37 protein-coding genes (1 of these 37 cut by a window edge) are annotated in these 40,766 nt (G+C 74.0%); 20 read left to right on the top strand and 17 right to left on the bottom strand.

Annotated elements, in window-relative coordinates:
• Positions 1 to 83: 83 nt before the first annotated feature.
• Positions 84 to 1,142, bottom strand: a complete 1,059-nt coding sequence (locus ACH4ZX_RS27080) for a cobalamin-dependent protein (RefSeq protein WP_398277855.1) — start codon at positions 1,140 to 1,142, stop codon at positions 84 to 86.
• Positions 1,139 to 2,815, bottom strand: coding sequence for a PP2C family protein-serine/threonine phosphatase (locus ACH4ZX_RS27075; protein ID WP_398277852.1), 1,677 nt, complete (start codon positions 2,813 to 2,815; stop codon positions 1,139 to 1,141). Before ACH4ZX_RS27075 ends, ACH4ZX_RS27080 begins: the two co-directional genes overlap by 4 nt.
• Positions 2,816 to 3,164: 349 nt before the next feature.
• Here ACH4ZX_RS27075 and ACH4ZX_RS27070 point away from each other — a divergent pair, with 349 nt between their 5' ends.
• Positions 3,165 to 3,557 (top strand): STAS domain-containing protein, encoded by a 393-nt coding sequence (locus ACH4ZX_RS27070; protein ID WP_398277849.1) that lies wholly within the window; start codon positions 3,165 to 3,167, stop codon positions 3,555 to 3,557.
• A gap of 144 nt (positions 3,558 to 3,701) precedes the next feature.
• Here ACH4ZX_RS27070 and ACH4ZX_RS27065 read toward each other — a convergent pair whose 3' ends face one another.
• Positions 3,702 to 4,133 (bottom strand): MarR family transcriptional regulator, encoded by a 432-nt coding sequence (locus ACH4ZX_RS27065; RefSeq protein WP_398277846.1) that lies wholly within the window; start codon positions 4,131 to 4,133, stop codon positions 3,702 to 3,704.
• Positions 4,134 to 4,331: 198 nt separating this feature from the next.
• On the opposite strand from ACH4ZX_RS27065, the gene ACH4ZX_RS27060 reads away from it, so the two are divergent.
• From ACH4ZX_RS27060 to ACH4ZX_RS27050, 3 genes are all read left to right on the top strand, one after another.
• Positions 4,332 to 5,504 (top strand): PP2C family protein-serine/threonine phosphatase, encoded by a 1,173-nt coding sequence (locus tag ACH4ZX_RS27060; RefSeq protein WP_398277843.1) that lies wholly within the window; start codon positions 4,332 to 4,334, stop codon positions 5,502 to 5,504.
• A 206-nt stretch (positions 5,505 to 5,710) separates the two neighbouring features.
• Complete coding sequence (locus ACH4ZX_RS27055) at positions 5,711 to 7,087, top strand: NAD(P)/FAD-dependent oxidoreductase (RefSeq protein ID WP_398277840.1); 1,377 nt, start codon at positions 5,711 to 5,713, stop codon at positions 7,085 to 7,087.
• A 68-nt stretch (positions 7,088 to 7,155) separates the two neighbouring features.
• Positions 7,156 to 9,396 carry an FUSC family protein gene (locus tag ACH4ZX_RS27050; protein ID WP_398277837.1) on the top strand — a complete coding sequence of 747 codons (2,241 nt, stop codon included), beginning with the start codon at positions 7,156 to 7,158 and terminating at the stop codon, positions 9,394 to 9,396.
• 60 nt (positions 9,397 to 9,456) lie between these two features.
• On the opposite strand, the gene ACH4ZX_RS27045 is transcribed toward ACH4ZX_RS27050, so the two are convergent.
• The 6 genes from ACH4ZX_RS27045 to ACH4ZX_RS27020 all read right to left on the bottom strand — a co-directional run bounded on the left by ACH4ZX_RS27045 (position 9,457) and on the right by ACH4ZX_RS27020 (position 13,668).
• Entirely contained in the window at positions 9,457 to 9,888 is a 432-nt protein-coding gene (locus ACH4ZX_RS27045; protein WP_360748303.1) for a hypothetical protein, read from the bottom strand.
• A gap of 28 nt (positions 9,889 to 9,916) precedes the next feature.
• On the bottom strand, positions 9,917 to 10,762 hold the full coding sequence (locus tag ACH4ZX_RS27040) for a DUF1206 domain-containing protein (protein WP_398277834.1): 846 nt from the start codon (positions 10,760 to 10,762) through the stop codon (positions 9,917 to 9,919).
• Positions 10,763 to 10,839: 77 nt separating this feature from the next.
• Positions 10,840 to 11,706, bottom strand: a complete 867-nt coding sequence (locus ACH4ZX_RS27035; RefSeq protein ID WP_398277831.1) for an ANTAR domain-containing protein — start codon at positions 11,704 to 11,706, stop codon at positions 10,840 to 10,842.
• Positions 11,707 to 11,864: 158 nt separating this feature from the next.
• On the bottom strand, positions 11,865 to 12,098 hold the full coding sequence (locus ACH4ZX_RS27030; protein ID WP_360748312.1) for a DUF5133 domain-containing protein: 234 nt from the start codon (positions 12,096 to 12,098) through the stop codon (positions 11,865 to 11,867).
• A 98-nt stretch (positions 12,099 to 12,196) separates the two neighbouring features.
• Positions 12,197 to 13,054: a SigB/SigF/SigG family RNA polymerase sigma factor gene (locus ACH4ZX_RS27025; RefSeq protein WP_398277827.1), complete on the bottom strand. Its 858-nt coding sequence runs from the start codon at positions 13,052 to 13,054 to the stop codon at positions 12,197 to 12,199.
• Positions 13,055 to 13,224: 170 nt separating this feature from the next.
• Entirely contained in the window at positions 13,225 to 13,668 is a 444-nt protein-coding gene (locus ACH4ZX_RS27020; protein WP_398277824.1) for an ATP-binding protein, read from the bottom strand.
• A gap of 151 nt (positions 13,669 to 13,819) precedes the next feature.
• On the opposite strand from ACH4ZX_RS27020, the gene ACH4ZX_RS27015 reads away from it, so the two are divergent.
• Together ACH4ZX_RS27015 and ACH4ZX_RS27010 are read left to right on the top strand one after the other, a co-directional pair.
• Complete coding sequence (locus tag ACH4ZX_RS27015) at positions 13,820 to 14,041, top strand: hypothetical protein (RefSeq protein ID WP_398277821.1); 222 nt, start codon at positions 13,820 to 13,822, stop codon at positions 14,039 to 14,041.
• Between the two features lie 315 nt (positions 14,042 to 14,356).
• On the top strand, positions 14,357 to 14,809 hold the full coding sequence (locus ACH4ZX_RS27010) for a cyclic nucleotide-binding domain-containing protein (RefSeq protein ID WP_398277818.1): 453 nt from the start codon (positions 14,357 to 14,359) through the stop codon (positions 14,807 to 14,809).
• Between the two features lie 4 nt (positions 14,810 to 14,813).
• Here ACH4ZX_RS27010 and ACH4ZX_RS27005 read toward each other — a convergent pair whose 3' ends face one another.
• Together ACH4ZX_RS27005 and ACH4ZX_RS27000 are read right to left on the bottom strand one after the other, a co-directional pair.
• Complete coding sequence (locus ACH4ZX_RS27005) at positions 14,814 to 16,115, bottom strand: MFS transporter (protein WP_398277815.1); 1,302 nt, start codon at positions 16,113 to 16,115, stop codon at positions 14,814 to 14,816.
• 657 nt (positions 16,116 to 16,772) lie between these two features.
• Entirely contained in the window at positions 16,773 to 17,387 is a 615-nt protein-coding gene (locus tag ACH4ZX_RS27000) for a LysE/ArgO family amino acid transporter (RefSeq protein WP_398277812.1), read from the bottom strand.
• A 69-nt stretch (positions 17,388 to 17,456) separates the two neighbouring features.
• Here ACH4ZX_RS27000 and ACH4ZX_RS26995 point away from each other — a divergent pair, with 69 nt between their 5' ends.
• Positions 17,457 to 18,389 (top strand): LysR family transcriptional regulator ArgP, encoded by a 933-nt coding sequence (locus ACH4ZX_RS26995; RefSeq protein ID WP_398277809.1) that lies wholly within the window; start codon positions 17,457 to 17,459, stop codon positions 18,387 to 18,389.
• A gap of 92 nt (positions 18,390 to 18,481) precedes the next feature.
• On the opposite strand, the gene ACH4ZX_RS26990 is transcribed toward ACH4ZX_RS26995, so the two are convergent.
• Positions 18,482 to 19,192: a TetR/AcrR family transcriptional regulator gene (locus ACH4ZX_RS26990; protein ID WP_398277806.1), complete on the bottom strand. Its 711-nt coding sequence runs from the start codon at positions 19,190 to 19,192 to the stop codon at positions 18,482 to 18,484.
• Between the two features lie 122 nt (positions 19,193 to 19,314).
• Between ACH4ZX_RS26990 and ACH4ZX_RS26985 the strand changes: the two genes are divergently transcribed.
• Positions 19,315 to 20,529: a saccharopine dehydrogenase family protein gene (locus ACH4ZX_RS26985; protein WP_398277803.1), complete on the top strand. Its 1,215-nt coding sequence runs from the start codon at positions 19,315 to 19,317 to the stop codon at positions 20,527 to 20,529.
• Between the two features lie 108 nt (positions 20,530 to 20,637).
• Positions 20,638 to 20,892, top strand: a complete 255-nt coding sequence (locus ACH4ZX_RS26980) for a WhiB family transcriptional regulator (RefSeq protein WP_398277800.1) — start codon at positions 20,638 to 20,640, stop codon at positions 20,890 to 20,892.
• A gap of 220 nt (positions 20,893 to 21,112) precedes the next feature.
• On the opposite strand, the gene ACH4ZX_RS26975 is transcribed toward ACH4ZX_RS26980, so the two are convergent.
• From ACH4ZX_RS26975 to ACH4ZX_RS26965, 3 genes are all read right to left on the bottom strand, one after another.
• The gene (locus tag ACH4ZX_RS26975) at positions 21,113 to 22,510 is read right to left on the bottom strand and encodes a M1 family metallopeptidase (protein ID WP_398277797.1); all 1,398 of its coding nucleotides are present in this window, start codon (positions 22,508 to 22,510) and stop codon (positions 21,113 to 21,115) included.
• 144 nt (positions 22,511 to 22,654) lie between these two features.
• Complete coding sequence (locus ACH4ZX_RS26970; RefSeq protein ID WP_398277794.1) at positions 22,655 to 24,328, bottom strand: FAD-binding dehydrogenase; 1,674 nt, start codon at positions 24,326 to 24,328, stop codon at positions 22,655 to 22,657.
• A gap of 62 nt (positions 24,329 to 24,390) precedes the next feature.
• Entirely contained in the window at positions 24,391 to 25,047 is a 657-nt protein-coding gene (locus ACH4ZX_RS26965) for a TetR/AcrR family transcriptional regulator (RefSeq protein ID WP_398277791.1), read from the bottom strand.
• A gap of 124 nt (positions 25,048 to 25,171) precedes the next feature.
• On the opposite strand from ACH4ZX_RS26965, the gene ACH4ZX_RS26960 reads away from it, so the two are divergent.
• The 3 genes from ACH4ZX_RS26960 (at position 25,172) to ACH4ZX_RS26950 (ending at position 27,961) form a co-directional block, all read left to right on the top strand.
• Positions 25,172 to 25,798, top strand: coding sequence for an alpha-ketoglutarate-dependent dioxygenase AlkB (locus tag ACH4ZX_RS26960; RefSeq protein ID WP_398277788.1), 627 nt, complete (start codon positions 25,172 to 25,174; stop codon positions 25,796 to 25,798).
• A gap of 134 nt (positions 25,799 to 25,932) precedes the next feature.
• On the top strand, positions 25,933 to 26,679 hold the full coding sequence (locus ACH4ZX_RS26955; RefSeq protein WP_398277785.1) for an MBL fold metallo-hydrolase: 747 nt from the start codon (positions 25,933 to 25,935) through the stop codon (positions 26,677 to 26,679).
• Between the two features lie 46 nt (positions 26,680 to 26,725).
• Positions 26,726 to 27,961 (top strand): DUF4032 domain-containing protein, encoded by a 1,236-nt coding sequence (locus ACH4ZX_RS26950; RefSeq protein WP_398277782.1) that lies wholly within the window; start codon positions 26,726 to 26,728, stop codon positions 27,959 to 27,961.
• A gap of 1 nt (position 27,962) precedes the next feature.
• Here ACH4ZX_RS26950 and ACH4ZX_RS26945 read toward each other — a convergent pair whose 3' ends face one another.
• Positions 27,963 to 28,835 (bottom strand): universal stress protein, encoded by an 873-nt coding sequence (locus ACH4ZX_RS26945; RefSeq protein ID WP_398277779.1) that lies wholly within the window; start codon positions 28,833 to 28,835, stop codon positions 27,963 to 27,965.
• A 60-nt stretch (positions 28,836 to 28,895) separates the two neighbouring features.
• On the opposite strand from ACH4ZX_RS26945, the gene ACH4ZX_RS26940 reads away from it, so the two are divergent.
• From ACH4ZX_RS26940 to ACH4ZX_RS26920, 5 genes are all read left to right on the top strand, one after another.
• Positions 28,896 to 29,249, top strand: coding sequence for a VOC family protein (locus ACH4ZX_RS26940; RefSeq protein WP_398277776.1), 354 nt, complete (start codon positions 28,896 to 28,898; stop codon positions 29,247 to 29,249).
• Between the two features lie 212 nt (positions 29,250 to 29,461).
• Complete coding sequence (locus ACH4ZX_RS26935) at positions 29,462 to 31,138, top strand: FAD-dependent oxidoreductase (RefSeq protein WP_398277773.1); 1,677 nt, start codon at positions 29,462 to 29,464, stop codon at positions 31,136 to 31,138.
• A complete protein-coding gene (locus ACH4ZX_RS26930) occupies positions 31,135 to 32,595 on the top strand; it encodes an ATP-binding protein (RefSeq protein WP_398277770.1) in 1,461 nt (486 codons plus the stop codon). The genes ACH4ZX_RS26935 and ACH4ZX_RS26930 overlap by 4 nt, the downstream gene beginning before the upstream one ends.
• Complete coding sequence (locus ACH4ZX_RS26925) at positions 32,592 to 32,942, top strand: UBP-type zinc finger domain-containing protein (RefSeq protein WP_360748372.1); 351 nt, start codon at positions 32,592 to 32,594, stop codon at positions 32,940 to 32,942. The genes ACH4ZX_RS26930 and ACH4ZX_RS26925 overlap by 4 nt, the downstream gene beginning before the upstream one ends.
• A gap of 61 nt (positions 32,943 to 33,003) precedes the next feature.
• On the top strand, positions 33,004 to 36,039 hold the full coding sequence (locus ACH4ZX_RS26920; protein WP_398277767.1) for an AAA family ATPase: 3,036 nt from the start codon (positions 33,004 to 33,006) through the stop codon (positions 36,037 to 36,039).
• Between the two features lie 84 nt (positions 36,040 to 36,123).
• On the opposite strand, the gene ACH4ZX_RS26915 is transcribed toward ACH4ZX_RS26920, so the two are convergent.
• Positions 36,124 to 37,920 carry a M4 family metallopeptidase gene (locus tag ACH4ZX_RS26915; RefSeq protein ID WP_398277764.1) on the bottom strand — a complete coding sequence of 599 codons (1,797 nt, stop codon included), beginning with the start codon at positions 37,918 to 37,920 and terminating at the stop codon, positions 36,124 to 36,126.
• 372 nt (positions 37,921 to 38,292) lie between these two features.
• Here ACH4ZX_RS26915 and ACH4ZX_RS26910 point away from each other — a divergent pair, with 372 nt between their 5' ends.
• The 3 genes from ACH4ZX_RS26910 to ACH4ZX_RS26900 all read left to right on the top strand — a co-directional run.
• A complete protein-coding gene (locus ACH4ZX_RS26910) occupies positions 38,293 to 38,970 on the top strand; it encodes an AIM24 family protein (protein WP_398277761.1) in 678 nt (225 codons plus the stop codon).
• A gap of 192 nt (positions 38,971 to 39,162) precedes the next feature.
• On the top strand, positions 39,163 to 40,203 hold the full coding sequence (locus ACH4ZX_RS26905; RefSeq protein ID WP_398277758.1) for a tetratricopeptide repeat protein: 1,041 nt from the start codon (positions 39,163 to 39,165) through the stop codon (positions 40,201 to 40,203).
• Positions 40,200 to 40,766 carry the 5' portion of a polyprenyl synthetase family protein gene (locus ACH4ZX_RS26900; RefSeq protein WP_398277755.1) on the top strand. 483 nt of this gene lie beyond the right edge of the window, so 567 of the gene's 1,050 nt are visible here — the first part of the coding sequence; it begins with the start codon at positions 40,200 to 40,202; its stop codon lies beyond the right edge, outside the window. Before ACH4ZX_RS26905 ends, ACH4ZX_RS26900 begins: the two co-directional genes overlap by 4 nt.

The following is a 40,766-nucleotide window of genomic DNA, read 5'->3' as shown; positions in this document are numbered from 1 at the left end:
CGCCGCGATCTGGCACAACAACGCAACCAACGCACCGATCACCCGGTCACTGATCGCCTATGACCACTGACCGGAGATCGGACTTACTCGTCTAGCGTGCGGCGGGCGCGCGGGAAGTCCTGCAGTTGTCGGCTCAGCAGTTCGAGGGCGGGGTCGAGCGAGCGGGCCGGTACGTCGCGGGCCGCGAGGATGTCGGCCGTCCAGGTCAGGAACCGGCGGAAGGCGTCCGGGTCGTCGACGTAGAGCGCGACGGCCAGATGGTCGAGGATGTGGGCGATGTCCTCGGCGGTGCGCTGCCGCTGCCGGTCGGTGTAGTCGCGCAGCGGCGGGAAGCGGTCCTCGAGCTGCGCGAGCGTCTCCTTCACCAGCTGCTGCCGGTTGCCGACCACCATGGTGTACTCCTGGTCGGCCAGGTGGGGCAGGCAGTCCACCGGCTGGTCGACGGCTCCGTCGCCGGTCCGGGTCAGGCCGCGTTCCAGGACGGCGGCGCCCTCGCGGGCGTCGGGCGCCCAGGCGTCGGCGCCCAGGGCGCGGGCGTACCGCCCGTCGGGTCCGAAGGCCGTGCCGCCCGCGATCACCGGCACCCCGGCCGCCTGGCAGGCCGTGACGGCGGCGTGGGCCGTGGGCAGGTTGCTGAAGAAGGTGGACGACAGCGCGACGGCCCGGGGGCCCGTCTGGTGCAGGTGGGCGACGAGGTGCGGGGTCGGCACGTGCGCGCCGAGGAAGTCGACCCGCCAGCCGCGCAGGCGCAGCACCTCCGCCAGCAGCCGGGCGGGCAGCGCGTGCCACTCCCCGTCCACGCAGGCGACGGTGACGCGGGGGCCGCCGGGTCCGGCGGGTTCGGCGGCGCGGTGGCCGGGGTGGTGAGCGAGGACGGCGATGACCCGCTCGTGGATGGCGGTGGCGGCGTGTTCCCGGGCCACGGTGAGCCGGTTCGCCGCCCATTCGGCGCCCACCCGGGCCTGGACGACCGCGATCACGTCCAGCAGCGCGGTCTCGGTGTCCATCCCGGAGTCGACGGCGTCGAGGACGGCGGCGGACGCCCGGTACTCGTCTCCGGCGCGGACGGCCTCCCACAGGCGCTCTCGGACGTCCTCGAGCCGGTGGTGCCCCCGCGGGGCGTCGTGGAGGTGAAGGGTCATGCGGTGTACCTGCCCCGAGTACGGCCGTGTACCGCGCTGAGGTGGGCGTGGTGCGGCGCGGTCACGGCCACCAGGGCCATGTCGTCGTACCGCCCGTGCCCCACCCACTGCTCGGCCAGCATCCGCACGTGCGAGACGGCCGCCTCGGCGGGCATGCCCGCGCAGTGGGCCAGGGCCTCCTCGATGCGCTCGGTGCCGAACATCTCGTCGCCCAGCGGGCCGCCGCGCGCCTCCGTGACGCCGTCCGTGAACAGCAGGCACGTCTCGCCGGGGGACAGCTCCACATGGGCGGTGACGGAGGTGATGTCCGGGAAGACGCCCACCAGCGTCCCCCGGGTGTCCACCTTCTCCACGCTGCCGTCGTCCCGCACGATCAGCGGGGGCGGGTGCCCGGCGCTGGTGACGCGCAGGTGCACGTTCCGGCCGCGGCGGGCGACGGAGACCAGCAGCAGGGTGGCGAACCGGGTGTGGTGGGAGTTGATCAGGGCGCCGTTGAGCAGGTCGAGCAGCCTCTGGTGATCGCCGGCCAGCGGCAGCAGGGCCTGCACCGTGTTGCGGATCTTGCCGGTGAGGACGGCCGCCTCCAGGCCCTTGCCGCACACGTCGCCCAGGACCACCAGCGTCTCCTGATCGGCGTCCGCGCCCGGATGGACGTCGTAGAAGTCGCCGCCGACGTGTTCGCTCTCCAGGGACGGCCGGTAGGACCCCGCGAACTCCACGCCGTGCACCTCGCGCAGCGGCGGCGGCAGCAGCTCCCGCATCAGGGTGGAGGTGATGGCGGCCTGCTCCGCGTACATGCGGGCCGCCGACATCGCCGCTCCGGCACGGGCCGCGAACAGCCGGGCGAAGACCTCCTCGCTCTCGGAGAAGGCGCGGTCCTCGCGGGAGCGCAGCAGCACCAGCGCGCCGGCCGGGACGCCGTGGCCGGGCAGCGGGGTGACGACCGCCGAGCCGACGTCCCCGGGAAAGCCGTCGGGGACGACCCAGCCGGGGATGGCGGCGGGGTCGATCCAGCGCGACGGCACCGGCGGGAAGCCGCGCAGCGCCTCGCCGAGGCCCGGGACCTCGGCGGGCCGCGCCTCCACCAGCCGGTGGACCGGGCGGTCGCCGGAGCGGCAGTGCGTGACGGGGAACCTGCGTCCTCGGGGCGGGGCGACGACGACGGCCGCCTCCGCGAGGTGTTCGGCGGCCAGGGAGGCGGTGACCTCCATGCAGCGTTCCAGGTTCAGTGAGGCGAGCAGCGCGCTGGAGGCGCCGGCCAGGAAGGCGGTGCGTTCGCGCTCGCTGTCGAGCGCGGCCTCGGCCTGGCGGCGGTCGGTGTCCTCCAGCAGCCACCAGGTCACGTTGCCGTCCGCGGTGCGGCTGCCGTGGGCCGCGAACGTACGGTCGCCGAGGCTGCCGTGCTCCGCCTGCGGCCGGGCCGTGCCACGGGCGGCGGCGGTGGGGGGAAGCACGATCCGTTCGTGGGCGTCGGCGATCCACGCCGGGACCACGTCTCTGAGAGGCGCGCCGCGCACCGCGTCCGGGAGCAGCGCGGCGGCCGCGGGGTTCAGGCCGAGTACGTCGCCGCGGGGGCCGGCGACCAGCACGGGGCACGGTGCGGCGCCCCAGGCGGCGTCGGGGGCGAGGCAGGGGCCGCTCGGGTCGGTGGGGGCATACCGGGGTGTGTCCAAAGCAAGGCACGCTTCCGCGCGCCCACCGCCTTCCGGAAGGAGAAACTGTTTCCTCCTGGCAACTCTCTCGCGCCGGGCACCGCGAGGGCAAGGGGACCGAGGGTGAGCTACCGCATGCCGGTTCCCTTCCGCCGGACCGGCGGGCGGCTCGTGCGCGGGGTGTGCGCGGGGTCTGCATGGGGTGCCGATTCGGGGGTAAACGCCGAGGCGCGGCGCGCACGGCGCGTCGCAGGTGAGGGGCATGACGCGGTCACGCGCACCCGGTCGCGCAACGCCGCCCGAGCCGGTGTGCATCGCGTCAGCCCATAGGGGTAACCAGCCCTGGCCGTCATATTCGTTGGAGGTACACGTGTCCATCGCCCAGAATCCCTTGTCCGTCGACGTCAGCCTGCCCCGGACGGACGTCGCCCTGCTCGCGGTCAAGGGTTACTTGGACATCGACACCGCGACGGAGTTCCAGCATCATCTGGCCAATCAGCTGCACCACGGCCGACGCCATTTCCTGCTCGATCTCTCCGACGTGCCGTTCATGGACTCCTCGGGGATGAACATCATCCTGCGTGTGTACCAGGAGGCCCGTGAGCTGCCCGGAAGCGTGCACATCATCTCGCCGACGCCCGCCGTGCGGCGCATCCTGGACCTGACGGGAGTGAGCATCACGGTGCCGGTGTCGGAGAGCGTCGAGGAGGCGCTCGACCGCGTCGACGGGCACGACGGGACACCCGGCGAGGAAGGCCTCTGAGCGGGATCCGGAGGGGGCCGTGGAGCTGCGAGCAACCGGAGAGGGATCGAGGACGCGCCGGCCGGGAACGACCGTCCGGGCCCGCCGCCGCGGGCCGGGCAGCGCCTCCGCGGCGGGCCGGGCACGTCCGGCCGCGGCGGGAGGTCAGGCCGTGCGGGCGGCCGGCTCGCCGTCGCCGTGTATCTGGGCCGCCGCGGCCACGCAGAAGGCCTCAAGACCCTGCTGCAGCGCCGAACGCTGGGCGGCCGGCATCTGCTCCAGCACGGAGAGCAGGGCGCCTTCACGCCGGGCCCGCAGGTCGGCCAGGTACGCCCGCCCCCGGCGGCTGAGGTACAGCCGCAGCTCCCGCCGGCTCGTGACGGAAGCCCTGCGCTCCATGAAGCCCACGGCCTGCAGCCGGTCGCACAGCCGGCTGGTCGACGGGGGCGTGGAGCCCAGCGCGTCGGCGAGCGTGCGCAGGTTGATGCCCTCATTGTGTTCGAGGATGAACAGGACACGCAGCTGCGAGGCGGAGACCGGCGCCGTCGAGGCACGACCCCACAGGACCTCGAGCAGCTCCGCGGCCTTCGAGGTCACGCACGCCGCCGCCTCCTGGGGCCGTGGGCGCTGGTACGAGGACGTCACCCCGCCACTCTCGCAGGCTTCGCGATCCCTGTCAGCCCGCCCCCTCGCCCGGCCCGGCGGCGCGGAGGCGGACCACAACGGACAGCGGTGGCCGCCGCGGCCCCTCCGACGCGGCGCCGCTCCCCCGCACGGAATGGTGTGACCGACGACGTGAACAGATTCGTGGCCGCCGAGCGGGCCCTGCGCCGCGCGGCTCCGCATCAGCTGCCGGACGCCGTCCACGAGGTGCTGCGCAGTCAGTACGGCGCGGACGCCGTGGAGTTCCTCATGGCCGACTACGGGCTGACCGTGCTCCAGCCGGTGACCCCCGCGGCGGGCCGCCAGGAGCCGCTGCCCGTGCACAGCAGTCCCGCCGGGCGCGCCTTCGGCTCGCAGGAGCCGTTCGCCGAGGAGCGCGGCGACGGCCGGGTGCGCCTCCACCTTCCGGTCAGCGTGCGCGGCGACCGCCTCGGTGTGCTGTCCGTCACCATGGACCGCGCGGCCTGGGACCGGGCCGACGTCCCGGAGCTGGCCGAGGTGGCGCAGGTCCTCGGCCACGAGGTGGTGGTGGCCGAGCGCGACACCGACATGTACCAGCGGGCCCGCCGGACCGACCGGCTCACGCTCGCCGCGGAGATGCAGTGGCAGCTGCTGCCCGCCCGGTCCTGCTCGCAGCCGGAGTACGCCCTCGGCGCCCAGCTGGAACCCGCCTACGCGATCTTCGGCGACAACTTCGACTGGTCCGCCGGCGCGGACCGCCTGCTGCTGTACATCACCAACGGCATGGGCCAGGGGATCGGGGCGTCCCTGCTGACCAACCTCGGCATCAACGCGCTGCGCAACGCGCGGCGCGCCGGCATCCCCATCGCCGACCAGGCCGCCCTGGCCGACCAGGCGATCTACGCCCAGTACCGGGGCGACGCCTACCTGTCCGTGCTGCTGCTGGACCTCGAACTGTCCACCGGCCGGATGCAGGTCGTGGACGCGGGTTCGCCGCGGATGCTGCGGCTGCGCGACCGGACCGTCTCCGCCGTCGACTTCGAGGCGCAGCTGCCGCTGGGCATGTTCGAGGAGACCGACTACGCGGCCCAGGAGTTCCGGCTGCGGCCGGGCGACCGGCTCGTCTTCGTCAGCGACGGGGTCCACGCGGTGGCCGCTCCGGGCGGCGAGCGCTACGGCGAGCACGCCCTGAGCCGGGCCGTCACGGCCACCCGCCTGCTGCCGGCGGCCGATGTCCCGGCCGCGGTCATCAGGGAGCTCAGCGGCCACCGCGGCTCCCCCGAGCCGGAAGACGACGCGCTGGTGGCCTGCCTGGACTGGTTCGGAGCGCGGCAGACGGCCTGACCGTCGGGCGGAATGTCGTTTTCTTCCGCTCCTGGGCGGTGCTTTCCCCGGCGCCGGCGGGCATCGTGGAGGCCGACGCGTCGGTCTGCCCGTCGTGCCCGGCTGGCGGAACGGCCCGATGCGCGGTGGGATCGAATGGGGTGCCCGCACAGATCCAGGGCAGGCGAAGGGCGTCGGACACAGACCGCCTGGAGCCGCAGAAAGGGATGAACACCGTGACACGACCCAGGATCCTGGTGGTCGGCGCAGGTTTCGCCGGTGTGGAGTGTGTACGCCGCCTGGAACGGAAACTCGCGCCCGGCGAGGCCGACGTCACCCTGGTGACACCGGTCGCCTACCAGCTCTATCTGCCGCTGCTGCCCCAGGTCGCCTCCGGCGTGCTGACCCCCCAGTCGATCGCCGTGTCGCTGCGCCGCAGCAAGAGGTACCGCACCCGGATCATCCCGGGCGGCGCCATCGGCGTGGACCTCGAGGCCAAGGTCTGCGTCATCCGCACCATCACCGACCGGACGGTCGACGAGCCGTACGACTACATCGTGCTGGCGCCCGGCAGCGTCACCCGCACCTTCGACATCCCCGGGCTCACCGAGCACGCCTTCGGCATGAAGACCCTCGCGGAGGCGGCCTACATCCGCGACCACGTCATCTCCCAGCTCGACCTGGCCGACGCCAGCGGGGACCCGGCCGAGCGCGCGTCGCGGCTGCAGTTCGTGGTAGTCGGCGCCGGGTACGCCGGCACCGAGACCGCCGCCTGCCTGCAGCGCCTCACCCACGCCGCGGCCAAGCGCTACCCCCGCATCGACCCGGCGCTGATCAAGTGGCATCTGATCGACATCGCCCCGAAGCTGATGCCGGAGCTGGGCGAGAAGCTGGGCCGCAGCGCGCAGGAGATCCTGCGCCGGCGCGGCATCGAGGTCTCGCTGGGCGTCTCCATCGCCAAGGCGGGCACGGAGGAGGTCACCTTCACCGACGGCCGGGTGGTGCCCACCCGCACCCTGATCTGGACCGCCGGCGTGGTGGCGAGCCCGCTCATCGCCACGCTCGGCGCGGAGACGGTGCGCGGGCGGCTCGCGGTCACCGCGCGGATGTGCCTGCCCGGCCACGACGGCGTCTTCGCCCTGGGCGACGCCGCCGCGGTGCCCGACGAGGTCAAGGGCCACCCGGAGGCGATCTGCCCGCCCACCGCGCAGCACGCCACCCGCCAGGGCAAGCGGGTCGCCGACAACGTCATCGCGGCGCTGCGGGGCCGGCCGATGCAGCCGTACGCCCACCAGGACCTCGGTCTCGTCGTCGACCTCGGCGGCCACGACGCAGTCGCCAAGCCGCTCGGCCTCGAGCTGCACGGACTGCCCGCCCAGTTCGCCGCCCGCGGCTACCACTGGTGGGCGATGCGCACCAACGTCGCCAAGGTCCGGGTGGCGACGAACTGGACCCTCAACGCCGTCGCCGGCGACGACTTCGTGCGCACCGGCTTCCAGGCCCGCAAGCCCGCCAAGCTGAAGGACTTCGAGTACACCGACTCCTACCTGACGCCGGAGCAGGTGCGCGCGCACGTCGAGGCCGCCGGGCACAGGGGGACGTGAGGGCCGCGGTCCCGGCATGCCATGCTGGGGCCCGGATCTTGACGTGAGGCGGGAGTGAGTACGGCGGCGTGAGGGAAGCGGGAGGGTCGGTCCGGGCACGGCTGCGGGATCTCGTCGCTGCGTGGGACCCGGGACTGCTGCGCCTGACCGCGGGCCTGCGCACGGTGGGCGCCATCGCGCTGACCGTGGCCGTGCTCGCCCTGCTGCGGGCCGACGTGCCGCATCTGGTCGCGGGGGCCGTCGCGGCGATGGTCTTCACCTTCGCCATCCGGGAGAAGCAGCGCGCGCGGCAGGCGGTCACGCTCGCCCTCGGGCTGCCGGTGGCACTGGCCTCCCTGACGCTGGCGTCGCTGCTGCACGCCCGGGTGGTCGCCGGCGACATCGTCTTCGTCGTGCTCATCTTCTGCGCCGTCTACGGCCGCCGGTACGGCGACCGGGGCACCACGCTGGGCCTGATCGGCTTCCAGATGTACTTCCTGTCGCTCTTCGTCGGCGCCACCCCGCACATGCTGCCCCAGCTGTACGGCGTGGTCGCCGTCGCCGTCACCAGCAGCGCCCTGGTGCGTTTCGTCCTCGTGCCGGAGACGCCGGCGGCCGTCCTCGACCGGCTGCGCGACGCCTTCCGGGCCCGGCTGGCCCGGTTGGTGTCGGCTCAGCTGGAGCTGCTGGACGCCGGCAGCGACGAGATCGACAAGGCGCTGGCTGACGTCCGGGCGGGCACCGCGCGCCTGCACGAGACGGCCCTGATGATCCAGGGCCGGCTCGAGGAGGGCACCGCCGACGAGTCCGTGGCGCGGCTGGTGCAGCGCCGGGTGGCGGACGCCGAGATCGCCGCCGAGCGCCTCGGCCTGCTGCTGCTGACCGCGCGCAGCGCCGAGCGGGCGAACACGCTCACCCTGCACCTGCCCGGCGCGCCCGCGCCGCCGGGCGGCCCGATGCCGGTACGGGACGAGGCGACCGCCGCGCTGCGCCGGGACCTGGGGGCGCTGCGGCTGCTGGTGCTGCGGCCCACCGCGGCCGGCGGCGCCGGGGTGGCGCACGTCCGCAACCGGCTGCTGGGCTACCGGGACGGGGAGCACCTGCCGAAGGCGCCGCCCGCCGTCCAGGACGTCTTCCGCGGCATCGGCGAGGCGGCCCGCGCGGTGCTGGGGCTGCGGGTCGCGCTCGACGGGCCGCAGGACGAGTCGGACGACAGCCCCTCCACGACCCGCTCCCGGGAGGAGCTGGACGCGGAGAACGCGGCGATCGACGCGGCCGAGGAGCCGTCCGGCCGGGAGCCGGAGGGGCTGCGCCGGCCGACCACCCGGGCCGCCGTGCAGGTCGCGGTGGGGTCGTCGCTGGCCATCGTCGGCGGGGAGTTCCTCTCCAGCCAGCGCTGGTACTGGGCGGTGCTGACCTGCTGGATCGTGTTCATCAACACCGCCTCCACGGGCGAGATCCTGGTCAAGGGCTACCGGCGGCTGGTGGGCACGGTGCTCGGCGTGGTGGCCGGTCTGCTGCTGGCGGGGCTGGTGGGCCACCACACCTGGACGGCGTTCGCGCTGGTGCTGGTGTGCGTCTTCGCGATGTTCTACACGGCGCCGCTGTCGTACACGCTGATGTCGTTCTTCGTCACGGCGGCCCTCGGACTGCTGTACACGCTGCTGCACACCTACAGCCTGTCGGTGCTGGTGCTGCGGGTGGAGGAGACGGCGCTCGGCGCGGCCTGCGGGATCATCGCGGCGGCGTTCGTGCTGCCGGTGCACACCGACCGCCGTACCAACGACCTGCTGGTGGCCGCCCTGGAGCGGCTCGCGGAGGTCACCGGGTCGGCCGTGGACCAGCTCAGCGGCGGGCCGCCGGCCGACCTGCTCGACCAGGCCCGCGAGCTGGACCGGGCGCTGGCCGACCTGCGGGCGGCGACCCAGCCGCTCACCCACCGCGGCACGCCGATGCGGGGCCGGCGCGACACCGCCCGCTATGTGGTCGCGCTCCTGGAGACCTGCGCCTACCACGCCCGCTCGCTGGCCGCGACGGCCGAGCTGCTGCCCACCCACCCCTCGATCGCGGCGGACCCCAGGCTGCGCCGGGCGGGGCAGCGCATCCTGGCCAACATCGCGACGATCTCCGCGCACGTGACGGACGAGCGGGCCGCGGGGCGGGTCACGACGGGGCCGACCATCGCCTCCCTGCTGGAGCCGGACGTGCCCGGCACCCCGCGCTACGGACGCGTCACCGACCGGGTGCTCCGGCACCTGCAGCGGCTCGACGAGGCGGTCCTGGGCCTGGCCCGGCCGTTGAAGGTGCCGGTGGCCGCGCCGGGGCGCTGACCGGCTCCGGAACCGGCGGCGGTGAACGGCCGCGGAGCTCCGAGGCCGGCGGGGCCCGCCTCAGAAGTCGGTGGGCAGTCCGCTCGCCTCCGCGATGCCGCGCAGTTCCTCGTTCTCGTGGTGCCGCTGCCGGATGTAGTCGGCGATCTCGCCGAGCCGGACCGGATCGGCGGCGGTGTCCGCGTCGGTGACCACCCTGATCGGGCCGGTCTCCGCCATGTCGATCTCCACGACCTCGTTGTCGAGGCGGCCGGTGACGGCGGTGGCGATGACCAGGGCGGCCTCGTCGCGGACCTCCTGCGACACGCCCTGGGTCCGCTCCGCGTCGAGCGCGAAGTCGAGCGTGGGCAGGCGTTCCTCCTCGATCGCCCGCAGGACGGGTTCGACGAGGCTGAGCACGGCCCGGTAGTCCTCGGTGTCCATCCGGGTCCGCAGGAGGCCCAGGTAGACGTCGACGGGCCGGCCTTCGGGCGGCAGCTCGGATTCGTTCATGGGATTCGGGTTCCCTTCTCGCGGCCGCTCAGACGCGGCGCCAGCGGGCCATGGCGAAGGAGAACACCCCGAACAGGACGAGGCCGCCGGCCACGCAGGCGAGCAGCCACGGTCCGAGCGGGGTGTGGGCGAAGGAGCGCAGCGTGTCGTCCAGCCCCTTGGCCCTGTCGGGCCGGTAGTCGACGGCCGCGCGCACCGCGAAGGCGCCGGCCGCAGCGAACACCAGACCGCGGGCCGCGCCGCCCGCGACGCCCGTCACGTCCGTCAGCCGCCGGGCCCAGGGGGCCATCGTCGCGAGCTTGAGCTGCTTGCGGTACTTGCGGCGCAGGGCCTGGGCGCCGATCCACACGCCCCCCACGGCGACCCCGGCTCCGACGGCGCCGACGATCCACTGTCCGGCCGGCAGGTCGAGGCCCCTCGCGGTGACGTCGCGGGACTGCCGGTCGCTCGATCTGCCGCCGGAGTCGCCGTGCGGGCTCGCCGCGAAGTTCAGCACGGACCAGGCGACGAAGGCGTAGAAGACGCACCGGACGGCGGCCAGCAGCCGCTTGCGGGCCTTGCGCCCGTCCGGCCCGGCCGGGCCGAACAGCGCCTCCGACAGCCGCCACAGCGCCATGCCGGCCAGTCCGACGCCCAGCGCCCACAGCAGGACGGCGCCGAAGTGCTGCCGCGCGAGTTCGGCGAGCGCGCCGCCGCGGTCGGCCTGCCGGTGTTCGTCCTCGCCGAAGGCGATCTGCAGCGCGATCAGTCCGACCAGGAAATAGATGACGCCCCGCGCGGTGAGTCCGGCGCGGGCGGCGCTCTCCGTCAGCGAGCCGCGAACCGCTCGTTCGGCTTCGTACCGGCCGGTGCGGGCCATGGCAGTCGGGTTCATGTGGACCTCCCGGGATGCGGATGCCCCGGCTGCGCCCGGGCACGCCCGTCCGAGGGCGGTCATGCCGGTCATGCCGGTCAGGACCGCCGGATGCGCCTGCCGCGGTGCACCCGGCCGAGGACGTGCAGGTGTTCCAGGGCGTCCAGGACGACGGTGCGGTCGTGCCAGGCGAGCCAGCGGCCGGCCTCGGCGCCCATCACGTCCAGGGCCTTGAGCTGTGTCCCGGTGAGGCCCTCGACGGGACGGTCGAAGTGGGCGGAGACCATGCCCAGGCAGAGGCCCGAATCGGTGGTCAGCGGCGTGCTGTGGCAGGCCCTGCTGCCGGCCGCGAGGATGGCCTCGCGGGCCGGCTCGGTGAAGACCGGGTACGTCTCCACGTCCCGGACGGTGATCTGGGTGACGTCCCGGGCGGCCTCGGCGCAGGACGTGCCGTCCTCCCCGACGTACCCGAAGAAGTCGACGAAGTCCGCGCTCAGGCCGGTGTGCTTCTCGATGCGCAGGCCGCCCATGGCCCGGTCGACCACCTGTACGTTGCCCATGTCGGTGCCGGCCACGGCGAGCGCCTGGCTGAGCACGGCGCTCAGGACGGCGCCGCGGTTCCCGGCTCCCGTGCGGCGCGCCTCCGGGAAGCGCAGCGCCGGTTCCGGCGAGCGGGAGCGCCGCGGGAACCAGAAGTCCGCGCCGGGGTCGGGGCGGGGTGCCGCCAGCAGGGTGTCCGCGAGCGTGCGCAGCCTGATGTTGTAGCGCTGGGAGGCGCGCTGCATGAGCGCGAACGCGCTCTCCCCGTCGGGCAGGGCGTAGCGTTCCTGGAGGATTCCCTGGACCTGGGAGATCATCGGCCGGACGCGGAGCCTGGCGCGCACGTCGCGCAGCTCGGCGCGCAGCCGCTCCAGTTCCTCGTGCCCCGCGGCGCGGTCCGCCGCCTCGTGTCCCGTCTCCGTCACGCGGTTGCCTCGTCTTCGTCACGCGGTTGCCTCGTCTCCGGTCAGCCGTCCGTCCGCGCCCGCGTACCGGGACCGCGTGGCGACTGCGGCATCACTGTCCGGATCGTTCAGGAACACGGGGCCGGTGTCCACCCGAGCCCCGGGGACACGGGCGATGATCATTCGGCCAACGGTACCGCGGTGGGCCGGGGCCGGGTCTCGGCCGCCAGCAGGCGCCGGGCGGCTTCCAGGGCGTGTCTCACGTCCCGGGTGCCGGTGGACACGCAGAGGGTGTAGGCGACGTCCTGGGCCCGCCGGTCCGGGCGGCCGGTGCCGGTCCGGGTCTCCTCGGCGAGCAGGGCCTCGTACTCGTCGACGAGCTTGCGCAGGACGGTGGGGTGCGGGACGAGCATCGTCGGGTTTCCTCTTTCACCAGGGGAACGGGGAGGGGAGGCGGCGGCCCTCGGGGCCGTGGCCGGGCCGCCGGGGTCGCGGGGTGCCGGGGTGCCGCTCACGCCGCGGGCCGCTGTCCGGCGCTCCGCCCGCGCGCCCGCCGTTGTCCCAGCACCTCTTCGCGCACCTGGGCGCAGCTGCGGCTGATGAGACGGGAGACGTGCATCTGGGAGATGCCGAGCTGGTCGGCGATGCGGCTTTGTGTCATGTCCTCGAAGAAGCGCATGTAGAGGATGGTGCGCTCGCGCTCGGGCAGGCGGCGCAGGCCTTCCTTTGCGGACTCGCGGTCGATCACGACGTCGTAGGAGCCGTCGGGACCGCCGAGGGTGTCGGCGAGGCTGTAGCCGTCCTCGTCGGCCGACAGCTCGGCGTCCAGCGACAGGGTGCTGAAGCTCTCCAGCGCCTCCAGTCCGGCGGCCACCTCGTCCTCGGTGAGGCCGGTGTGGGCGGCGATGTCGGCGGTGGAGGGCTCGGGGCTGCCCGGCGTCTGGGTCAGCTCGCGGCGGGCCACGCGCACCTTGTTGCGCAGTTCCTGCACCCGGCGGGGCACCCGCAGAGCCCACATCCGGTCGCGGAAGTGGCGCTTGACCTCGCCGGTGATGGTGGGCACGGCGTAGCTCTCGAACGCGCCGCGCTCGGGGTCGAAGCGGTCGATGGCCTTCACCAGACCGAGCGCGGCGACCTGGCGCAGGTCCTCGACCGACTCACCGCGGTCGCGGAATCGGCTCGCGATGCGGTGGGCCATGGGCAGCCAGGACGTGACGAGCCGGTCACGGATGGCATCGCGCTCGGGCCCGTCGTCCAGGGCAGCGAGGCGGGCGAACAGTTCGGCGGTGTCGGGTGCGTCGTCATGACGCCGTGCTGAGGAGGCTTTCGAACGGACGTTCGTGCCGGGACGGTTGGTGTCGGTCAGCATGCGGAATCGCTCCTGAACGGTCGTTTCAGGGAACCGCGGGAACACGCCGCCGCCCGGACGCGCAAGGCACCGGACAGCCGCACGGGCTCCCGCTGGCGCGCCTCCGGTCCGAAGCACGAACCTCCGTCTGCCCTGCGTTCGCGGTGACAAACTCCGCAACGCCGCGAAGTTCACAAAAGCGGAACCAGGGCGGTGATGCATTTGCCTCCCGACGGCAGCCCGGACACACGCACGTCGCGTGCCAGCCGGCAGACGATGGGCCAGCCGCGGCCGCCGAGCCGCCGGCGCCCCTGGGGGTCGAGGGGCTCCGCGACGGCGGGCAGCGCGTCGCTGCGGTCGCTGACCGACACGCGCACGTCGGGACCGACCACGTCGACCCGGAAATCCGTGATGCCGCCACCGTGCAGGATGGCGTTGGTCGTCAGCTCGGAGACGACCAGCAGGGCGTCGGACAGGGCGTCGGCGTCGCACGGCCGGTGCAGGGCGCGGCACCGTTCGGCGACCGCTCGCCGCACTGCTCGGCGCGCTTCGTCCGGTCGGCCGGCCCGCCGCTCCGCGCCGCGGCCGACGCCCGACAGTCCGGGGACGGTGTCGGTCCTGCTCTCGTCGCACATCGCCTGACTCCCTGGGGTTGGGGACGCTGGCACTCTTTTCGGTCAGGACAGGTCTCCACAACCGGCTGACCTCCGCAAGCCATGCCAAACCTCCCCCTCCCGGACATCCACGGCCGGCCATCGAGCGGCTCAGCGGGGGTACGCGGACTTCATGGGCGATGTCGTGCACTCGGACGAACTACTCAGGCGGCTGCAGCGGGCGCGGGCCTGCGCGCGGGAGGAGCACCGGACGTGGCGGACCCGGAGCGACGATCTGACGACGAGCGACCCGCAGGCGGCGCGCGACGCCGCCGTCCGCACCCTGGCCTACGAGACCGTGCTCCGGGTGCTGGACGAGATCCTCACCCCGGGCAGGCACACCGAGCCGCACTGACCCGCCGCACCGGCCCGCTGGAGCGTCGGAGAGTGAAACAGGTCACGTGACCGGCTTTCGGGTACGCATTGTGCCGACGGATGGTTTACGGTTCGCCCATACGTGGTGACGGAGTGGACCCGTACCGTCCTCCGCCGCCACCGTTTGCGGCCCTGGCTGGTTTCCCCCGTCCAGCCAGGGCTTTTTCCTGCGCCGGGACGAGGCCGGCGATTTCCGGCGACAACTGCCGTCCTCCGAGGTGCTCCGCGTCCGCGCAGCGGCTGAAATGGGCATAGGGAAACACCGGAAACCCACGCCGGCGAGGAGCCCCGCCTCATGACCAAAGCGATCAAGCTGCTGACCGTCCTCCCCCCGCCCCAGCGCCAGCGCCTGATGGACCTCGCGCACGAGGTGTCCTTCCCCGAGGACGCCCGGATCTTCGAGGCCGGGGGCCGGGCCGACCGCTTCTGGGTCATCCGCTCGGGCGCGGTCACCCTGGACCAGCGGATCAACGCGCTGCAGCGGGTGACCGTGGCGAGCCTCGGCACGGGCGATCTGCTCGGCTGGTCCTGGCTGTTCCCGCCGTACCGATGGGACTTCGGCGCCCAGGCCTTCAGCCCGGTGCGCGCCTACGAGTTCGACGCGGCCGCGGTGCTGCGGCTGTGCGAGGAGGATCCGCGACTCGGGCTGATCCTGGTGCGCGGCGTCGCCGAGATCCTCGCGCACCGGCTGGAGACGACCCGGGTCAAGCTCATGGAGTACGCGACCCACCGCCGCAGCCCGCTGTAGGACCTCAGACGCGGTAGCGGCGCAGCGTCGGCACCGCGGCGGCCAGGCCCAGCATCACGACGACGACCAGCAGGCCGCCGCCCGCGACCGCCGTGCGGGTGCCGAAGACCGACCCGGCGGTGCCGTGCAGCACGTCCGCCAGGCGGGGGCCGCCCGCGACGACGACCGTGAAGACGCCCTGCATGCGGCCGCGCATCTCGTCGGTCGCGGCGGACAGCAGGATCGCGCCGCGGAAGACCATCGACACCATGTCGGCCACCCCGGCCGCCGCCAGGAAGACGGCCGCGATCCACAGGTTGCGGCTCAACCCGAAACCGGCGATCGCCAGGCCCCAGGCGACGACCGCGCCGATCACCATCCAGCCGTGCCGGCGGGCCCGGGAGAACGTGCCGGAGAACAGTCCGCCGAGCACGGCGCCGATGGGGATGGCCGCGAACAGCAGGCCGAGCGCGAGCCCTTCGCCGTAGGAGCCGTAGGTCTGGGCGGCGAGCTGCGGGAACAGGGCGCGCGGCATGCCGAGGACCATCGCGACGATGTCGGCGAGGAACGACAGCAGCAGCACCTTGTGCAGGGAGATGTAGCGGAACCCCGCCGCGATCTCCCGCACCCCGGCTCGCCGGGCCGCCGCCGCGGCGAGAGGCGGCAGGGAGGGCAGCCGGTAGACCGCCCACACGGTGACGCACAGCGCGAGGGCGTCGATCAGGTACAGCTCGGGCAGGCCGATGACCGGGATCAGCACGCCGGCCAGGAGCGGGCCGACGACCTGGCCGGTCTGCATGACCGTCGAGCCGAGGGCGTTGGCCGCGGGCAGCTCGTTCTCGGGGACCAGGCGGGCTATGGAGGCGTTGCGGGCCGGGGCGTTCAGGCCCCAGAACGCCTGCTGCAGCGCGAGCAGGACCATCAGCACGGCGACCGAGTCGAGCCCCGCGGCGGCCTGCAGCCAGAACAGCAGCGAGGTGACGGCGATGCCGGTGTTGGTGATCAGCAGGAGCCTGCGGCGGTCCATGCTGTCGGCGACCGCCCCGCCCCACAGCGCGAAGACGATCAGGGGCAGCAGCCCGGCGAGGCTCGCGGCGCCGACCCAGGCCGAGGAGTGCGTGATGTCGTAGATCTGCTTCGGCACGGCGACCGCGGTGAGCTGGCTGCCGACGGCGGTGACGATCGTCGACGACCACAGCCGCCGGTAGGCCGCGATGCGCAGCGGGCGGGTGTCCATGGCCCAGCGACGCCAGCCGCGCCGGGGCGGACCGGCGACGGCGGCGGGGGTCGGCGTCTTCGGTTCGGTGCTGCTCTCGCTGGTGTCCACGGGCTTCCTGGTTGCCGGTTACATCTTTCTTCGTCCGGGGTTCACTATCGCAGCACTGTCCAGGGATCCGGGACGGGCGGTCGAGAACGCCGGGACTCCGGCCCGGGACCCGCCGTCGAAAAGGCCGGGGCCCGGCCCGCCCCCGACGGTCGGGAAGGCCGGAGCCTCTCCCGCGCCCCGCGGCGCCGGAGAGGCCGGAGCCCGGCCCGGAGCCGCGGCGCCGGAGAGGCCGGGGCGGATCCACCCCCGACGGTCGGGGAGACCGGAGCCAGCCCGCGCCCCGCAGCGCCGGGATCGCCCGGGGCCCGCGGCCGGAGAGGCCCGGACTCGGCCCGGGACCCGCGGCCGGGGAGACCGGAGCCCAACCCGGACCCGCGGTGCCGGAGAGGCCGCGGTGAGTCCGCCCCCGACGGTCAGCGAGACCGGAGCCCAGCCCGCGCCCGACGGTCGGGAAGGCCCCAGACCCCGCGGCCGGAGAGGCCCGGACTCGGCCCGGGACCCGCGGCCGGGGAGACCGGAGCCCGGCCCGGACCCGCGGCGCCGGAGAGGCCGGGGCGGATCCACCCCCGACGGTCGGGGAGACCGGAGCCCAGCCCGCGCCCCGCGGCCGGAGAGGCCGGAGCCCGGGCCGCGGCCTTTGGTCGAGGAGGGCCGGGATCAGGCTCCGGCGACGAGGGTGGCGCCGAGGACGATCATCGTCGTGGCGACCAGGCCGTCCAGCACCCGCCAGGCGGCGGGCCGGGCGAGGAAGCGGCCGAGCAGCCGGGCGCCGAAACCCAGCGCGGCGAACCAGCACAGGCTCGCCAGCGCGGCGCCGAGCCCGAACGTCCAGCGCAGCGGGCCGCGGTCGGCGGCGATCGAGCCGAGCAGGAACACCGTGTCCAGGTAGACGTGCGGGTTGAGCCAGGTCATGGCCAGGCAGGTGAGCACCGCCCGCCCGCGGGACCCGGCCGCCTCGCCCTCCGCGCTCAGGGCGCCGCCCGGCCGGAACACGCGGCGGGCGGCGAGCACGCCGTAGCCCAGCAGGAAGGCGCCGCCGATCCAGCCCACCGCCGTCAGCGCTCCCGGCCAGGCCACCACGACGGCGCCGACCCCGCCGACGCCGAGCGCGATGAGGACGGCGTCGGACAGGGCGCAGATGCCGACGACGGCGAGGACCGCGTCGCGGCGGACGCCCTGGCGCAGCACGAAGGCGTTCTGGGCGCCGATGGCGACGATGAGCGACAGGCCGGTGCCGAAGCCGGCGGCCGCGGCGGTGAGAGCGGGCGACACGGCCTCCACGCTAGGCACCCGGCCTCCGCGAGTACAGCTAAGGATTCTTACGTAGCATTAGCGTTCGTGATGACGGACCTTCCGCTGGACCTGGTGCGGACCCTGCTCGCGGTGGTGGACGAGGGCACGTTCGACGCGGCGGCGACCGCCCTGCACGTGACGCCGTCGGCGGTCAGCCAGCGCGTCAAGGCGCTGGAGCAGCGCACCGGCCGGGTCCTGCTGCTGCGCACCAAGCCGGTGCGGCCGACCGAGTCCGGCGAGATCGTCGTCCGCTTCGCCCGCCAGCTCGCCCGCCTCGAACAGGACACGCGGTCCGAACTGGGCATGAGCGGCGCCGGGGAGCCGACCCGGGTGGCGATCGCGGTGAACGCCGACTCGCTGGCCACGTGGTTCCTGCCGGCGCTGACCCGGGTGCCGGCCGAACCGCCGCTGCGCTTCGAACTGCACCGGGAGGACGAGACGCGCACCGCGGAGCTGCTGCGGGAGGGCCTGGTGATGGCGGCGGTGACCTCGTCGCCGGACCCGGTGCCGGGCTGCTCGATGCGGGCCCTGGGCACGATGCGCTACACGGCGGCGGCCACCCCGGACTTCGCGGCACGCCATCTGGACGGGCCCCTGCGGCAGACCCTCCCGGACGCTCCGGTGGTCACCTTCGACCGCGCCGACGACCTCCAGGACGCGTTCGTCCGGCGGCTGCGGCGCGGCGCGCGGGGCGCGAGCACCGTACGGCACGCCGTGCCCACCTCGGAGGGCTTCCTCGGCGCGGTCGCCGCCGGGCTCGGCTGGGGCATGGTGCCCGAGCTGCACGCCGGGGAGCTGCTGCGCACCGGCCGGCTGGTCCCGCTCGCTCCGCGGCGTCCCCTGGACGTGCCGCTGTACTGGCAGCAGTGGAAGCTCGACTCGCCGGCGCTGGCCGCGGTGGCGGACGCGGTGACCGAGGCGGCGGCGGCCGCGCTCCGCCCGGGACCGCGGCACCGGGACGATCCGGACGACGTGGCCTGAGCCCGCAGCGCACCCGCCGGCCCACCCTGTCCACCCGGCGACCCGGCCCACCCGGCCCACCCGGCCTACCCGGCCCACCCGGCCCACCCGGCCTACCCGGCCTCCAGTGCCGCCAGGCGGGCCGCCGCGCTGTCCAGGAGCATGTCCAGGGCCGCCGGGTAGGCGCTGGTGACCATGCGGGTCGCCAGGAGGGGGGCAGCCTCCGCGATGCGGGGGTGGGTGGTGCGGGGCAGGCGGGCGTAGGTGGAGCGCCACATGTCCTCGTCGGCGCGCAGCGCGGCGCTGGGCAGCGCCAGCGAGGCGGCGTCCAACGCGGCGAAGCCGAGGGTCTGGTCGATGAAGGCGTGGTAGATCCGTACCGTGTCCGGCAGCGGGAACCCGGCGGTCCGCAGGACGTCCAGGACGGCCTCGTCGGCGGCCAGCTCGTTGGCCCGGCCGGTCACCCGGTTCGCCGTCAGCTGGGCCGCCTGCGGGTGGGCGACGTACGCGGCGTGGATGCGCAGCCCGATCGCGCGCAGGTCAGCCCGCCACTCCCCCGTCGGCCGCCAGCCGTCGAGCGCCTGCCCGATGAGCGCGTCGCCGATGGCGAGGGTCAGGTCGTCCATGCCGCGGAAGTAGCGGTAGAGCGTGCTCGGGTCGGCGTCCAGGGCCAGGCCGAGGCGGCGGGCGGTCAGGCCGGCGCTGCCGTGCTCGCGCAGCATGCGCAGCGCCGTCTCGACGATCAGCCGCTCGGACAGCACGGTCCCGCTCCTGGTGGGCCGGCGCCGGCGCCGCTTGTTCTCCGGCACCACGGGCTTGGGCATCCGGGGCCCTCCTTCCGTGTCCCACGCTTATGCCAACGGCATTGACCTTACGGGAGCGGGCGGCGTTGTATCGGCGCCGGGGCCCCACCGTCCGTAGACCTTCTGCCGAGGGAGTTGTCCTCATGCGTGTCCTGCTCGTGGGAGCCGGCGGTGTCGGCACCGCCGTCACCCGGATCGCGGTCCGCCGCCCGTTCTTCGAGGCGATGGTGGTCGCCGACTACGACCTGGCCCGGGCCGAGGCGGCGGTCGCGGCCGTCGGCGACGACCGGTTCCGCGCCGAGCGCGTCGACGCCGGCGACGAGGCGGCGGTGACCGAACTGCTGCGGCGGCACGCCTGCGACGTGCTCCTCAACGCCACCGACCCGCGCTTCGTGATGCCTCTCTTCCGCGCGGCCTTCGCCGCCGGCGCCGGCTATCTCGACATGGCGATGTCGCTGTCGCGCCCGCATCCCGAACGTCCCTACGAGGAGTGCGGCCTCAAGCTCGGCGACGACCAGTTCGCGCTGGCCGAGGAGTGGGAGAAGGCGGGCGCGCTGGCCGTCGTCGGCATGGGCGTGGAGCCGGGCCTGTCGGACGTCTTCGCGCGCTACGCCGCCGACGAACTCTTCGACGACATCGAGGAGATCGGCATCCGTGACGGCGCGAACCTCACCGTCGACGGCTACGACTTCGCGCCGTCGTTCAGCATCTGGACGACCATCGAGGAGTGCCTGAACCCGCCGGTGGTCTACGAGTCCGGCCGCGGCTGGTTCACCACCGAGCCGTTCAGCGAGCCGGAGGTGTTCGACTTCCCCGAGGGGATCGGCCCCGTCGAGTGCGTGAACGTGGAGCACGAGGAGGTGCTCCTGGTCCCGCGCTGGGTCGACGCGCGCCGCGTCACCTTCAAGTACGGTCTGGGGCGGGAGTTCATCGAGACGCTGCGGACGCTGCACCTGCTGGGCCTGGACCGCACCGACCCGGTGACCGTGCCGGGCGCCGACGGCCCGGTGGCCGTCTCGCCCCGGGACGTGGTCGCCGCGTGCCTGCCCGACCCGGCGACGCTGGGCGAGCGGATGCACGGCAAGACGTGTGCGGGCACCTGGGTGCGCGGCACGAAGGACGGGGCCCCGCGCGAGGTCTACCTGTACCACGTCGTCGACAACCAGTGGTCCATGACGGAGTACGGCAGCCAGGCCGTGGTGTGGCAGACCGCCGTCAACCCGGTCGTCGCGCTCGAACTCATCGCCACCGGCGCCTGGTCCGGCTCCGGTGTCCTCGGCCCCGAGGCGTTCCCGGCCCGCCCGTTCCTGGATCTGCTGACCGCGTACGGCTCCCCCTGGGGCATTCGGGAGCAGTGAAGTCGCTCACGCCGGAAGTCGGTTGTTTCGCCTACGCGTCGACAGGTGACCCGAAAGCGAGTAAGCCATCCGCGAGGGCGCGTACGACTTCGATCGCAGGTGACTTTGATGAACGACTGGCGAGACCATGCCGCATGCCGCGACCAGGACCCGGAGCTGTTCTTCCCGATCGGCTCCTCGGGTCCGGCGCTGTTGCAGACGCAGCAGGCGAAGGCGGTGTGCACCCGGTGCCCGGTCCAGGAGCAGTGCCTGGAGTGGGCGTTGGAGAACGGAGACATCCTCGGTGTGTGGGGCGGCACGAACGAGACGGAACGACGCGCACTGCGGCGTCGGCGCGCCGTCGCCCGCAGGCGCGGCGCGTGAGAGCGGCCTGCCGGCCCTGCTCCGGCGCCGGTAGGCCGGAGAGCCGCTGACGCCCGTGCCGGTGCCGGTCCCGCCGGCCACGACGTCGTCGCCCTCGCGACGCGTGGCCGGCGCGGCCGTGCCGCGCACGGGCGTTCGCGTGCACGGACGTGTGCCGTGCACGCGGCGTGTGCCGTCGTACGGACCCGGGCCGTGCGCGCGGCGTCGGGCGTTCCGCCGGTTACGGCAGCAGGTCCGGCTTCCCCGGGGCGTACAGCCAGGTCTTCAGCAGGCTGTCGACGTCCTGGCCCGACACGTTCCGGGCCAGGCGAATGAACTGCGCTGTGGTGCCGTGCCCGTAGCGGTGCACGGTCGCCCAGGCACGCAGGATGCGGAAGAACGCCGGGTCCCCGACGGCGACGCGCAGTTCGTGCAGGGCCATCGCGCCGCGGGCATAGACGGGGGTGCCGAAGATGTTCGCGCCGCTGCCCGGGTCGCCGGGCGGGAACGCCCACAGCGGGTCGCTCGCCGGGCGGGCGTAGAGGGCGTCGAAGGTCTGCTGGGCGGTCTTGCCACCGTGCTGTTCGCTGTAGAGCCACTCGGCGTAGGTGGCGAAGCCCTCGTTGAGCCAGATGTCCTGCCACGAGGTCAGGGAGACGGAGTCGCCGAACCACTGGTGGGCGTTCTCGTGGACCAGGGTGCTCAGGTCGGGCGCGCGGTCGTACAGGGGCCGCGACTGGGTCTCCAGCGCGTACCCGACGTCCGGGGCGTGGTCGACGATCGACCCGGCGGCCCGGAACGGGTAGGGCCCGAACAGCTTGCTCTCCCACTCCAGGACGGACGGCAGTTTCTTCAGCACGGGCGCCGCGGCGGAGGCCTCGCGCGGGTCGACGGCGTTGTAGACGCGGATGCCGTCGCGGGTGGTGTACTGCTCGACCTCGAACTTCCCGACGGTGGCGGTGGCGAGGTAGGCGGCCATGGGTTCGCTCTGGCGCCAGTGGAAGGTGGTGTGCCCGTCTGCCGTCCGCTGCCCGACGAGGACGCCGTTGGCGACGGCGGTGCGGTCCTCGGGGACGGTGATCGTGATGTCGTACGCCGACTTGTCCTTGGGGTGGTTGTTCGCCGGGAACCAGGTCATGGCGCCCTGCGGCTCGCCGGCGACGAACGCGCCGTCGTCGGTGGGGATCCAGCCGTCGGGCGAGCCGTCGGGGTCGGTGACCGGCCCGGGGGTGCCCTGGTAGGTGACGGTGACCCGGAACTGCCGTCCCTTGCGCAGCGGACGGTACGGCTTGACGACGAGTTCCTGGCCGCTGCGGCGGAAGTCCGCCGTGCTGCGGTCGACGGCGACGCCGGTGACCGTCAGGCCCTTGAGGTCGAGGTCGAAGCGGGACAGGTCCTGGGTGGCGCGGGCGGTGATGACGGCGGTGCCGTCGAGGTGGCCGGTGGCCGGGTCGTAATGGAGAGTCAGGCCGTAGTGGCCGACGTGGTAGCCGCCGTTTCCGGCGAGCGGGAAGTACGGGTCGCCGACGCCGGGCGCGCCGACGGTGCCCGCCGCCGGGGGCTGGGCGGCGGCGAGCAGGGCCGCGACCACGACGGGCACGGCGGCGGTGACGGCCTGTCTGGCCCGTCTGCGGGACATCCTCACATGCGCTCCTGGGGGGTGGCGATGATCAGTCGGCCCCAGATTAGAGGTACGCCCCGCCGTGATTCCTCCTTCTCCCCGCTTCATTCGGGTTCATCGGGGCTTGTCCCGGGTTCGCGGACTGCGCGAACCGGCCTGCGGTCAGGCCGTCTCCTTCGCCGCGGCCCGGCCGGCCGCGCGGCCGGAGAAGAGGCAGCCGCCGAGGAAGGTGCCCTCCAGGGCGTTGTAGCCGTGCACGCCGCCGCCGCCGAAGCCGGCCACCTCGCCGGCCGCGTACAGGCCCTCGACGGGCTGTCCGTCGGGGCCCAGGGCGCGGGAGTCGAGGTCGGTCTGGATGCCGCCGAGGGTCTTGCGGGTCAGGACGTGGAGCTTGACGCCGATGAGCGGCCCGGCGGCCGGGTCGAGGATGCGGTGCGGGGTGGCGACGCGGCCGAGGCGGTCGCCGATGTAGCGGCGGGCGTTGCGGATGCCCTGCACCTGGGCGTCCTTGCTGTAGGGGTTGGCCATCTGCAGGTCGCGGGCCTCGATCTGGCGGCGCAGCACGGCGGCGTCGAGGAGGGGCTTGTCGGTCAGCTCGTTCATCTTCGCCACGAGTTGCTCCAGGGTCGGGGCGGTGACGAAGTCGGCGCCCTTGCGCAGGAACGCGTCCACCGGACCCGGCGCGCCCTTGCCGAGCAGGCGGTCGCGCAGGACCGCGCCCTTGTCCTTGGCGGTGATGTCGGGGTTCTGCTCGGAGCCCGACAGCGCGAACTCCTTCTCCACGATCTTCTGGGTGAGGACGAACCAGGAGTGGTCGTAGCCGGCGATGTCCTCGGTGGTGCGCAGGTATTCGAGGGTGCTCAGGGTGTCGTAGCCGGGCAGGCAGGGGTCGGGCAGGCGGCGGCCGAGGGCGTCGAACCACATCGAGGACGGCCCCGGCAGGACGCGGATGCCGTGGCCCGGCCAGATCGGGTCCCAGTTCTGCAGGCCCTCGGTGTAGTGCCACATGCGGTCGCGGTTGACCAGGCGTACGCCCGCCGCGGCGCTGATGTCGAGCATGCGGCCGTCGACGTACGCGGGCACGCCGGTGACCATCTCGGTGGGCGGGGTGCCCAGGCGCGCGGGCCAGTAGCGGCGGACGATGTCGTGGTTGGCGCCGATGCCGCCGGTGGTGACGACGACGGCCTGGGCGGTGAGTTCGAACTCGCCGGCCGCGTCCCGGTTGGAGGCCACGCCGCGGGGCGAGCGGTCCTCGGCGAGGACCGTGCCGCGCACCCCGCGGGCGGCGCCCTCCTCGATGACCAGTTCGTCGACCCGGTGGCGGTGGTGGAAGGTCAGCAGCCCCTCGCGCGCGGCCCGCTCGGCGTACGCGGCGAACGGCTCCACGACGCCGGTGCCGGTGCCCCACGCGATGTGGAAGCGGGGCACGGAGTTGCCGTGCCCGTCGGCGCGCAGGTCTCCGCGCTCGGCCCAGCCGACCGTGGGCAGCAGCTTGATGCCGTGGCCGTCCAGCCAGGACCGCTTCTCCCCCGCCGCGAACTCCACGTAGGCACGCGCCCAGCGCACCGCCCAGGAGTCCTCGTCGTCGACCCGGTCGAACCGCGCGCTGCCCTGCCAGTCGCTCCAGGCGAGGTCGAAGGAGTCCTTGATGCCCAGGCGGCGCTGCTCGGGGGAGTCGACGAGGAACAGCCCGCCGAAGGACCAGAACGCCTGTCCCCCGAGGTTGGCGGCGTTCTCCTGGTCGACCAGGGCGACCCGGCGGCCCCGGCTGGTGAGTTCGTGCGCGGCGACCAGCCCCGCCAGGCCCGCTCCGACGACGATGACGTCCGCATCCATGGCGACCGTTGCCTTTCTCGAAGATGTCACGAGGTGTCACTCGGGGGTGTCACCCGGGAGTGTCATTCGGGGGTGCCGCCGCCGTCCGTCAGCAGGGCGGTGAGCAGTTGCTTGAGCCAGCGGCGGGCGCCGTCGGCGTCCTTGTCCAGCAGGAGCTGGACGGTGACTCCGTCGTAGGCGGCGACCACGGCACGGGCCGCGCCGTCGGCGTCGCCGAGCACGCCGGGCGGCCGGGCGAGGCCGCGCGTGCGGGCGAGCCGGTCGGCGATCGCCTCCCGCAGCCGCGCACGGTGGGCGAGCAGGGTCTCGGCGACGGCCGGATCGCGGGCGGCGTGCACCAGGAAGTCCGTCTTGACCAGGAGCCAGTCCCGGTCGAGGAGCAGCACCTCGGTGACCCGGTCGACGGCGGCGGGCACGTCGAAGTCGGGGCCGTCGAGGGCCAGCGCCCCGGACACCTGCTCGGCGATCAGGTCGGCGCGCTGCCGGTACAGGGCGAAGAACAGCTCGTCCAGGCTGGCGAAGTTGGAGTAGAAGGCGCCGCGGCTGTAGCCGGCGGCGTCGCAGACCTCCTCGATGGAGACGCGCCCGAAGCCCTTGGCGGCGAACACCCGGAAGGCGGCGTCGAGCAGGTTGGCCCGGGTCCGGACCCGGCGCCGGGTGACCCGCCGCGGCGCCTCCGGTACCGCCGCCTTCTCCACCGCGGTCGCCTCCCTCGCCATGGCCGCCTCCGTCGTTCGATACGGGAATGTATCCGATACACGGATGCATCGAAAGATGCGGTGCGACAGTGCGACAACCGGAATTCATGGGAACAGGTTTTCGATTCAGAGGTACGCTGGACGCATGACCAGGCACCTCCAGGGCTCGCTCTTCGACCAGGCCGACCGGCTGCGGCTCGGCCCCCTCGACGGGATCAGCCGGACGCGGCTCGGTCCCGGCGCCTGGCTCGACCTGCTGCCCGGCTGGCTCGAGGGCGCGGACACCCTGTTCGAACAGCTGGCCGCCGAGGTGCCGTGGCGGGCGGAGCGCCGCACCATGTACGACCACGTCGTCGACGTCCCCCGGCTGCTCGCGTTCTACGGCCCGCACGACGCGCTCCCCCACCCGGTGCTCGCCGAGGCCCGCGACGCGCTGTCCGCGCACTACGCCGCGGAACTGGGCGAGCCGTTCACCACCGCCGGGCTGTGCCACTACCGCGACGGCCGGGACAGCGTGGCCTGGCACGGCGACCGGATCGGACGGGGCGCGCGCGAGGACACGATGGTCGCCATCCTCTCCGTGGGCGCCCCCCGGGACCTGCTGCTGCGCCCGGTGGGCGGCGGCGGGACGGTACGGCGTCCGCTGGGCCACGGCGACCTGATCGTGATGGGCGGCTCCTGCCAGCGGACCTGGGAACACTGCGTACCGAAGTCCGCGCGCGCCGCGGGACCGCGCATCAGCGTGCAGTTCCGCCCGCACGGCGTGCGCTGAGGCGGAGAGGCGGCCGTTCCGGGCACAGGGGGTGTGTCTCCGGCGGCCCGTGCCGACCCGGCGGCCGACGCGGACCCGGCGGCCCGCGGCGATCCGCCGGACGCGGGCGCGCCGTGATCTGCTTTCCTGATCCCATGCGGGCAGACGTACGGCAAGTGGCCGACGGCATCCACCTGGTGCACGGCAGCGACACCAACTGGGTGATCCTCACCGAGGGCGACGAGGTGACCCTCGTCGACACCGGCTATCCCGGGGACCGGCAGCTGCTCCTCGACTCCCTGGCGGCGGTGGGCAGTTCACCGGAGGCGGTGCGGGCGGTGCTGATCACCCACGCGCACAACGACCACCTGGGCTCCGCCGAGTACCTGCGCGCCGCGCACGGCACGCCCGTCCTCCTCCACCCGGCCGAAGTGCCGCACGCCCGCCGGGAGTTCCTGCACCAGGTGACCGTCGGACAGGTCGTCGCGAACAGCTGGCGGCCGGGCGTCCTGCCCTGGGCGCTGCGCGCCCTGCGCTCCGGTGGCACCGCCCACGTCCCCGTGTCCGCGCCCGAGCCGTTCCCGGCCGCGGCCGCCTGGGACCTGCCCGGCCGGCCGGTGCCCGTGCACACCCCCGGTCACACCGACGGGCACGTCGCCCTCCACCTCCCCGACGCGGGCGTGGTGATCGCCGGCGACGCGCTGGTGACCGCCCACCCCACCTCGCGGATCCGGGGCCCGCAGCTGCTGCCCGGCATGTTCCACCACGACCGCGCCCGCGCGGTCGCCTCGCTGGACGTCCTCGCGGAGCTGCCGGGCGACCTGCTGCTGCCCGGTCACGGGCCCGCGCACCGCGGTCCGGTGCGTGAAACGGCACTTCAGGCCAAGGAGCGCGCCGTTTAGGGTGAGGTGACGATCAACCGCGAAGCAGGACGAGGTCACCCCGCCCATGGCACTGCAGATCAGCGCGACCAACCCGGAGCACCCCGCGCTCCTGCTGGAACTCCCCTGGCACCTGCCGCTGGAGGAATGGCCGGAGGAGTACCTGGTCCCGCTGCCGCGCGGCATCTCCCGTCACGTCGTGCGCTACGCCCGCGCCGGCGACGAGGTGATCGCCGTCAAGGAGCTCGCCGAACGGCCGGCGCTGCGCGAGTACGAGCTGCTGCGCGACCTCGACAAGCTCGGCATCCCGGCGGTGGACGCGCTCGCCGTGGTCACCGGCCGCCAGGGCGGCGACGACGCCCCGCTGGAGCCGGTGCTGATCACCCGGCACCTGCGCGGATCTCAGTCGTACCGGTCGATGTTCGAGACGACGATGCGCCCGGCCACCATGCACCGCCTCATGGACGCGCTGGCCGTCCTGCTGGTGCGCCTGCATCTCGCCGGGTTCGCGTGGGGCGACTGCTCGCTGTCGAACACCCTCTTCCGGCGCGACGCGGGCGCCTACGCCGCCTACCTCGTCGACGCGGAGACCGGCGAACTGCACCCGCGGCTGAGCCCCGGCCAGCGGGACTACGACCTGGACCTCGCCCGCGTGAACATCAGCGGCGAACTGCTCGACCTGGAGGCGTCCGGGGCGCTGCACCCGTCCGTGGACCCGATCGAGTTCGGCATGGAGATCTGCGCCCGCTACCGCGGCCTGTGGCAGGAGCTGACCCGCACCTCGGTGTACCCGGCGGGCAAGTACCACTACATAGAACGCCGGATACGCCGCCTGAACGACCTCGGTTTCGACGTGGCCGAGATGCAGATCGAGAGCGCCTCCAACGGCGACACGGTCACCTTCGTGCCCAAGGTCGTCGACGCCGGCCACCACCAGCGCCAGTTGCTGCGCCTGACCGGCCTGGACGCCGAGGAGAACCAGGCGCGGCGGCTGCTGACCGACCTGGAGAGCTGGATGGCCACCCAGGACGACTACGCCCCGGGTGACCCCCTCGCCGCCCGCCCGGAGGTGCTGGCGCACCGCTGGGTGCGGGACGTGTTCCGGCCCACGGTCCGGGCCGTGCCCCTCGAACTGCGCGGGGCGATGGACCCGGCCGAGATCTACCACGAGCTGCTGGAGCACCGCTGGTACCTGTCCGAGCGTGCCCAGCACGACATCGGGCTGGACACGGCCGTCGAGGACTACATCAAGAACATCCTGCCCAAGGCCCGCGAGACGCTGCAGCCCACCCCGGCCGAGTGACTCACCCGTGCGGGACCACGGCCACCGGGCAGCCGGCGTGGTGCAGCACCCCGTGCGCCACCGAGCCGATCCGGGCGCCGACGGCCGTGCGGTGCGCGCGCCGGCCGACGACCATCAGCTGGGCCCGCGCGGCCACCGACAGCAGCACCTGGCCGGCGCTGCCCATCTCGACGTGCTCGACCACGGGGACGCCGGGGAAGCGTTCCCGCCACGGCGCGAGCGCCGCGGCGAGCGCCTTCTTCTCGTACGGCTCCAGGCCCCCGGCCTCGTCGAGGAGCTCCAGCGAGCCGGGGCTGTAGGCGAACACCGGAGGCAGCGTCCAGGCCCGCACGGCGCGGACGGTGGCGCCGCGGGCGGCCGCCGTCTCGAACGCGAAGCGCAGCGTCTCGGCGCTGTCCTCCGGGTCGCCCTGCTGGCCGACGACGACTTCGCGGCCCGCCGCCTCGCCCGTCGGCTGGTCACCGGCGCGCACCAGCACCACCGGCCGCTTCGCCGCGGCGATCACCTGCTGGCCCACGGAGCCCAGCAGGAAGCCGACGACCGGCCCGTGCCCGCGCGAGCCCAGCACCAGCATCTCGGCGTCCGCCGCGGCGGCGACGAGGGTCTCGACCGCCGGGCCCTCGACGACGTCGGTGCTCACCTCGAGTTCCGGATGCCGTGCGGTGACCGTCCGCACGGCCTCGTCGACCGCGTTCCGCACCCACCCGGCCTGGGTCTCCGCGTCGGCCGCGTCGAGCCCCTCGTACGGCTGGAACCGCCAGGCGTGCACCACCCGCAGCGCCCGCCCGCGCCGGATCGCCTCCCTGGCCGCCCAGCCCAGCGCGGCGACGCTCTCCTCGGTTCCGTCGACCCCTGCGGTGATCGGGCCCGTCATGCGGCTGCCTCCTGTGTCGTTCTCACTTTCGTAGGGGTCAGTCTTCACTACCCTGCCCGCATGACCTTGCAGTGGGAGCAGGTGAACGTGGACGCGGCCGATCCCGTCGCGCTCGGGCGGTGGTGGGCCGAGGCGCTCGGGTGGGTCGTGGTGAACGACTCGGCCGACGAGTACGAGATCCGGCCGGACGAGGACCGCCTGCCGGGACTGCTGTTCGTGCCGGTCCCGGAGGGCAAGACCGTCAAGAACCGCCTCCACCTCGACTTCCGCCCCGACGACCAGGAGGCGGAGGTCGCCCGGCTGCTGGCACTCGGCGCCCGGCACGCGGACGTCGGCCAGGGCGACCAGCCGTGGGTGGTGCTCGCGGATCCCGAGGGCAACGAGTTCTGCGTGCTCGGCTCACGCCGGCCCTGAGAACGCCGAGCCCGAGAACACCGGACCCGAGAACGCCGGGGAAGGGCGGGGAAAGCACGGGGAAGGGCCGGGAAGGCGCCGCGAAGGGATGGTCCGCCGCTCATCGCGGCACAGCGGGCCGATCGACCATACGATGGGCTGCAGCCGGCACGGCGACCGTGTCCCCGACGGAGCGCGCCGTGCCGTGAATCCGGCCTCGGGGTGGGAGACCTATGGCACAGGCGTCCGACGCGGCGCGGACCGTCATCATGACCGTGGACGACGATCCGGGAGTCTCCCGTGCCGTCGCCCGGGACCTCCGGCGGCGCTACGGCGAGTCGTACCGGATCGTGCGCGCGGAGTCCGGCGAGTCCGCGCTCGAGGCGCTGCGCGAGCTGAAGCTGCGCGGCGACCTGGTGGCGGTGATCCTGGCCGACTACCGCATGCCGCAGATGAACGGCATCGAGTTCCTGGAGCAGGCCCTCGACGTGTACCCGGGGGCGCGGCGCGTGCTGCTGACCGCGTACGCGGACACCAACGCGGCGATCGACGCGATCAACGTCGTCGACCTGGACCACTACCTCCTCAAGCCGTGGGACCCGCCCGAGGAGAAGCTGTACCCGGTCGTGGACGACCTGCTGCAGGCCTGGCGGTGCAGCGACTTCAGGCCGGTGCCCAGCACGAAGGTGGTCGGGCACCGCTGGTCGGCGCGCTCCTCCGGCATACGGGAGTTCCTGGCCCGCAACCAGGTCCCCTACCGCTGGTACTCGGCGGACGAGCCGGAGGGCCGGCGGCTGCTGAAGGCGGCCGGGCAGGACGGGCAGCGGCTGCCGCTGGTGATCACCCCGGACGGGACGCCGCTGGTGGAGCCGGAGGCGCCCGAGCTGGCCGAGCGGGTGGGGCTGGCGACGACGCCGGCCGCGGAGTTCTACGACCTCGTCGTCGTCGGCGGCGGCCCCGCCGGGCTCGGCGCCGCGGTGTACGGCGCCTCCGAGGGCCTGCGGACGGTGCTGGTGGAGCGGTCGGCGACCGGCGGGCAGGCCGGGCAGAGCTCCCGGATCGAGAACTACCTCGGCTTCCCCGACGGCGTGTCCGGGGCGCAGCTGACCGAGCGGGCCCGGCGGCAGGCGGCGAAGTTCGGCGCGGAGATCCTCACCGCGCGGGAGGTGACGGGGCTGGAGGTCAACGGCTCCGCGCGTACGGTGCGGTTCTCGGACGGCTCGGCGGTGAACGCGCACAGCGTGATCCTCGCCACCGGCGTGTCCTACCGGCAGCTGGACGCGCCGGGCTGCACCGACCTGACCGGCTGCGGGGTGTTCTACGGCTCGGCGCTGACCGAGGCGGCCGCCTGCCAGGAGCACGACGTGTACATCGTCGGCGGCGCCAACTCGGCCGGGCAGGCGGCGATGTACCTGTCGCGGGTCGCCAAGTCGGTGACGCTGCTGGTGCGCGGCCCGGACCTGTCGGCGTCGATGTCGCACTACCTGATCCAGCAGATCGCCGAGGTGCCCAACATCTCGGTGCGCACCCGTACGGTCGTCGAGGCCGCGCACGGATCCGGCCGCCTGGAGCAGCTCACCCTGCGGGACGTCGACACCGGGCGGACCGAACTCGTCGACGCGCAGTGGATGTTCGTGTTCATCGGCGCGGCGCCGCGGACCGACTGGCTGGACGGGACGGTGGAGCGGGACGAGCGCGGCTTCATCCTCGCCGGGCCCGACCTCACCCCGGACGGGCGGCCGCCGGCCGGCTGGGAGCTGGACCGGCCGCCGTACCACCTGGAGACCAACGTGCCCGGCGTGTTCGTCGCGGGCGACGCGCGCGCGGAGTCCGCCAAGCGCGTGGCGTCCGCCGTCGGAGAGGGAGCCATGGCCGTGATGCTCGTCCACCGTTACCTGGAGCAGTCGTGAGCGGGCAGGTGATGCCGTGCAGCGCGCGGGAGATCGGCTCGCTGTTCCTGTTCGAGGAGCTCACGCCGGAGCAGCTCGGCCGGCTCTGCGCCGAGGGCCGGGTGGAGCGGTTCGAGCCGGGCCCGGTCTACACCGAGGGCGAGCCGGCCACCTGCTTCTACGTCATGATCGAGGGCACGGTCGTGCTGTACCGGCGGGTCGGCGGCGACGACGTGGAGGTGAGCCGCACCTCGCAGCGGGGGGTGTACGCCGGGGCCATGCAGGCCTACCTCGGCGACCGCGTCCCGCAGGTCTACAACAACTCCATGCGCGTGACCGAGCCGACGCGGTTCTTCGTGCTGCCCGCGGACACGTTCGCGAGCATCATGCGGGAGTGGTTCCCGATGGCGGCGCACCTGCTGGAGGGCCTGTTCTTCGGGTCCAAGAGCACGCAGCGGGCCATCGGACAGCGTGAACGGCTGCTGGCGCTGGGCTCGTTGTCCGCCGGGCTCACGCACGAGCTCAACAACCCCGCGGCGGCGGCCGTGCGGGCCACGGCGGCGCTGCGCGAGCGGGTGGCGAAGATGCGGCACAAGCTGCGTGTGATCTCCGCGGGCCCGTACACCCGCGAGGCGCTGGCCAACCTGATCGAGATCCAGGAGCGCACCGCCGAACGCGTGGCCAAGGCGCCCGCGCTCAGCCCGCTGGAGGCGTCGGACCGGGAGGACGCGGTCGCGGACTGGCTCGACGACCACGGCGTCCCGGACGGCTGGCGGCTCGCGCCCGTGTTCGTGCAGGCCGGGCTGGACCCCGACTGGCTGGAGCAGGTCGCGGCGGAGGTGGGCCCGGACGTCCTGCCGGGCGCGATCGGGTGGCTCAACTACACGGTCGAGACCGAGCTGCTGATGGACGAGATCGAGGACTCCACCACCCGCGTCTCCACCCTGGTCGACGCCGCCAAGCAGTACTCCCAGCTCGACCGGGCCCCCTTCCGCCACGCCGACGTGCACGAACTCCTCGACAGCACCCTGCTGATGCTGTCCGGGAAGATCGGCCCGCGGATCGAGGTCGTCAAGGACTACGACCGCACGCTGCCGAAGATCCCCGCCTACCCGGCGGAGCTGAACCAGGTGTGGACCAACCTCATCGACAACGCGGTCTCCGCCATCGGCGGCACCGGCGGCGAGGGCACGCTGACCGTGCGGACCGCGCGCGAACACGACCGGCTGCTGGTGGAGTTCCGCGACACCGGGCCCGGCGTGCCGCAGGAGATCCGCGGCCGCATCTTCGACCCCTTCTTCACCACCAAGCCGGTGGGCCAGGGCACCGGGCTCGGGCTGGACATCTCCTGGCGGATCGTGGTGAACAAGCACCACGGCACCCTCCAGGTCGAGTCCGAACCCGGCGACACCCGCTTCCAGGTCCTGCTGCCGCTCACCGCGGCGGACGACGCCCCACCACCGGAGGAGAGCCCATGACCGACGTCGACGGAATCGACCCCGCCGTCCCGCCGAGCGGCACCGGGTGCGTGGAGTGCGAGGCGGCCGGCGGCTGGTGGTTCCACCTGCGGCGCTGCGCGCAGTGCGGGCACATCGGCTGCTGCGACGACTCCCCCGCCCGGCACGCCACCGCGCACTACCACGAGACCGGCCATCCGGTGATCCGCAGTTTCGAGCCGGGCGAGAGCTGGTTCTGGGACTTCGCCGGCTCGCGGCTGCTGGAGTCGGGACCCGACCTCGCTCCCCCCGTCAGCCGCCCCGCGGACCAGCCGGCGCCGGGCCCGGCCGGGCGGGTGCCGGCGAACTGGGCCGAGACGCTGCGCTGAGCCCCCCTCGGCCCCGTGGGCGGCGGACCGCGCCGTCGGTCCCGCGTGCCAGGATGGATGCGTGCCGCAGACCTTGATCACCACGCCGCTGATCGGCCGGGAGGACGAAGTCGCCCGCCTCTCCCGGGTACTGGAGCGCGCCCGCGGCGGCGAGCCGCGCGGCGTGCTGCTCGCCGGGGACGCCGGCGTGGGCAAGACCCGGCTGCTGGACGAGGTGGCGGACCGGGCGGCGCGGGCGGGGACCACGGTGCTGACCGGTCACTGCGTGGACCTCGGCGACGTGGGCCTGCCGTACCTGCCGTTCACCGAGGTCCTGGGCGTGCTGGCGGCCGACGCGCGGTTCGCCGACGTACTGGCCGCGCACCCGGTGGTCGACCGGCTGCTCGGGCCGCGGCCCGGCGCCGGGCACGACGGCGGGGGCGCCGCCGCGCGCTCCGGCGGTGAGGGCGGGCGGCTGCGGCTGTTCGAGGGCATGGCGGGCCTGCTGGCCGGCCTGTCGGACATCGCGCCCCTGCTGCTGGTCATCGAGGACCTGCACTGGGCCGACCAGTCCTCCCGCGACCTGCTGCGCTTCCTGCTCAGCCGGGGTGGCCTCCAGCTGCCCCGCTCCCGGCTCCGCCCGGGCGCGGAAAACCCCGTGCCGGGCGGCCCGCCCGCCCACCGGCTGGCGGTGTTCGCCTCCTACCGCGCCGACGACCTGCACCGGCGCCACCCGCTGCGGCCCCTGCTGGCGGAGCTGGTGCGGCTGCCGTCGGTCGAGCGGCTGGAGCTGCGGCCGATGGCCGACGGGGAGGTGACCCGGCTGGTGCGCGCCCTGGAGGACCGCCCGCTGCCGGAGGCCACGGTGCGCGGGATCGTCGAGCGCGCCGAGGGCAACGCCTTCTACGCGCAGGAGCTGCTCGCGGCGACCGACCCGGAGGCCTGCGGGGAGGCGGACGGGGTGCCCAGCGGCCTGGCCGACGTCCTGCTGATCCGCTTCGAGCAGCTGACGGAGACCGCCCAGCAGGTGCTGCGGACCGCGGCGGTGGCCGGGCGCCGGGTGGAGCACCACCTGCTGCGGGACGCGGTGGGCCTGCCCGAGGAGGAGCTGGAGTCGGCGCTGCGGGAGGCCGTCGGACGGCAGCTGCTGGTGGCCGGGGAGGGCGGCACGTACGCCTTCCGGCACGCCCTGGCCCGGGAGGCGGTGTACGCGGACCTGCTGCCGGGCGAACGGGCGCGGCTGCACGGCGCGTTCGCGAAACTGCTGGCCGGGCGCGGCCATCCGGCCGAGACCGCGGCCGAGCGCGCCCACCACTACCGCGCAGGCCACGACCTGGCCCGGGCGCTCACGGCCTCGCTGGAGGCGGCCGATCACGCCCAGCTCCTCGGCGCGCCGGCCGAGGAGCTGCGGCACCTGGAGGCGGCGCTCGACCTGTGGTCGGCGGTGGACCCGGCGGCGCGGCCCGCGGGCGAGGGCGGTGACCGGGTGACGCTCACGCTGCGGGCCTCGGCGGCGGCCGCGCACGCCGGGGAGCTGCACCGCGCGGTGTCCCTGACCCGGGCGGCGCTGGCGGGCATCGGCCAGGACGCGGACTCCGAGCTGGCCGCGCGGGTGCGCTACACGCTCGCCGGGAACCTGCTCAGCGTCGACAGCCTGGGCGCGGCCTTCGCCTACAGCAGCGAGGCGCTCGCCCTGATCCCGGCCGACCCCCCGTCGCGGACCTGGGTGTGGGCGGCGGCCACCCACGTGGTGACGGCGCGACACGTCGGGGAGTACGACACCGCGCTGGAGGTGGCCCGCCGGGCCCTCGGCGTCGCCGAGCGGCTGGGCATGACGGACGCGCGGGCGGACCTGCTGATCTCGCTGGCCGTCATGGAGGGCGGCGGCGGCCGCCGCACGCCGGAGGGCCGCGCGAAGCTGCGGGCGGCCCGTGAGCTGGCGCGCGGCTCGGGCAACGCGCCGGTGGAGATGCGGGCCCTGTTCAACCTCGCCGTCGGCTGCTTCGAGTCGGGCGAGCTGGAGGAGTGCCTGTCCTGGACCGGCGAGGGGCTGGAACGGGCACGCCGGGCGGGGCTGCTGTCGTCGCCGTATCCGACGGAGATGCGGTATCTGCGGCTGCTGGTGCTGTACACGCTGGGGCGGTGGGACGAGTGCGTGCGCGCTGCGGAGGCCGACGCCGAGGTGCTGCCCGCGGCGGCCGGGTACGCGGCCGCTCCCGCGCTGTACGTGGGCCTGGCGCGCGGCGACCGGCACGCCGTCGAGCGGGCCCGGGCGCTGCGGGAAGGGCGCTTCGACTGGATGGCGACGCTCACCGCGGGCATCGCGCTGACCGACGCCGCCGCGCTGCGGGGCGATCCGGAGGGTGCGGTGGCGTGCGTGCGGGAGACGGTGGCCGCGCTGACGGACGAGGCGGGCACGCTTCCCGACGTCACCGTCCGGCTGGCCGCGCTCGCGCTGTCGGCGGTCGCCGACCGGGCCGCGGAGCTGCGTCTGACGGGCGACCCGGCCGGCGCGCGCCGCTGGGCGGACGTGGCGGGGGACCTGGTGGAGTCCGCGCGGACGTCGGCCGTGCGCGGCAAAGACGGTGCGCCGCAGGGCCCGGAGGGCGTGGCGTGGCTGGCGCGCGCGGAGGCGGAGTGGACGCGGGCGGTGTCCGGGCCGGACGCGGCGGCCTGGGCCGCGGCCGTGGCCGCGTTCGGCTTCGGGGACGTCTACGAGCTGGCCCGCTGCCGGTTCCGGTACGCGGAGGCGCTGCTCGCGGCCGACCGCCGGGAGGAGGCGGCCGCCGAGGCGGTCGCGGCGCGCGAGACGGCCGGGCGGCTCGGGGCCACGCCGCTCGCCGAGCGGCTGGACGGCCTGATGCGCCGTGGCCGGCTGTCTGCCGGGGCGCCGGAGCGTCCGTCACCGCTGACCGCCCGTGAGCAGGACGTGCTGCGGCTGCTCGCCCGGGGCCGCAGCAACCGGCAGATCGGCGAGGAGCTGTTCATCACCGGCAAGACGGCGAGCGTCCACGTCTCCAACATCCTGGCCAAGCTGGGCGCCGCCAGCCGCACGGAGGCGGTGGCGATCGCCTACCGGCGGGGGCTGGTCACCGCCGAGCCGACGGCCTCGGGCTGAGGGCTCCGAGAGCGGCCGGCCCGGCGGAAACCGGTGAGCCGGCCGCCCCGGAGGCCGGGGGGCCGGCTGACCGGTGCCGGATCGTCAGTTCCGTGCGGCCGGGGTGTTGGCCTTGGTGACGTTGACCGCGGCCCAGGCCCGGTTCACGGCCTTGTACTCCGTGCTGTTGAGCCCGTAGAGGTCCGTGGCCGCCTTCAGCGTCGCGGTGCGCGCGTCGTGGAAGTCGGTGGTGGAGACCATGTAGCGGGTGAGCGCCCGGTAGAAGATCGCCGTGGCCTTGGTGCGGCCGATGCCCGTGACCGTCGAGCCGTCGAAGATCGGCGAGTAGTAGGCGACGCCGTTGATCGTCTTGCTGCCGCTGCCCTCGGCGAGCAGGTAGTACGCGTGCGAGGAGACGCCGGAGCCGGCGTGCACCTCGGTGTAGTACGTGGACGGGTCCCAGTAGTCGATCGCGCCCTCGAGCTCGTCCCGCGACGGCTGGTCGAGGCGGCGCAGGAACTTCTGGTCCAGCCCGAGCTTCTCGCCGACGAGGTAGTCGGGCTTGTCCTTCATGTTGTTGGCGGAGAACTCGACGTTCGAGCCGAAGATGTCCGCGAGGGACTCGTTCAGCGCGCCCGGCTCACCGTACTGGTTGCCGTCCTGGTCGACGTAGGTGGGCTCCAGCCCGGCGGTCGCGTCCACGACGCCGTGGGTGAGCTCGTGACCGGAGACGTCGAGGACGACGAGCGGCTTCTTGAACACGCTGCCGTCACCGTCGCCGTACAGCATGCAGTCGCAGGTCGGGTCCCAGAACGCGTTGCCCACCTTGTTCCCGAAGTGGACCATGGCGCGGGCGCCCTTGCTGTTGTTCTCGATGCCCTTGCGCCCGAAGGTCTTCCGGTAGAAGTCCAGGGTCTTGGTGATGCCGTACTGGGCGTCGACGGCGGCACTGGTCCGGTTGGAGACGGTGCCGTTGCCCCAGGTGTTGTTGGTGCTGGTGAACTTCTTGCCCCGGCTGAAGTCCTCCAGCTCCTGGCCCATGGCGTCCCGGGTCTCGGTACCCCAGCGGGCGGGGTCCTTGAGCAGGTAGCTCGTGCTGCCCGTCTGCGTGGTGATCAGCGGCACGCTGCCGACGAAGAGGGAGTTGCCGACGCCCCTCGCCTTCACGGGGTAGCTGGTGGCGCCGGTCATGGGGGACGCGGTCAGCGTCGCGGCCCGGGAGCCGATGCCGGTGGCGGGGTCGAGCTTCTCGCCGCGCTCGCGCAGGGTGTCGAGGAGCTTCGGCGAGAGGAACTCGTCGCTGTCGGGCGTGTTGCTGCGGACCTTGCCGGTGACGGCGTCGATGACGACCGTCCGGGAACCGCCGCCCTGCGCGGTGTCGCTGTCGCTGACCGTCACCCGGTAGGCCAGGGCGGCCGCGCCGTCGCGGGCGTCGACCACGAGTTCGGCGCTGCCCGCGTCGCCCTTGGCGACCTGAGCGGCCTTCTGCTCGGCCTGCGCGGGCGACACCGCGGCGTCGTCGGCGGCGAGGCGGACGTTGTGGTCGGCGGCCCGGGTGACGCCGGTGTAGGCGAGCCGCTCGGAGAGGTGGACGACGAGGTCGCCACCGAGAACCGGCATGCCCTGGTGGGCGCGGGTGAACCGGACGTGCCGGGCGCCCTCCGGGTCGATCATGACGTCCACGGCCCGCAGCTCGTCGCCCTGGGAGACCCCGGTCTGCGAGGCGTGGGCGAAGGCGGCGGTGCGGGCGGCCGTCACCACGGAGGCGGCCGAGGTGCGGGCGGCGGCCGCCGAGTGGCTCGTCCCCGTGGCCGGCTGCGCGAAGGCGGTGCCGGCCAGACCCGTGGCGGCCGTCGTCACGACGACGGCGACCGCCACGCTGCGTATGTGCGGTCTACGCACTGATGAGTGTTCCTTCCTGGCAAGGCGGCCGGAATCACCAACCGCCTTGGGACATGGCGCGATTGCGCGACATGGGGGCTGGTCGGGCCCCGAGGCGAAACCCTTGCGGATGAGTCATGGCCATGTAAAGGCCGAATCGTCTCTTTCGGTGCGGTACATGGCAATACTTTGCAAATCCGCGCCGCTCAGCGATCAACGAGTGACCAACTGTGCGCTGCATACGGAGATGTGACGAGCCGGAAGAAAGTTGCACCGCATGAATGTGACTCATCTCGCACCCGGAGCGGCGGTCCCGGGCACGGCCGCTCTCTCCCCGCGCGCGGTACTTCCGCCGTCCTGGCGGAGCGGGATCTTCCGGGACAGGATGCCCGCATGAAGGGTGACCTCTTTTCCAGCGAGCACATGGTCCGGCCGGCCGCCGCGCCCGGCATGACGGTCGAGAACGCCAAGTGCGTCAAGTACGCGGTGAACGGCGAGATGCTCGCCCGCCAGGGCGCGATGATCGCCTACCGCGGCAACCTGCAGTTCGAGCGCAAGGGCCAGGGCGTGGGCGGCATGCTCAAGCGCGCCGTCACCGGCGAGGGCCTGCCGCTGATGGCGGTGCGCGGACAGGGCGAGGCCTGGTTCGCGCACGAGGCGCAGAACTGTTTCGTCGTCGACGTCGACCCGGGCGACGAGTTCACCGTCAACGGCCGCAACGTCCTGTGCTTCGACGCCTCCCTGTCGTACCGGATCGCCACCGTGAAGGGCGCGGGCATCGCCGGCGGCGGCCTGTTCAACAGCGTCTTCACCGGACAGGGCAGGCTGGGCCTGGTGTGCGAGGGCAACCCCCTGGTCATCCCGGTCTCGCCGCAGTACCCGGTGTACGTCGACACGGACGCCGTCGTCGGCTGGACGAACGGCCTGCGGACCTCGCTGCACCGCTCGCAGTCCATCGGCTCGATGCTGCGCGGCGGCTCCGGCGAGGCCGTGCAGCTGATGCTGGAGGGCGAGGGCTACGTCGTCGTACGGCCGAGCGAGGCGACGCCGCAGCGGGCCCAGCAGCACTGATCCGCGCCCGGTGCTCGTGAACCGCGCCCGGTGATCCGCGTCTCACGAGCAACCCCCTCCCCTCCCCCGGCGTCTTGACCGGCAACAGGTCACGCCCCGGCCCGACCGGCCCGGGGCGGATCTCCGACGCACTATACGCACCATGTATACACATGTTGTATACACCGTGCGTATACGAACGGGAAGGCATCGATGTACGGCAAGGCATTCGCCCCGGAGTACCAGGGCGCGCTCACCACCCTGTCCGTCAACTCCTCGCTGACCGACGTGCTCGCCGTCGGCACCGAGCAGCTCAGAGCGGCCCAGCGGGCCGGGCAGCACGGCGAGGCGGCGCGCTCCGGGCTCGCGGTCGCCGAGGCGCACCGCCGGCTGGGGCAGGTCGCCGACGCCGACCGGGCGTGGAAGGCCAGCTACCGCGCCGCCCGCGCGGCCGGGGACACGGCGGCGATGGCCTGGGCGCTGTGGAGCGGCGGCACGCTGGCCCGGCAGCGCGGCGCGTTCCCGCTCGCCCGGCGGCTGCTGGAACTCGCCGCCGAACTCGGCGAACGGGGCGGCGATGTCGTCGTACGCGGCTACTCGCTCGCCGGGCTCGCCGAGACCGGGCGCATCCAGGGCGACTACGAGGCCGTCCGCAGGCTGCACGAGCAGTTGCTGGCCGAGGCGCGGCGGCGCGGCGAGGCCCGGCACACGGTGTGGGCGCTGGAGGGCATCGCGCAGATCCACCGCCAGACCGGGTCGTACGACACCGCCTACGCCCTGTTCGAGGAGGCCGCCGGGATAGCCGGGCGCGCCGACGACCGGCGCGGCCACGCCTGGGCGCTGCGCGGGCTCGCCGACGTCGTGTCCGTCCGGGACGGTGACACCGAGCGGGCGCTCGCCCTGCTGTCGCAGGCGGAGAAGGAGTGCCGTGCGATGAACCTCTCCAGCGCGCTGGCCTACAACCACAAGATGCGCGGCAACGTCCTGTACCGCGCCGGACGGTACGCCGGGGCACGGGAGCTGTACGCGCGGGCGCTGGCGGAGTTCACCGCGATGAGCGAGCCGCGCGGGCGGGCGCTGGCGCGGCTGGGGCTGGTCAAGTCGCTGGCCCGGCTGGGCCGCGACCGTTCCGCGACCGCCGCCGAACTGACCGAATTGGCGGGCGAGTTGGACCGGCTCGGGCTGCGGCACGCGCGGGAGATGGTGGCCCGGGCCGAGGAGGAACTCGGCGTCCGGGCGGAGGTCGTGCGATGACGGCGGTCCCCACGGCGCTCGGGGCGCCGGCGGACGCGTACGCGCTCCTCGACCGCTGCCGTGAGCTGACGCGGCCCGCTCTCGCGGAGGCCGTCGGCCGGATGCACCCGTGGGTGGGCGAGATGGCCGCGTACTCCTTCGGCTGGTGCGAGGTGGGCGGGGCGCCCGCCGTCGGGTCCGGCGGCAAGGGGCTGCGGCAGGCACTGGCCGTGCTCGGCGCCGAGGCGGCGGGAGCCGCCGGGCGGGCCGGCGTGCCGGCGGCCGTCGCGGTGGAGCTGGTGCACACCTTCTCCCTGCTGCACGACGACATCATGGACGGCGACGAGGCCCGGCGGCACCGGCCGACGGTGTGGAAGGCGTACGGCACGGGTCCCGCGGTGCTGGCGGGCGACGCGCTGTTCGCACTGGCCGTGGAGGTGCTGGCCGCCGCTCCGGCGGGGCCGCGGGCCGTGCGGACGCTGTCGGCGGCGCTGGGCGACCTGGTGCGCGGCCAGGCCGACGACCTGCTGTTCGCCGCCCGGCCCTGGACCGGGCCACGGCGGGTGCGGCCCGAGGAGTACCGG

It is taken from the genome of Streptomyces sp. NPDC020490 (assembly GCF_044335305.1).
Taxonomy (GTDB): domain Bacteria; phylum Actinomycetota; class Actinomycetes; order Streptomycetales; family Streptomycetaceae; genus Streptomyces.
The sequence above is the reverse complement of the archived record's forward strand: the minus strand, read 5'-3'. Positions and strand labels throughout refer to the sequence as shown.

Bases quoted from the DNA above. Each gene is read 5' to 3' on its own strand.
- ACH4ZX_RS27080 (WP_398277855.1), bottom strand. From the start codon at position 1,142: ATGACCCTTCACCTCCACGACGCCCCGCGGGGGCACCACCGGCTCGAG.
- ACH4ZX_RS27055 (WP_398277840.1), top strand. From the start codon at position 5,711: ATGAACACCGTGACACGACCCAGGATCCTGGTGGTCGGCGCAGGTTTC.
- ACH4ZX_RS27045 (WP_360748303.1), bottom strand. From the start codon at position 9,888: ATGAACGAATCCGAGCTGCCGCCCGAAGGCCGGCCCGTCGACGTCTAC.
- ACH4ZX_RS27040 (WP_398277834.1), bottom strand. From the start codon at position 10,762: ATGAACCCGACTGCCATGGCCCGCACCGGCCGGTACGAAGCCGAACGA.
- ACH4ZX_RS27030 (WP_360748312.1), bottom strand. From the start codon at position 12,098: ATGCTCGTCCCGCACCCCACCGTCCTGCGCAAGCTCGTCGACGAGTAC.
- ACH4ZX_RS27025 (WP_398277827.1), bottom strand. From the start codon at position 13,054: ATGCTGACCGACACCAACCGTCCCGGCACGAACGTCCGTTCGAAAGCC.
- ACH4ZX_RS27020 (WP_398277824.1), bottom strand. From the start codon at position 13,668: ATGTGCGACGAGAGCAGGACCGACACCGTCCCCGGACTGTCGGGCGTC.
- ACH4ZX_RS27015 (WP_398277821.1), top strand. From the start codon at position 13,820: ATGGGCGATGTCGTGCACTCGGACGAACTACTCAGGCGGCTGCAGCGG.
- ACH4ZX_RS27010 (WP_398277818.1), top strand. From the start codon at position 14,357: ATGACCAAAGCGATCAAGCTGCTGACCGTCCTCCCCCCGCCCCAGCGC.
- ACH4ZX_RS26995 (WP_398277809.1), top strand. From the start codon at position 17,457: ATGACGGACCTTCCGCTGGACCTGGTGCGGACCCTGCTCGCGGTGGTG.
- ACH4ZX_RS26990 (WP_398277806.1), bottom strand. From the start codon at position 19,192: ATGCCCAAGCCCGTGGTGCCGGAGAACAAGCGGCGCCGGCGCCGGCCC.
- ACH4ZX_RS26985 (WP_398277803.1), top strand. From the start codon at position 19,315: ATGCGTGTCCTGCTCGTGGGAGCCGGCGGTGTCGGCACCGCCGTCACC.
- ACH4ZX_RS26980 (WP_398277800.1), top strand. From the start codon at position 20,638: ATGAACGACTGGCGAGACCATGCCGCATGCCGCGACCAGGACCCGGAG.
- ACH4ZX_RS26975 (WP_398277797.1), bottom strand. From the start codon at position 22,510: ATGTCCCGCAGACGGGCCAGACAGGCCGTCACCGCCGCCGTGCCCGTC.
- ACH4ZX_RS26970 (WP_398277794.1), bottom strand. From the start codon at position 24,328: ATGGATGCGGACGTCATCGTCGTCGGAGCGGGCCTGGCGGGGCTGGTC.
- ACH4ZX_RS26965 (WP_398277791.1), bottom strand. From the start codon at position 25,047: ATGGCGAGGGAGGCGACCGCGGTGGAGAAGGCGGCGGTACCGGAGGCG.
- ACH4ZX_RS26960 (WP_398277788.1), top strand. From the start codon at position 25,172: ATGACCAGGCACCTCCAGGGCTCGCTCTTCGACCAGGCCGACCGGCTG.
- ACH4ZX_RS26955 (WP_398277785.1), top strand. From the start codon at position 25,933: ATGCGGGCAGACGTACGGCAAGTGGCCGACGGCATCCACCTGGTGCAC.
- ACH4ZX_RS26950 (WP_398277782.1), top strand. From the start codon at position 26,726: ATGGCACTGCAGATCAGCGCGACCAACCCGGAGCACCCCGCGCTCCTG.
- ACH4ZX_RS26945 (WP_398277779.1), bottom strand. From the start codon at position 28,835: ATGACGGGCCCGATCACCGCAGGGGTCGACGGAACCGAGGAGAGCGTC.
- ACH4ZX_RS26940 (WP_398277776.1), top strand. From the start codon at position 28,896: ATGACCTTGCAGTGGGAGCAGGTGAACGTGGACGCGGCCGATCCCGTC.
- ACH4ZX_RS26935 (WP_398277773.1), top strand. From the start codon at position 29,462: ATGGCACAGGCGTCCGACGCGGCGCGGACCGTCATCATGACCGTGGAC.
- ACH4ZX_RS26925 (WP_360748372.1), top strand. From the start codon at position 32,592: ATGACCGACGTCGACGGAATCGACCCCGCCGTCCCGCCGAGCGGCACC.
- ACH4ZX_RS26910 (WP_398277761.1), top strand. From the start codon at position 38,293: ATGAAGGGTGACCTCTTTTCCAGCGAGCACATGGTCCGGCCGGCCGCC.
- ACH4ZX_RS26905 (WP_398277758.1), top strand. From the start codon at position 39,163: ATGTACGGCAAGGCATTCGCCCCGGAGTACCAGGGCGCGCTCACCACC.